49 protein-coding genes (2 of these 49 only partly in view) are annotated in these 57,671 nt (G+C 53.4%); 31 read left to right on the top strand and 18 right to left on the bottom strand.

The features are described 5' to 3' along the window. Both HG66A1_RS03950 and HG66A1_RS03955 read right to left on the bottom strand, forming a co-directional pair. A protein-coding gene (locus tag HG66A1_RS03950; protein ID WP_197996973.1) for a RidA family protein crosses the window boundary here: on the bottom strand, positions 1–854 show its 5' portion. 343 nt of this gene lie to the left of the window's left edge; 854 of the gene's 1,197 nt are visible here — the first part of the coding sequence; the start codon lies at positions 852–854; the stop codon falls past the left edge of the window. Positions 855–924: 70 nt separating this feature from the next. After that, a complete protein-coding gene (locus tag HG66A1_RS03955) occupies positions 925–2,961 on the bottom strand; it encodes a prolyl oligopeptidase family serine peptidase (protein ID WP_197996974.1) in 2,037 nt (678 codons plus the stop codon). Between the two features lie 312 nt (positions 2,962–3,273). Between HG66A1_RS03955 and HG66A1_RS03960 the strand changes: the two genes are divergently transcribed. The 8 genes from HG66A1_RS03960 to HG66A1_RS03995 all read left to right on the top strand — a co-directional run bounded on the left by HG66A1_RS03960 (position 3,274) and on the right by HG66A1_RS03995 (position 16,082). Beyond that, complete coding sequence (locus tag HG66A1_RS03960; RefSeq protein ID WP_145180958.1) at positions 3,274–3,915, top strand: hypothetical protein; 642 nt, start codon at positions 3,274–3,276, stop codon at positions 3,913–3,915. A 67-nt stretch (positions 3,916–3,982) separates the two neighbouring features. Beyond that, a complete protein-coding gene (locus tag HG66A1_RS03965; protein ID WP_232106749.1) occupies positions 3,983–4,696 on the top strand; it encodes a hypothetical protein in 714 nt (237 codons plus the stop codon). A 319-nt stretch (positions 4,697–5,015) separates the two neighbouring features. Continuing rightward, the gene (locus HG66A1_RS03970; protein WP_145180960.1) at positions 5,016–7,073 is read left to right on the top strand and encodes a flagellar basal body P-ring protein FlgI; all 2,058 of its coding nucleotides are present in this window, start codon (positions 5,016–5,018) and stop codon (positions 7,071–7,073) included. Between the two features lie 98 nt (positions 7,074–7,171). Then, positions 7,172–11,116 (top strand): AAA family ATPase, encoded by a 3,945-nt coding sequence (locus HG66A1_RS03975; RefSeq protein WP_145180961.1) that lies wholly within the window; start codon positions 7,172–7,174, stop codon positions 11,114–11,116. Positions 11,117–11,184: 68 nt separating this feature from the next. Further along, on the top strand, positions 11,185–11,664 hold the full coding sequence (moaC, locus tag HG66A1_RS03980) for a cyclic pyranopterin monophosphate synthase MoaC (RefSeq protein ID WP_145180962.1): 480 nt from the start codon (positions 11,185–11,187) through the stop codon (positions 11,662–11,664). Positions 11,665–11,919: 255 nt separating this feature from the next. Beyond that, positions 11,920–12,912 carry a polyprenyl synthetase family protein gene (locus tag HG66A1_RS03985; protein WP_145180963.1) on the top strand — a complete coding sequence of 331 codons (993 nt, stop codon included), beginning with the start codon at positions 11,920–11,922 and terminating at the stop codon, positions 12,910–12,912. Positions 12,913–12,996: 84 nt separating this feature from the next. Then, positions 12,997–14,763 (top strand): ABC transporter permease, encoded by a 1,767-nt coding sequence (locus HG66A1_RS03990; protein WP_145180964.1) that lies wholly within the window; start codon positions 12,997–12,999, stop codon positions 14,761–14,763. 20 nt (positions 14,764–14,783) lie between these two features. After that, positions 14,784–16,082, top strand: coding sequence for a CNNM domain-containing protein (locus HG66A1_RS03995; RefSeq protein WP_145180965.1), 1,299 nt, complete (start codon positions 14,784–14,786; stop codon positions 16,080–16,082). A 20-nt stretch (positions 16,083–16,102) separates the two neighbouring features. Here the strand turns inward: HG66A1_RS03995 and HG66A1_RS04000 are convergent, their stop codons facing one another. Both HG66A1_RS04000 and HG66A1_RS04005 read right to left on the bottom strand, forming a co-directional pair. Further along, positions 16,103–17,140 carry a general secretion pathway protein GspE gene (locus tag HG66A1_RS04000; RefSeq protein ID WP_145180966.1) on the bottom strand — a complete coding sequence of 346 codons (1,038 nt, stop codon included), beginning with the start codon at positions 17,138–17,140 and terminating at the stop codon, positions 16,103–16,105. 106 nt (positions 17,141–17,246) lie between these two features. Further along, complete coding sequence (locus HG66A1_RS04005; protein ID WP_145036835.1) at positions 17,247–18,830, bottom strand: Hsp70 family protein; 1,584 nt, start codon at positions 18,828–18,830, stop codon at positions 17,247–17,249. A 612-nt stretch (positions 18,831–19,442) separates the two neighbouring features. Between HG66A1_RS04005 and HG66A1_RS04010 the strand changes: the two genes are divergently transcribed. The 3 genes from HG66A1_RS04010 to HG66A1_RS04020 all read left to right on the top strand — a co-directional run bounded on the left by HG66A1_RS04010 (position 19,443) and on the right by HG66A1_RS04020 (position 23,697). After that, a complete protein-coding gene (locus tag HG66A1_RS04010; RefSeq protein WP_145180967.1) occupies positions 19,443–21,290 on the top strand; it encodes a phospho-sugar mutase in 1,848 nt (615 codons plus the stop codon). Positions 21,291–21,568: 278 nt separating this feature from the next. Beyond that, a complete protein-coding gene (locus HG66A1_RS04015) occupies positions 21,569–22,783 on the top strand; it encodes an inositol-3-phosphate synthase (protein ID WP_145180968.1) in 1,215 nt (404 codons plus the stop codon). Between the two features lie 71 nt (positions 22,784–22,854). Beyond that, positions 22,855–23,697 carry a UbiA family prenyltransferase gene (locus HG66A1_RS04020; protein ID WP_197996975.1) on the top strand — a complete coding sequence of 281 codons (843 nt, stop codon included), beginning with the start codon at positions 22,855–22,857 and terminating at the stop codon, positions 23,695–23,697. A gap of 28 nt (positions 23,698–23,725) precedes the next feature. Here the strand turns inward: HG66A1_RS04020 and HG66A1_RS04025 are convergent, their stop codons facing one another. Beyond that, positions 23,726–23,992: a hypothetical protein gene (locus tag HG66A1_RS04025; RefSeq protein WP_145180970.1), complete on the bottom strand. Its 267-nt coding sequence runs from the start codon at positions 23,990–23,992 to the stop codon at positions 23,726–23,728. Positions 23,993–24,187: 195 nt separating this feature from the next. On the opposite strand from HG66A1_RS04025, the gene HG66A1_RS04030 reads away from it, so the two are divergent. From HG66A1_RS04030 to HG66A1_RS04040, 3 genes are all read left to right on the top strand, one after another. After that, complete coding sequence (locus tag HG66A1_RS04030) at positions 24,188–25,417, top strand: multidrug effflux MFS transporter (RefSeq protein ID WP_409999461.1); 1,230 nt, start codon at positions 24,188–24,190, stop codon at positions 25,415–25,417. A 100-nt stretch (positions 25,418–25,517) separates the two neighbouring features. Then, a complete protein-coding gene (locus HG66A1_RS04035) occupies positions 25,518–26,435 on the top strand; it encodes a CHAD domain-containing protein (RefSeq protein WP_145180971.1) in 918 nt (305 codons plus the stop codon). A 136-nt stretch (positions 26,436–26,571) separates the two neighbouring features. Continuing rightward, entirely contained in the window at positions 26,572–27,249 is a 678-nt protein-coding gene (locus HG66A1_RS04040) for a hypothetical protein (protein ID WP_145180972.1), read from the top strand. Between the two features lie 5 nt (positions 27,250–27,254). Here the strand turns inward: HG66A1_RS04040 and HG66A1_RS04045 are convergent, their stop codons facing one another. Then, positions 27,255–27,770 (bottom strand): GNAT family N-acetyltransferase, encoded by a 516-nt coding sequence (locus tag HG66A1_RS04045; RefSeq protein ID WP_145180973.1) that lies wholly within the window; start codon positions 27,768–27,770, stop codon positions 27,255–27,257. Positions 27,771–27,854: 84 nt separating this feature from the next. Next, positions 27,855–28,949 carry a hypothetical protein gene (locus tag HG66A1_RS04050; RefSeq protein ID WP_145180974.1) on the bottom strand — a complete coding sequence of 365 codons (1,095 nt, stop codon included), beginning with the start codon at positions 28,947–28,949 and terminating at the stop codon, positions 27,855–27,857. A 274-nt stretch (positions 28,950–29,223) separates the two neighbouring features. Between HG66A1_RS04050 and HG66A1_RS04055 the strand changes: the two genes are divergently transcribed. Both HG66A1_RS04055 and HG66A1_RS04060 read left to right on the top strand, forming a co-directional pair. Next, positions 29,224–29,709, top strand: a complete 486-nt coding sequence (locus HG66A1_RS04055) for a DUF1569 domain-containing protein (RefSeq protein ID WP_197996976.1) — start codon at positions 29,224–29,226, stop codon at positions 29,707–29,709. Positions 29,710–29,984: 275 nt separating this feature from the next. Then, the gene (locus HG66A1_RS04060; RefSeq protein ID WP_197996977.1) at positions 29,985–31,145 is read left to right on the top strand and encodes a WD40 repeat domain-containing protein; all 1,161 of its coding nucleotides are present in this window, start codon (positions 29,985–29,987) and stop codon (positions 31,143–31,145) included. Positions 31,146–31,211: 66 nt separating this feature from the next. Here HG66A1_RS04060 and HG66A1_RS04065 read toward each other — a convergent pair whose 3' ends face one another. The 3 genes from HG66A1_RS04065 to HG66A1_RS04075 all read right to left on the bottom strand — a co-directional run bounded on the left by HG66A1_RS04065 (position 31,212) and on the right by HG66A1_RS04075 (position 34,059). Further along, on the bottom strand, positions 31,212–32,498 hold the full coding sequence (locus tag HG66A1_RS04065) for a hypothetical protein (protein ID WP_145180976.1): 1,287 nt from the start codon (positions 32,496–32,498) through the stop codon (positions 31,212–31,214). Positions 32,499–32,680: 182 nt separating this feature from the next. After that, a complete protein-coding gene (locus HG66A1_RS04070; RefSeq protein ID WP_145180977.1) occupies positions 32,681–33,289 on the bottom strand; it encodes an SMI1/KNR4 family protein in 609 nt (202 codons plus the stop codon). 17 nt (positions 33,290–33,306) lie between these two features. Further along, complete coding sequence (locus HG66A1_RS04075; protein WP_145180978.1) at positions 33,307–34,059, bottom strand: HpcH/HpaI aldolase family protein; 753 nt, start codon at positions 34,057–34,059, stop codon at positions 33,307–33,309. A 147-nt stretch (positions 34,060–34,206) separates the two neighbouring features. Here HG66A1_RS04075 and HG66A1_RS04080 point away from each other — a divergent pair, with 147 nt between their 5' ends. After that, positions 34,207–35,064: an SGNH/GDSL hydrolase family protein gene (locus HG66A1_RS04080; protein WP_145180979.1), complete on the top strand. Its 858-nt coding sequence runs from the start codon at positions 34,207–34,209 to the stop codon at positions 35,062–35,064. Positions 35,065–35,079: 15 nt separating this feature from the next. Here the strand turns inward: HG66A1_RS04080 and HG66A1_RS04085 are convergent, their stop codons facing one another. From HG66A1_RS04085 to HG66A1_RS04110, 6 genes are all read right to left on the bottom strand, one after another. Further along, positions 35,080–36,789, bottom strand: coding sequence for an FHA domain-containing serine/threonine-protein kinase (locus HG66A1_RS04085; RefSeq protein WP_145180980.1), 1,710 nt, complete (start codon positions 36,787–36,789; stop codon positions 35,080–35,082). A gap of 327 nt (positions 36,790–37,116) precedes the next feature. Then, the gene (locus HG66A1_RS04090) at positions 37,117–38,172 is read right to left on the bottom strand and encodes a metallophosphoesterase (protein WP_145180981.1); all 1,056 of its coding nucleotides are present in this window, start codon (positions 38,170–38,172) and stop codon (positions 37,117–37,119) included. A gap of 81 nt (positions 38,173–38,253) precedes the next feature. Continuing rightward, positions 38,254–38,607 carry a hypothetical protein gene (locus HG66A1_RS04095; RefSeq protein WP_145180982.1) on the bottom strand — a complete coding sequence of 118 codons (354 nt, stop codon included), beginning with the start codon at positions 38,605–38,607 and terminating at the stop codon, positions 38,254–38,256. A gap of 95 nt (positions 38,608–38,702) precedes the next feature. Next, positions 38,703–39,581: a DUF1559 domain-containing protein gene (locus HG66A1_RS04100; RefSeq protein WP_145180983.1), complete on the bottom strand. Its 879-nt coding sequence runs from the start codon at positions 39,579–39,581 to the stop codon at positions 38,703–38,705. 103 nt (positions 39,582–39,684) lie between these two features. After that, positions 39,685–41,100, bottom strand: a complete 1,416-nt coding sequence (locus tag HG66A1_RS04105; protein ID WP_145180984.1) for a FecR domain-containing protein — start codon at positions 41,098–41,100, stop codon at positions 39,685–39,687. Continuing rightward, positions 41,097–41,705: a sigma-70 family RNA polymerase sigma factor gene (locus tag HG66A1_RS04110; RefSeq protein WP_145180985.1), complete on the bottom strand. Its 609-nt coding sequence runs from the start codon at positions 41,703–41,705 to the stop codon at positions 41,097–41,099. Before HG66A1_RS04110 ends, HG66A1_RS04105 begins: the two co-directional genes overlap by 4 nt. A gap of 433 nt (positions 41,706–42,138) precedes the next feature. Between HG66A1_RS04110 and HG66A1_RS04115 the strand changes: the two genes are divergently transcribed. Beyond that, on the top strand, positions 42,139–43,194 hold the full coding sequence (locus tag HG66A1_RS04115) for a hypothetical protein (RefSeq protein WP_145180986.1): 1,056 nt from the start codon (positions 42,139–42,141) through the stop codon (positions 43,192–43,194). A 32-nt stretch (positions 43,195–43,226) separates the two neighbouring features. On the opposite strand, the gene HG66A1_RS04120 is transcribed toward HG66A1_RS04115, so the two are convergent. After that, positions 43,227–44,195, bottom strand: a complete 969-nt coding sequence (locus HG66A1_RS04120) for a YHS domain-containing protein (RefSeq protein WP_145180987.1) — start codon at positions 44,193–44,195, stop codon at positions 43,227–43,229. A gap of 247 nt (positions 44,196–44,442) precedes the next feature. Here HG66A1_RS04120 and HG66A1_RS04125 point away from each other — a divergent pair, with 247 nt between their 5' ends. From HG66A1_RS04125 to HG66A1_RS04150, 6 genes are all read left to right on the top strand, one after another. Then, positions 44,443–44,817 (top strand): hypothetical protein, encoded by a 375-nt coding sequence (locus HG66A1_RS04125; RefSeq protein ID WP_145036876.1) that lies wholly within the window; start codon positions 44,443–44,445, stop codon positions 44,815–44,817. After that, the gene (locus HG66A1_RS04130) at positions 44,814–46,811 is read left to right on the top strand and encodes a sodium:solute symporter family transporter (RefSeq protein ID WP_145180988.1); all 1,998 of its coding nucleotides are present in this window, start codon (positions 44,814–44,816) and stop codon (positions 46,809–46,811) included. Before HG66A1_RS04125 ends, HG66A1_RS04130 begins: the two co-directional genes overlap by 4 nt. A gap of 45 nt (positions 46,812–46,856) precedes the next feature. Then, the gene (locus HG66A1_RS04135) at positions 46,857–47,696 is read left to right on the top strand and encodes an amidohydrolase family protein (protein WP_145180989.1); all 840 of its coding nucleotides are present in this window, start codon (positions 46,857–46,859) and stop codon (positions 47,694–47,696) included. 24 nt (positions 47,697–47,720) lie between these two features. Beyond that, positions 47,721–48,836 carry a D-TA family PLP-dependent enzyme gene (locus HG66A1_RS04140; RefSeq protein WP_145036882.1) on the top strand — a complete coding sequence of 372 codons (1,116 nt, stop codon included), beginning with the start codon at positions 47,721–47,723 and terminating at the stop codon, positions 48,834–48,836. A gap of 81 nt (positions 48,837–48,917) precedes the next feature. Then, positions 48,918–49,802, top strand: coding sequence for an RAD55 family ATPase (locus HG66A1_RS04145; RefSeq protein ID WP_145180990.1), 885 nt, complete (start codon positions 48,918–48,920; stop codon positions 49,800–49,802). A 242-nt stretch (positions 49,803–50,044) separates the two neighbouring features. Then, positions 50,045–50,908 (top strand): HDOD domain-containing protein, encoded by an 864-nt coding sequence (locus HG66A1_RS04150; RefSeq protein ID WP_145180991.1) that lies wholly within the window; start codon positions 50,045–50,047, stop codon positions 50,906–50,908. A gap of 116 nt (positions 50,909–51,024) precedes the next feature. On the opposite strand, the gene HG66A1_RS04155 is transcribed toward HG66A1_RS04150, so the two are convergent. Continuing rightward, entirely contained in the window at positions 51,025–51,684 is a 660-nt protein-coding gene (locus tag HG66A1_RS04155) for a hypothetical protein (protein ID WP_145180992.1), read from the bottom strand. Between the two features lie 412 nt (positions 51,685–52,096). Between HG66A1_RS04155 and csrA the strand changes: the two genes are divergently transcribed. From csrA to HG66A1_RS04190, 7 genes are all read left to right on the top strand, one after another. Continuing rightward, the gene (csrA, locus tag HG66A1_RS04160; RefSeq protein ID WP_145036890.1) at positions 52,097–52,297 is read left to right on the top strand and encodes a carbon storage regulator CsrA; all 201 of its coding nucleotides are present in this window, start codon (positions 52,097–52,099) and stop codon (positions 52,295–52,297) included. Between the two features lie 438 nt (positions 52,298–52,735). Beyond that, a complete protein-coding gene (locus HG66A1_RS04165) occupies positions 52,736–53,509 on the top strand; it encodes a flagellar hook-basal body protein (RefSeq protein ID WP_145036892.1) in 774 nt (257 codons plus the stop codon). Positions 53,510–53,580: 71 nt separating this feature from the next. Then, positions 53,581–54,381, top strand: a complete 801-nt coding sequence (gene flgG / locus HG66A1_RS04170) for a flagellar basal-body rod protein FlgG (RefSeq protein ID WP_145180993.1) — start codon at positions 53,581–53,583, stop codon at positions 54,379–54,381. A 43-nt stretch (positions 54,382–54,424) separates the two neighbouring features. Next, complete coding sequence (gene flgA, locus HG66A1_RS04175) at positions 54,425–55,564, top strand: flagellar basal body P-ring formation chaperone FlgA (protein ID WP_145180994.1); 1,140 nt, start codon at positions 54,425–54,427, stop codon at positions 55,562–55,564. Then, on the top strand, positions 55,561–56,478 hold the full coding sequence (locus HG66A1_RS04180; protein WP_145180995.1) for a flagellar basal body L-ring protein FlgH: 918 nt from the start codon (positions 55,561–55,563) through the stop codon (positions 56,476–56,478). Before flgA ends, HG66A1_RS04180 begins: the two co-directional genes overlap by 4 nt. 38 nt (positions 56,479–56,516) lie before the next feature. Next, entirely contained in the window at positions 56,517–57,602 is a 1,086-nt protein-coding gene (locus tag HG66A1_RS04185) for a flagellar basal body P-ring protein FlgI (protein ID WP_145180996.1), read from the top strand. Between the two features lie 44 nt (positions 57,603–57,646). Further along, a protein-coding gene (locus HG66A1_RS04190; protein WP_145180997.1) for a rod-binding protein crosses the window boundary here: on the top strand, positions 57,647–57,671 show its 5' portion. Its footprint extends 350 nt past the window's final position; 25 of the gene's 375 nt are visible here — the first part of the coding sequence; it begins with the start codon at positions 57,647–57,649; the stop codon falls past the right edge of the window.

Consider the following 57,671-nt stretch of genomic DNA (forward strand, 5'->3'; position numbering starts at 1 on the left):
ATCCCGGTCGGCGTCTTGTAGACGATGGTCTCCGCAGGACGGGAGGCTGGTGCCGGTTCAGGCAATGCGACGATCATTTCGATCTCGACCGGCAGGGTGGAAAACCATTCCACCAGAGTGACCGGCGGGCGGCGTTTCTCGGGGAAGAAACTGTCAATCACCTCCGCGGAACTCTCTCCCTGTTTCATCGGGGTGAGAAACGCTTTGAGGTGCACGATGTTTTCGGGAGAGCCACCCAGGAACTTCAGTGTCTGGTGAAGTTCTTCCATGGTCTTTTTCGTGGCTTCTTCCAGTGTGTCCGCTTTGACGGCCTGACCGGAAATGTAGGCGGTCCGTCCTGCGGGTAACAGGGCGACACGGAACCCGGAGACATTGTCGTTGTAGATCTCCGTCTTCGTGATCTTTTTCTCTGAGTCGAGTGCAGCCACCACATCCATGGCAACCAGAGCCTTGGGATCTGGGAGTTTGGTCACCACGAAAGTGCAGGCGGGCTGAACTTTGAATTTCAGTTCTTTGACCAGTCGCTGTTTGACCTCGGAGACCAGTTCTTCCCGGGCCACGTAGACGTTGAGTTTCACAATGCGATACAGGGTGGCATCGACTTTGCCCAGCAGGTAATCCAGATTCTGCAGGACCATCGCAGTCTGATCTCCCGCATTTCCTGCCACGACCTGTCCCCCATTGAAATTGATCGGCAGGATCTGGGACGTATGTGCGAGCACACTGTTTTTGACGACAGCACACTGAGAAGTTCCTGTCTCGGCGGACGGATTCAGATAGGCCACCTCGGCCGTAGCCGATCCGGTCAGAGCCAGCAGTGCAACGGTTGTCAGTAGATTCGTCAGGGATTTCATGAGAGAGTTCACCATTAAAAAGAATCGAACGTAAATACTCCCCGGGCACATTGCCCGGGGAAGTGTTGGGTCATTTCAAACGCCAGAATTCATCGAAGAAGTTGGCATCAACCACTTTTCCGGGATACTGACTGCCAGCCGGAGTGCGTAAATCAATGATTGCCCAGTCGGGCAGCATCGGCACCTGGCGGGCATTATTCAGATAGGCATACTCGCGATAAGTAAACCCGCTGTTGAGAACTACGTATTTCTCCGGATTCAGTGGGTTAGGGAAGATCAACACGGGAGCGTGATGGTCGGCAGCATACTGCTTGTTGCCCACAACGATCATCTCCTGGTTCCACTGAATCGGCAGCTTGTCGATGATTTTCTTCAGGATCTGATTGCTCTGCGGGTCGCCCCAGAGCACCAGGTTGCTCGCGGCGATTTCCTTGTCCGTGATCTGTGAGTCTTGCATCACGCGGGCATCACCGCGGAACTGCTGACGCCAGTGCACGATCGCATGCTTCATTTCAGATTGCACCCACTTCTCAACCGTTGGTGAGGCAGATTTGCCGGACGGAGAGACAAAGATGAACGAATCCATAAAGGCATCGTCGATCGGACCCTGCAGATTGTGCTTTTTGACGAGTTGCCCCTTGGCATATTCAGCAGGGCCGACCTGCCAGCCAGCATCGGCTTTATGAAACGAGACCTGCCAGGAACGGTCTGAGAGAGGGCGAGGGGCTTTCAGTTCAGCACCGTCTACTTTGACTGTGACGGGATGCGTCATGTCCAGTGGTGCTTCGCCGGGAGCCATCTTCAGTGTGAAAGCAGTGGCATTCTGTGTTTTGACCTCCACCCGGTTGCCTCCCGGCAGGCGGGCATCAATACGGCCCTGGGTCCATTCTTCGCCCATCGCATCCAGGGTCACCCAGTCCATCTGATTGTATTTGAGGGTATAGGTGACCAGGTGAATGGTGGAAGGCACCCGCTGTCGCCCTACGCGGGCCAGGGAATCCATTTTCTCTTCGATGATTACCTTGGAGTCGGGATGAATCCGGTGTGCGGTTTCCGGACCGATGATGTGGACCATGTCGATGCCTACTTTGGCGAGTGCTTCCTCCATCACATCGGCTGCCTGCTTTTGTTTATCGATTTCACCACTGTAGGCAACTGTCGGACATTGAAACAGGTTCAAGGCATACCCGGGGCAGTCGTAGAGCTGCCAGAGTTTCTCCTCGTACCAGGTCGGCTTCAGTTCTTCGTTCTGGAAGACATCCAGGAAGAGCGGGGTTTCGGAGAAGCCTGCTCCTGGATTTGCGGCAAACCAGCGGTCAGCATAATGGACGGCAAACTGCCAGCAGGCAGCGCCTCCCATCGAGAATCCACGAACCGCGACGCGATCATCGTCGATGCGGTAATTCTGTTTTGTTGATTCCAGTGCTTCCAGGACATCGACTTCGCCGGCGAATTTAAACGCATTCGAGTAGCGGCCGTAGGGGTGCAGGACAATCGTGTCAGTCGGAGTGTACTGCCCGCGGGAACGCTGTGCCTGGTTAATGAAATTAACTTCACTCAGACGCTCGCCCCGTCCGTGGAACCAGAGGTCACAGCGGTACTGGCTCTTACCCAAGAAAGTGTAGCTCTCGGGAATGACCAGGCCGTAAGGCTGAACCGTCTGATCGATTTTCGAGATATAGCCGCGGACGACCAGGCCGGTCTGTTTTGTCCAGGGGGCTTCCCCTTTCAGCAGCTGGTCGGCTCGCTCCTGTCCCTGTTCGAGCAGCTTCGAGCCCACTCCGATTTCCCGTTCGTGGAAAAATTCCTGGTATTCCAGGGCACAGCGAACGGCCCGATGGTAGATTTCGACATCGGGGATCAGGGAACGAATGCGGGCATCTTTGGTCTTTTTAAGCTGATCGATTGACGACTTGAGTTTCGCCAGCCCCTCTTCCAGTTGAGCACGCTGTTTCTCAGGAACTTCGACACCTAGCGCGGGAATGCGGCGGACCTGGTCGGGCAGATTATCCTTCGGGCCATCCGCGTACAGCAGGCTGGAAGACCAGCAGGCCGCCAGGATGAGTGGGATTGTAATTTTGACAAGATATTTTTGTGGTAATTTCATAGGATGAATCTCGCAGGAACCAGGAATGATGTAACTTCTTAAACAGTGGTCACTAAGCTTGGTATTCATATCATGTCTGAATCCGCCTCGTTTGAAAACTCCTGCAGTCCAGATTATCCCTGATCGGGTAAAGAGGCGAAATCGCTCACAATTGGCATGGACCCTCTAAAAACTGTCTGTTAGAACACCGGCCAGAGCCTGCCCCGGCTGGAAGAATTTAGTTTTCCAGGAAGCTGAGTTCACTCAACAAAATTGAAACGGAGTTCGGAAATGATAAACAGAATGATTGTTGTTCTACTGTGCTTCGGGGGAATGTCTGATCTGTGCTTAGCCGATGGTTTCGTTCCCGGTCGTAAGTATTTTGTGAAAAATACCTATACGCCGCGTCCGGTGAAAACAAAGTCCCTCAAAGAACTGCCTTTTGAAGTGGAAGCCGCGCAACTCAGAGTCCTGATGGGGGAGGACGGTCGGTGTTTCGTCAGTCTCAAAGGCAATGCTCGGCTGCTCTGTGGTCAGACTCGGTATGCTGCAGATCAGATCGAGGTTTCTTATGGAAGTCCGGATGATCTCTGGATCCAGCTGCGAGGGCATGTAGAGATTGAAAATGCACAGGACCAGTTGCGAATGACCGCTCAACGAGCGATTCTGGAGAAAGGACAGCGCTATCTCAGGCTGCAGTCCCGTCAGGGAGAAGAAGTAACACTTTCAACGACCCAGGGGACACAAACTACTCAGATTCGTGCGGGTTACATCGACCTGTTTTATAAAAACCTGGATACCCTGCTGATTCATCCCACAGTTCACGTCACGATGAAAGTGCTGCCAGCAACGCCTGCACAGCGGATCGAGGTTACCGGAGGGCAGTCAAATCCGTTTGATTTCTTCAGTGGGATCGAACTGGCTGCGATCAAATTCTATTCAGAGGAATGGATAGCCACAGCGAGGAAACCATAAATTCTACATTCTGAAGTTCTGTAAAATTGACAAGTTCTTATAAATGAATCTGAAAGGGAGATCAGAAATGTTGATGAGAATTCTGACCCTATTGATGTGTCTGAATTTTGCTCAGATGTTGAGTCTGGCAGATGAGGCGACTCTACTAGGACTTCATGGCAATGAGAAGAGTCCAATGGCTGGTGAAAAAACGCTGGTAGTTGGTTGTTTTCGAATGAAAGCTGAGGATCTGGATTTTCATGTCACTCCAGAAGGACATTACCATATCAAGCTAAAAGGAAAGACGCAGCTGGTCTGTGGCCAGACACGGCTTTCTGCAGACCAGATGAATGCAACCTTTAAATACCGAGATCGAGGAGAGATTGAACTAGCGGGTAACGTTGAAATCGAAAATATTCATGATCAACTGCGGATGTTTGCCAGGGAAGCACGCATATTCTGGAGCAAGCAGCGCCGAACACTGATACTTAACAATCGGGACCACGAACTAGTAAGGTTGATTCGAATGTCTGATAAAAAGACAACATTGGTTGAGGCATCGAAGATACATATTGGTTACCTGAAACCTCATCAATTGCGTATTTTGGCCGTTGAAAATTCCAAAATTGAGGAGCGTCCGTGCCGTTCTACAGACAAGGTGAAATTCGAAGCTACCGAGCGGAGTGGCTTCGATTTTTTTGATAAGATCTCCATCACAGAATTCAGTGCTCATCATGGAAAAAAGACGAGCCGCGGTAGCCAGAAGATATCGAAAACTGAATTCCTGCAACTGCTTAAGTAGGTTTCCGGCGGGTTGCGCACGATTCTGCCTGCGCTCGATGGGGCCAAAAATCCCTCTTGACCTGTTTTTCACAATGCCATAAGCTCCCGATCCACATTAATCTCTCTCTCAAAATCAAATCTCAATTTCTCTTCAGGTTTTCTACTTTGTCGATTCCGGCACTGTCTGATTCCTCAGGTTCATTTCAGTAATTTTACTGATGCAGGGACAGGTTCTCGCGAACGGTCCGTCTGCCTGTTGATCAACGTCCGTCCGGCTTCGGTTAAGGTGGGGAACACACATTCTGAAAAGACTGTATTCTCACAAACGGGGTCGTACTGTGAAGAACTTTGTCAATCCGTTCATCGTGCTGATCACACTGGCGTTTTCATTCGCCGGATGCCAGGAACTCGATTTGAAGCCACAAAGCTGGCTGAAAAATGTCAACATGCGGTCGCAAAGCCCGGATGAGGAGGAGGAAGACTTCTCCGAGCTGGAAAAATTCGAGACAAAGGTCGAAACGCCCTTTGTGGGAGATTACACACAGATTACCGGGAAGAACCTGATCGCCCTGCAGGGGGTCGGCCTGGTGACCGGCCTCAAAGGGACGGGCGGCAATCCACCTCCGTCCGTGCACCGCGAAGCACTGCTGCGTGAGATGCGCCGCCGGAATGTTAAAAACCCGAACATGATTTTACGCGACCCGTCTACCGCGCTGGTTATTGTGAAAGCCTATCTGCCTCCGCTGATTCGCAAAGGGGAGAGCTTCGACGTGGAAGTCTACCTGCCTGGTAACAGCGAAGCGACCAGCCTGGAAGGAGGCTGGTTGATGGAAGCATACCTGGCTGAACAGGCAATGATTCAGGGACGCGGTCTGCTCAAAGGTCATATCCTGGCGAAAGCCAAAGGTCCAATTCTGATTCCGCCAATGGGTGAAGATGTCGAAGTTGCCAACGGCATGCTCCGCCGTGGTCGTATTCTGGCCGGTGGGGTCTCCACCGCGGAAGACCGGGATCTGGCACTGTACCTGCGAAACGATTTCAAGAGTATTCGTAACGCGCAGCGTATCGCCAACAAGATCGGCACACGGTTCCATCATTATGATCAATACGGAATCGAAGAGCCTCTGGCTGAAGCCAAGACAGATAAGAAAGTGGTGCTGAAACTCAAGCCACGCTACAAACACAACGATTCACGTTATCTGCAGGTCGTGCGGTATATCGCCTTCCGGGAAACCGATGTGGCGCAGCGCGTACGCATGCAGAAGCTGAGTGAAGAAATTATGATCCCCGAGAAAGCGGAACGGGCTTCCATTCAACTGGAGGCCATCGGTAAGAAATCGATTCCGATTCTCAAGATGGCTTTGAAGAGTCCGTTGCTCGAAGTCCGCTTCCATGCTGCGGTCGCGCTGGCTTACCTGGGAGAAGGAGCGGGTCTGAAGCATCTGGCTGAAGCCGCCCGCGAGGAACCTGCGTTCCGCGTCTATGCCCTGGCTGCGATGTCGGCAATTGACGAGCCGGAGGCACACCTCTACCTGCGGGATCTGATGTGCATGACCAGTGCCGAAACCCGTTACGGGGCTTTCCGGGCACTCTGGACTCTGGATAAAAATGATCCCTTTATTCGTGGTGAAGACATGAATGGTCAGTTCCTGCTGCACGTTCTGCAGACGGAACTGGAGCAGGGAACCAGTCACGATCCCGATCAGAAAGAGGGCAGCAATGCCCGTAATGGCGGGCCGATGATTCATATCACGCACCGGAAACATCCGGAAGTAGTCCTGTTTGGTTCTGAGCAGGAGTTCCGGGTTCCCATGGCAGTGCGGGCCGGCGAAGTGCTGGTGACCGGGGCTGCCGGCAGTGAGGAAGTGATTGTCAGTAAATACGAAGTCGGCGAACCCGACCAGCGAAAGAAGGTCTCACGGAACATTGCCGTTGTGATTCGCACCGCTGTGGAGATGGGAGCCAGCTATCCCGATATCGCCGCCATGATCCTGCAGGCACACCGCCAGGGGAACATTGACGCACAGGTTGAAATCGACGCACTGCCAGAAGGGGGCCGGATGTACTTCCGACCCGAACCGGAAGATTCACTGATGGCTCTGAAATCGGGCGAGATGAAATCTACGAAGCCGAAACGTCGTAAAGGTTCACGCGTCGGCAACGAAAATATGGTCCCCAATATCTTCCACGATGGAGCTCCTCAGTCGAAACGTTCCAAAAAATCGGAGTATGAAGAGGAAATGCGGGAACGGGCAGAGGCAGAAGGTGATTCAGACAACAAAGGTGAAGCCAGTCTGTCTGATACACGGAAGCCGAAAGCCAGTCCCACGGATGAGGAAGGGAAATTCGTGAAGCGGGGTGCCTTCGATAGCTGGTTACGTTACTTCAAAAAATAATCCGGCAAGGACGGTCAGGCACCTTGATTGTAAGCACCGTGCCTGACTCCCTGCTCATTAAGACGTCTGTTGTTTAATTTCCCGTTTAAGGTTTAGTGATGCTGAAATCATTGGAACTGTTCGGCTTTAAGAGTTTTGCCGATCGGACCATCTTTGAATTTTCGGAAGGCATTACTTGCGTTGTCGGGCCCAACGGAAGTGGTAAGAGTAACGTTGTCGATGGAATCAAGTGGGTTTTGGGTGACCAGAGCCCCAAGAGTCTCCGAGGCAAGGATATGACCGATGTGATCTTCAACGGATCCAAAGGTCGTAAAGCAAACGCCTATGCTGAAGCAACGTTGACGTTCAAGAATACCGAACGGTTTCTGGATATCGACGCCGAAGAGGTTCATATCGGACGCCGTCTCTGGAAGAACGGCGATTCGGAATATCTGCTCAACCGGAATCCGGTACGTCTGAAAGACATTCGCGACCTGTTCATGGGGACTGGGGCCGCTACCTCGGCCTACAGCATTATTGAGCAGGGACGCGTCGATCAGATTCTGCAGGCCAATGCGGCTACCCGGCGCGTCGTCTTTGAAGAGGCAGCGGGTATCAGTCGGTATAAAGCCCGCAAGGTCGACGCCGAACGGAAACTGGAACGGGTCGGACAGAATATTCTCCGCCTGACGGACATCGTCGACGAGGTGGAAGCCCAGCTCAACTCAACGCGGAGCCAGGCCTCTAAGGCGGCGAAATATCGTGAGGCATCAACCGAGCTGCGCAAACTCTGGATGGGGATGGCCGCCGATGACTGGCGACATCTGACCGCCCAACTCTCAACCTTGCATAACCAGATCGGTCAGTACCAGAAGCGGATCGATGAACTGAATGCGGGTTACCAGGAATACGAAGATAAGCTGGGCGCCATCGACGCAGAAGTATCCGAATTCGAGGATCAACTCCGCACCGTGGAAAAGCAGCTGTCCACTCACCGCGAAGGGATCGCCGGAAACCAGACTGCCATCGAACATCAGCTTGAGCGGAAAACGGAATTCGAAACCGAAATCACCCGGCTGCGTAAGCAGCGGATTCTGATGGCCAGGCGTACGACCGAAATCCAGCGGGATCTGGAAGCGGTCAAACAGGAGAAAGAAAATTCCGAAGCCGGCTTTGAACTGCAGCGGGCAAAACTGCAGGAAGCCCAGGAACGCATTACCGTGGTCACTACGGAACTGGATGCGATCAGCGAAGAAATTCAGCAGAAGCGGCAGCAGATGCACGAGTTCAACAAGCAGTCGCTGGCTTTGGATAATCGTCTGTTTTCCATGCAGACTCAGCAGGAAACCGTAAGTAACTCGATGACCAAGGCGAATGAAAAACGCCTGCAGCTGGAAGCACGCGTCGAAGAGGCCGAGGCGGTGGTCGAAGAGTGTACTGCGCGCTTCCGCACCGCCGGGGACAAAGTCGCCGAGTTCGCACAGGCACTCTCTGCCGTCGATGAAAAACAGCAGGATCTGCTCAGTCAGCAGGATCAGCGTACACAACAGCTGTCCGAATTGCGGGAACGTCGCTCTGCGTATCAGGCTCGCAAAAGCGTACTGGAAGATCTGGAACGTCGGCAGGAAGGCTTGAGCATCGGCGTGAAAGACATTCTGAACCGCGCCCAGACCTCAAATTATCCCCCCTGGAATACCATCCTGGGGAGCGTGGCGGATCTGCTGGATGTTGATCTGGAACAGGCGGCTCTTCTCGAAGTCGCTTTGGGCAGTCGGTCACAGCTGCTGGTAATCAGTGAGTTTGATCCCCTCTATCAGTTTTTAAAAGAGGGCAAGTATTCCATTTCCGGCCGCGTCGGTTTTATTACGCATCCCTCTGCGAATGCTGCCGAACCGAATGCGGCGAGTGGGTTCACACTGTCGGCAGATTCCCTGGTTCCAGAGAGCTTTGGCGTACCGACAGCAGAGTCGGGAAAAACGACGAATTCTCCGGAAGGGGTGCTGGATCTGAGCAGCGAGCGGGGAGTGATTTATCGTGCCGATCAGCTGGTGAAAGATACTCCTCAGAACCGTCAGCTTGCGGAACTGTTATTGACCGATACCTGGATCGTGGATTCCCTGGAGACGGCTGTTCGCCTCTCCCGCGAGGAAGGGAAGCAGTGTCGGTTCGTTACTCTGCAGGGTGAACTGGTCGAGGAAAACCTGTCGATTTTCGTTGGGGCAATCGGTGGAGAATCAGCGATTTTCACTCGCCGTAGTGAACTGCGAAAACTCAAGAATGATCTGATTCGCATCGACCGCACACTGAATGATAACGAAGTCGCGTTGGAGAAGCTTGACGAACTGTTGTCGACGGTGGACGGGGAACGCAGTGCCTGCCAGGAGCAGATGCAGGAAGCGTCCGAAGCACTGGCCACGGAAAAAGCAGCCAAGGTTTCTGCAGAACAGAAGCAGGAACAGTTGAACGAAGAACTGGCAACGGTTCTCAGTGACCTGCACGATCTGGAAGCACATTCCGCGAAACTGACTGCGGAATCAGAAGCGGTGCTGGGCGAGAAGCAGGAGCTGGAAGCGGAACTGGATCGCCTGAACGCACTGATTCAGGAAGGTGAACAGCAGCTGCTCGATAAGCAATGCGAAGTCCAGGAACTGAAAGAACAGCAGAATGCACGCAAGCTGGAGCTGGCGACGCATGAGGAACGTCTGGCCGGTCTGGAACAGCGTTTCAGTCGCCTCAACAGCGAATCGGAACAACGACACCAGCAGCAGGAAGAATCGAATCGGCGGTATGAATCTTCTCTGGAGAAGAATTCCCAGATCAATCTACACATTTTGAATACGCGTGCCTTGCTGGATGAACAGCTGCTGGTTCAGGAAAACTTCCTGGAGCAGGCACGCAACCTGACTCTGTTGCGGGATGAGAAACGCCAGTACAAGAAACAGTTGAGTTCCGAAGAGGCAGCGATTCGCAAGGAACGTCGTGAGCTGAGCGATAAGAAGCACGAAGAGGAATTCAAGACGCGCGACATCGAGCATGAAATCAAGACGCTGGCCGAGCGAATTGAGGAAGAGTACCAGCTCACTTTGGAAGAAATCGTCTCCTCGGGTGAATCGATTCTCAAACAGCACCTGGAAGAGATCGCGGAAGCGGAACGGGAACAGGCTGCTGAGGAAGAAGCCGAAGTCGCTCAGGTAGAGGAAACAGATCCGGAAGCAGAAAACGAGATCGAGCAGGATGCGCTCAGTGCAGACTTCGAATCAGCGACCCCGGAAGAACCGGTCGAAATCGAGCTGGTCAATGAAGATGATGCGTTGACCGAACCGGGTTTCAATGCGGAGCTGTACCTCGAAATTCGTCCCGAGATTGAAGCCCAGGTGAACCGACTGCGGCGGAAAATCAAGATGATGGGCAGCATCAACTCGGACAGTCTGAAAGACCTGGACGAACTGGAGTGCCGCTTTGAGTATATGAAGTCACAGCTGGATGACCTCAACGAGGCCAAGTCGTCACTGGAAGAAATCATCCGCCGGATCAATGTCGAAAGCAAGCGACTGTTCTTTGATACGTTCGAAGTGGTGCGGGGGCATTTCCAGGAAATCTTTCGTAAACTGTTCGGCGGTGGTGAAGCCGATATCATTCTGGAAGATCCGGATGATGTGCTCGAATGTGGAATCGAAATCGTCGCTCGGCCTCCCGGAAAAGAATTGCGCGGTCTGACGCTGCTCAGTGGTGGTGAAAAGACTCTGACCGCGGTGGCGCTGCTGATGTCGATCTTCCGCAGCCGGCCCAGCCCGTTCTGTATTCTGGACGAGGTTGATGCCGCGCTGGATGAAGCAAACGTGGAACGTTACGCCGGCCTGATCGATGACTTCAAGGAAACGACCCAGTTCATTATGATCACGCATAATAAACGATCGATGACTGTTGGTAACGTATTGTATGGCGTTACAATGGAACAGTCCGGGGTTTCCAAGCGGATGTCCGTCCGGTTTGATGACATCAGCGAAGATGGTCACTTCAAACAGTCCAGCTCCGGCACAGACGGGGCCTCCGAAGCCGCTTAAACTGTGGCTGCGTATCCGGTTCCAGTTGAGGGGACCGACCCCTTTTCTTTGACACAGCCGAGGTAGCGATGTCTGAACTGACCCATTTTGATGACGAGGGTGCCAGCCGCATGGTTGATGTGGGGGGCAAGGATGTGACCGCGCGGGTCGCGGTGGCAGAGTCCTTCGTCACAATGGAGCCAGCCACACAAAGACTGATACTGGATCGTCAGGTCTCTAAGGGAGACGTGCTTGAGATTGCCCGGATCGCCGGGATCATGGCGACGAAAAAGACGGCAGACCTGATTCCCCTGTGTCATCCGTTGAGTATCAGCAGCGTGCGCCTGGATTATGAAGTTCAGAACGAGACTACCATCCGGATCATCGCCACCGTCAAGATTGATGGGAAAACAGGTGTGGAAATGGAAGCCCTGACAGCCGTCAGCATTACAGCACTCACCATTTACGATATGTGTAAAGCCGTTGACCGGGGAATGAGTCTGGGACCGACTCGTCTGGTGGAAAAATCGGGTGGCAAAAGCGGACATTTTATCCGCGAAGATGCCTGAGCGTCGCGCGGTGAGAGGCAGTTTCATTCACGCTGAGCTGGTCTCGCCCCACTGACTTACCCCAGCAGACGGGAAAGTCTGATTTCATCCCCGAAATCCAACAGAGGCCCCTGTTTGCATTCCTATCTGCCGGTAGAATGCTTACAATGGTCGCGGAATATGATCCGCGGAAGCGATTCATATGTTCCGTATTTGATGAATAACTGACCGCCAGACGAAAACTGGAAATCGATTCGATATTGTGGTGAGGCTGTAATGGGGGAGCATCTTACGACACATGACCTGCTGGCACGTGTCGAAGAGTTAATTGGCGGTGAACTGGCACAGGCAGAGCAGGTCTTTTTGAGCGAAGTCAGCTCGAAGCACCCTTACGTGCACGACGTTTTGCAGCATATCACCCGTTTTCAGGGAAAACGGCTCCGTCCGATTCTGCTGCTGCTCTCTGCTGCCGCGACGGGTGGTATTAAAGAGAGCCACTATGTGCTGGCCTCCGTGGTCGAGATGATTCATCTGGCGACGCTGGTGCACGACGATGTTCTGGACGACGCCCTGATCCGCAGACATGTCGCAACCGTCAATTCCCGCTGGAATAACGAAACCAGCGTACTGGTCGGCGATTTCCTCTTTACCCATGCGTTCCATCTGAGTGCCAGCTTGGGCGATGCCCGCGCCTGTCGACTGATTGGTCGGGCGACCAATCTGGTCTGCGAAGGCGAACTGGCCCAGATCTACGAACGGGGTAACGTGGCCTTGTCGGAAGAACAGTATCTGCAGATCATCAACGGGAAAACCGCGGAACTCTGTGCCATCAGTACTGAGCTCGGAGCCCTGTATGCGGGAGCCGATGAGACCGTGGTGACTGCCCTGGAAGATTATGGTCGCGCCTTGGGAGTCGCCTTCCAGATTACCGATGACCTGCTGGATCTGCTCGGAGACGAAGAGCAGATGGGCAAATCACTGGGTTCAGACCTGCAGAAAGAGAAGCTGACACTCCCCCTGATCCGCCTGCTGGACCAGAGCAGTCCTGCCGACCAGGCGACGATTCAGGAGATCCTTTCACAACCCGACCCGCAGACCAAAGCGCGGCTGGCACAGTTCATCAAGAACAGCGATGCCATCGAATATGCCGCTAACCGGGCACGGGATTTCGCCCGCCAGGCGCGGGAATCGCTCAAGGTATGTGCCGCTTCACCCACACGACAGATTCTTGAGGAACTGACCGAATTTGCCATCCAGAGATCGATCTAATATCATAAAAACCTAACCGGTCGAGGGGAGAAGGGCGTCTCTGACTGACTGCAGTCATATATCGGATAAAAAGGCCAGAGAGCATTGTTCAACAATCCTATTTTCATTCGGGAAGCGCTGACGTCACCCCGACAGATCCGGCATTACCTGATTCGTTCCGGCTATGTGGCTGCGGTATTCATCCTGATTTTCACCGCCGGCCAGACGATCCTGGGAACGCAGCAGATTCAGACCACCACCATTGGTGAATTTGCCCGGCTGGGAAATCTGATCTTTCAGATGATCTCGTTTCTGCAGTTGCTGCTGGTGATGTTTTTTACACTCCTGTTTTCTGCGGGAAGCATTGCGCAGGAAAAAGACCGCGGCACCCTGATTCTGCTGCTGATGACCGAACTCAAGGACCGGGAGCTGGTCAGTGGGAAAACCCAGTCCAGTCTGCTGATTGTGTACGTCTTGCTGGCGGCGTCGGTCCCCGTGTGTATCTTCCTGCATCTGCTGGGAGGCGTCGAACTGGCGCAGATTCTCTGGATGGAACTGATCTGCCTGATCACCGTGTATGCCACGGGAAGCTGGGCCGCCCTGGTGGCGTTCTGGCGGGAGAAAACATTCCAGACGCTGGCGATCAGTGTACTGGGAATGGTGGTCTTTCTGGGAATTGTAGAACTGCTGGTCGGTCTGATCGGACCTGCATCAGCAATTCGCCCCTGGATTGCCGGCCTGAATCCTTTCCGGGCCCTGTATGAAATTCTGAATCCGCTCTCGCTGAATACTGGTCTTTCTCCGATCTCCGTGAGTGCCTGGCCTTCACTGATCAGCCTGGCTGTACTGGGCATCGCGTTGCGGGTGTTTACTGTTTTCCGGCTGCGTGTCTGGAATCCGTCCCGCTCGGTTTACAAAGCGACCCCCAAAGCAGAGAAAGAAGGGGAAGCGCAGGCCGAACAGCAACCAGTCATCGTTAAGGAAAAGTCACGTGCCATCTGGTCGAACCCGGTCATCTGGCGTGAGATCATGACGAAGGCCTACGGTCGCAAAGTGTTTGTGATCAAGCTGGCTTACTTTCTGCTGGCCGGTTTCCTGCTCTGGTCGGCGACCAGTTCCGAAGCGGCCGCGGAAGGAATGCTGTACCTTGGAGTGATTCCGCCTCAGGGGCTCGCGTTTGCCGGGATTGCCTGGTTGAGCCTGGTATTGGCGAATACGCAGGCGGTGACGTCGATCACCTCAGAAAAAGACAGTAAAACACTTGAACTGCTGCTGGTGACCGATATTTCGGCGAAGGAATTCGTGCTCGGTAAGCTGGGTGGTATTTTCTATAACAGTAAAGAACTGATCGTGGTGCCTGTGCTGATTCTGTGCTACCTCGTGGCTCAGGGTGCATTTTCGGTCGAAGGTTTCCTGTGTGCCCTGATCGGCTTCCTGGCGTTGATGATCTTCTCGATCGTGCTCGGCCTGCACATGGGATTGACCTATGACAACAGCCGTTCGGCTATCGGCGGCAGTCTGGGAACGATGTTCTTCCTGTTTATCGGGATCGGGATTTTCATGATCCTGCTGGTGCAGGCCCGCTCATCATTTGCCCTGCAGTTGCAGAGCTTCCTGGTGTTTATCGTCGTGGGAAGTGCCGCCCTGCATTCGGCTCTGACACATCGGAACCCGTCGCGGGCTCTGGCGATTTCCGCCTGGCTGCTTCCTTTCCTGACCTTTTATGCTATTACTTCGTTTTTACTGGGAGGCACACTGGGTGTGCTGGTGACAATTCTGTTTGCCTACGGTCTGCCCGTGCTTTCCATGTATATTCCCGCAGTATCTGAGTTCGATGTTGCCCTGGGAAAAACTACTTACGATAAAGGATAGAGCGGCCGTCCCGTTTCACGATGATCGCATTAATTGATACGATTGCAATCTGGTTTCCCGGAGCCTTGGCTCTGCTGGCTCTGATCTGTGCTTCCGGATTCTTTTCCGGTAGTGAGACTGCCATCTTCTATCTCTCCCGTGCTGAGCTTCGCCAGTTCAGCAAGGGAAAGTCCAGCGAACAGATTGTTGCTGCTCTGGCCGCCGATGCGGATCGCCTGTTGACGGCGGTTCTGTTCTGGAACCTGCTGATTAACCTGTCCTACTTTGCGGTCTCCGGTGTGATAGCCAAGGAATTAGCAGACGAGGGACAGCCTGCTGCAGCTGGATTTTTCACGGTGGGCAGCCTGCTGGCGATCATTCTGTTTGGAGAAGTGCTTCCCAAAAGTCTCTCGATTGTATTCCGCAAGAAAATTGCGATCATGGTCAGCTGGCCGCTGGCATTTTCGATACGCGTGCTGGATCCGGTGATCCCAATGTTACAGAATATCAGTCGTCTGATGCGGCGGACTTTCTGGCCGCATATTCAGAAAGAGTCATACCTGCATTCCGAGGACCTGGAACGTGCTGTCGATGCCTCGGGGGCGAGTGAGGAAGTGATTCGCCACGAGCGGCAGATCCTGCATAACATCCTGGACCTTTCGGAAATCCTCGTTGAAGAAGCGATGCGTCCCCGGGGGACCTATCTCACGTTCAAAATGCCTCTGCAACTGGAAGACCTGACCCGGATTACCCCCAATACCGATTACATCATCCTCCGCAAACAGGGGGTGGATTCAGAAGAGATCGATCGCATTATTTCCTTGTCCGAGTTGTCTTCGTTTTCTACTTCTTCGCTGAATAAAAAATCGAAGCGTGTCATTCATGTGCCCTGGTGTTCGAACCTGGCAGACGTCTACACCCGGTTTCAGGCAGAAGAGTGTAACTTTGCCTCGGTCGTTGACGAATACGGAGAGACGATCGGCATTGTCGCTTTTGATGATATCATCGATACCATTTTGTCTCCGGAACCGAGTCGGGCCAGGCGCATTTTACGCCGCGACCCGGTGCGTGAGGTCGAGTCGGGTGTGTACCATGTCGAGGGGATCACGACCCTGCGTTACCTCTGTCGCAAGCTGCAGCAGGAATATGAAATTGCCGATGACGGTCTGCTGACCGTAGCTGGCATGTTCCACGAAAAACTGGAACGCATTCCTGAAGTGGGCGATGTCTGCGACTGGCAAGGATATCAGCTGGAAGTAATCGAAGTCCGCAAGCTGGGGCACCTGGTGGCGGAACTCAAGCCTCAACCACCTGGTGATTCTGAAGAGGAAGAAGACTGACAGGCCCGGGGGGCCTGTGATTATTTCTTCCACATTCCCGACATCCAGTAGAACGCGATCGCTGGCACGGAGAGGGTGGAGAGCACCCAGGGCCAGGGCCAGGTCTGCGAGAAGACATAGTTTTTAAGTACAAACTGGTCGATCAGAATGGCGGCAATGAAAGCCCAGCCACTGAAGATGATCGAGAGCTGTTTCCTCTCCTTCAACTGCTCAGGTGCGAGTTGACTTCCACCCTTCGCGGGCTTCTTCTTTTCGGGCTTTTTGGCCGGCTTGGCAGCTTTGGCTGACTTTTTGGAAGTGGTCTCTTCGACTGCGACTTCTTCTTCCGCTTCGCTCTCTTCGGCGGCTGCGTAGTACTTTTTGATCCCCTCGTTGATCGAGCGGGGCATCGCGAGTACCCAGCGAGAGGGAACCTGGTATCGCATTCGCAGGTCATCTTCGAGTTCGTGAGTGGGCTGGTCGGCACAGGCAACCAGCAGCATATCATCGTCGATGAACAGCGGCAGAATGGTATTCCTTTTGGCGACGTGTTGGGGGAGTTCGAGGAGGATTTCGTTATCCGGCTGGGTTTCCTCCAGGTCGATGTACGGCATCCCCTGGGAGCGGGCCATGGCCTGTGTGGCGGTGGCCGCGTTAACCAGTCGCATCTGGACGGCGGCGTCCCGCATGGTCAGTCCGCGCTGATCAGCAAAACCTTTGAGCTCGGCTGCCTGCTCTTTCGTGATGTGTCCCTGTTCGACCAGAACCTGTTCGACGGACTGTGGACCGGTGAGTTCATCTTCATCAAACTCGCGTCCCAGGCTTTCGTCGTACTCGCGTTTCCGTTCCGGGTCAGTCAGGCAGAGCATGGCCTTGGCCAGCTCGTTGAGCAGTTCCTGAGATTCGTTGGAGTATTTTCCGGCGGCGTATTTTCGAACGTGATTATTCAGCTTCTTGTAGTGCGCTCGAATCTTCTCTTCATCATCTTCGAATTTGACCAGACGCAGTAAGTCGTAGTGGTGTGGAGGACGTTCTCCTTCCGGGATTCCCAGCCATTCCTTGTAGACGTCAATTGCCACCTGAGAGAACTCCTTGCTCTGTGTTGTGAAATCACGAATTGAAAAACATCAGCGAAACTTATTAGAAAGGGGGCGGCGGGTCGAAGATGACCCGCCGCACTGATTTTTACTCGACCACGTAGTCTCTGGCCAGAACTTCGAAGCGGTCAATGCCTTCGGAATCCAGACCGGAATCGCGGACAATTTCCGTTGCCGATTCGTTGTTCCCGGTCAGTTCGCGGGCAGACGCATGAATTCGGCCGTTGGCATCATAGCGGTAGGTGACTTCTACCGGAGAACCTTTCGGAAGGTTGGGAGGCAGATTCAGGATGCGGAAGTCACCGATGGTGGTGCAGGCATCCGGATCACTGGCTTCCCCTTCCAGAATAATCACGTGAATCCGCTGCTGGTTGTCTGAAGTCGTGACGAACTTCTGGCTGACACTGGCAGGGATTTCGGTATTGCGTTTGATCATGATGTGATTGATCTTCCGAGTCCGGTCGTTGGGATCGGTGATCTTCACACCCAGCGAGTGCGAGTTCACATCTGCCGTGCTGACGTTTCGCAGACGCTTGTTAACTGCCTGGGCCATGCGGCTTTCACCGCCGGTAGCGCGGGCTTCCAGAATGGCTGCATGGATCGCGGCTCCCTGGGCAACGGCTTCTTCCGGGTTCATGCTGCGGGATGGCTCGCGACCACAGACGGTCTTGAGCATCTCTTCGACCACGGGCATCAGGGTTGAACCACCCACCAGCACGACGTCGTCCAGTTCCCCTTTTTCGACTCCTGCCTGCTGCATAACCAGCTCGGTGGTGTCACGGGTACGTTGCAGGAGGTCGGCGGTCATGCGTTCGAAATCGCCTCGGGTCAACGCGACTGTCAGTGTGTTTCCTTTGTGATAAATGGATACCGGGGCCTGGGCTTTCTGACTCAGTTCCCGCTTGGCGTCTTCACACTCCTGCACGCAGGTCCGCATGGTGACGGGATCTTCGCGCGGGTCGCTGCCGAACTTTTTCTTGAACTGTTCCGCGACGTGGTCCACGATTCGCTGACTCCAGTCCAGACCACCAAGCATCACGTCCCCGTCAGTTGCCAGTACGCGGAACTGTGTAGGTGAATAGCGGACGATTGTGACGTCGAATGTACCACCCCCGAGGTCGTAAACCAGAATGGTGCGTTCGCCGTCAGGCATGGCATCGGGATTACCCAGCTCGTTCCGTTTCCAGGCATAGGCCAGGGTGGCCGCCGTTGGTTCGTTGATGATGTCAATCACGTTCAGCCCGGCAATCCGACCGGCGTCCTGAGTGGCTTTACGACGAACGTCATTGAAGTAATAGGGCACGGTGATGACAGCATTGGTGATCGCACCGATGTCTTTTTCCGCGTCCTGTTTCATTTTCTTCAGGATCAACGCTGACAGGAATTCCGCGGTCAGCTTCTTTTCCTGGTAGACGACGTAAAAGTGATCGTCGCCCATATGGCGTTTGACTGCTTCGATGATGCGGGAGGGATCGTCTTCGATCGCCGTCCGTTCGAACGAGGGGCCGACGACGACGCGTCCCTCTTCTCCCAGCAGAACTACCGAAGGTGTAATCGAGCGGCCATCCGTGTTTTTCAGGGAAATGGGATTCCCGTCTTTGTCGAGTTGGGCGATGGCGGAATATGTGGTTCCGAGGTCGATGCCAACAGTCTGGCCTTCAACAAACTTCATAATGCTACCTTAATTTGGATTATCAAGCGGGTTCATCATGGATCAGGACATTGGAGCGGAATCGCAGGAATCAGGTTGCGAAACAGGAAGACTCGCTCCCGATTTCATCTGATTCTGAAATCAAGATTGGTGTATCCGGTTAATCTGTATAACGTTTAACTCACCTATTCTGCCACCGCGGTGATGGGGAATCAAGGACTTGATCGATGTGAAACTAAAATCTGGCAAAGTCTTAACGAAATGGATTTGATCGTTATGGGCAAAAATTCAGTGCCATGGTGAGGGGCGTTTCCTGACTGATTCCTACATTCGCGCTGATCGGGATAACTGGAGTCGCAATCTCGATTGATGAAAAGTCTCGATTTCGATTTCTGAACGTGACTTCCAGAGCGTTTCCTGCGCGCGTCCGCAGAATCGGAGAGGGCGTGAGGGTTGGCTCTGGGAGAAGTTCCCTTTACAATCTAAGCCAGATTCAGAACCCGTTCACACCCTCCTGGTTCGTGATAGCGGTCTGGGAACTGCTCCGGTTCTGAAGCAGAAACAACTGATATATATGATTTTACGCACATAGAAACCAGTTCCCGCGGTCTCAACAATGAAAACGAGAACAGGATGAACCAGCCGTCCCCTTCCATCACTCCCGAGCAGGCACTCGACCTGGCTCAGAATGCTGTCTCTGAAAAACAGCTTTCCGAATCTGCTTTCGAAAATCTCAAACGCTGGGTTACTGAACCTCAGTATGCCAGCTATCAACCGGCACTGCTCCAGCTGATTGAAGACAAAGCCTTTGATGATCTCGATACCTTCTTTTGGGAAGTGATCCCGTTTGGAACCGGCGGACGTCGGGGGCTGATGAGTGAGCTGGGTTCAGCGACGATCAACGAGCGGACGATTGCCGAGTCGGCACATGGACTGGCCGCGTATTACAAGAAATTCTCGGGACAGGAAACAGGTAAGGCCGCGATCGCTCATGACTCGCGCATCAATTCCTCGAAATTCGCCCGCATTGCAGCCAGTGTGCTGGCCGCCCATGGTCTGACGGTTTACTTCTTTAAGACGTCCCGTTCCACACCGGAACTCTCTTTTGCGGTTCGTCAGCTGGGCTGTGACGTCGGGGCCATGATTACCGCCTCGCACAATCCCCCCTCGGACAACGGTTTCAAGGCTTACTGGTCCACCGGTGGGCAGGTTCTGCCGCCGCACGACCAGGGAATTATCGACGAAGTCTATCAGGCGACGGAAATTCCTGTCGTCGATTTTGACACCGCGGTGGAACAGGGAACGATCCAACTGATCGACGAGGATGTTGCCGGCGAGTATCGCAAGTGTGTCGCCGAGCACAGTCATTCCAGTGCCCGCGAACTGAAAGGGCTTTTCACACCTCTCCACGGCGTAGGAGAAACCTCTGTCTTTCAGGTTCTGCAGCACGTTGGCTTCAAAGGCATTGAGCGGTTCGAACCGCAGTGCGAACAGAACGGCAACTTTCCGAATGTACCTGACCAACTACCTAACCCGGAACGGGATGAAGTCTATCAGCCGGCCATTGAGCAGGCATCGCAGACCGGAGCAGAGATCATTCTGGCCAGCGACCCGGATGCGGACCGACTGGGTGTCTGCGTTAAAAATGACGCTGGCGAATTTGTGCATCTGACCGGTAATCAAGTCGGGGCACTGCTCGCCGATTATGTGTTACGCAAACAAAAAGAGAATGGTAGCCTGACACCCGAGCATTATGTCGTGGAGACAATTGTCACCACGCCTCTGATTGCTGCGATCACACGGAGCGCCGGTGCACGGATCATTAACAATCTGCTGGTCGGCTTCAAATACATTGCCGAGACAATGGATGCGGAAGGGCCGGACAAATTCGTGTTTGGTACGGAAGAATCGCTGGGTTATCTGGCGGGAACGTACTGCCGTGATAAAGACGCCGCCATTGGTGCCCTCTGGGCCTGTGAACTGGCGGCAGAATTGAAGAGTGAGGGCAAAACCCTGCTCAATCACCTGGATGAACTCTATGTTGAGCATGGATTTCATCTGGAAGGTCAGGTGTCCAAGACGTGTAAGGGGTCACAAGGCAACGAGCAGATCAGACAGCTGATGAAGGCGTTTCGCAGCACGCCTCCACAGAAAATGGGGCAGCTGACGTTCACCCTGGTCCGGGATTACGCGGATCTTGAAATTCGTTCATTACCCGAAAATACCACTGCTGAGACCTTTTCTAAACCCAAAGGAAATGTTCTGATGTTTGAAGCGCGGGCCGAAGGCTCGCCGCTGACAGTGCAGCTGGGTGTGCGTCCGTCAGGTACAGAACCGAAGATCAAGTTCTACTATTTTGCCCAGGCGGAGGTCTCTGAAGCTGGTCAGCTGGCGGAAACCAAAGCCTCCGCACTGGCGACCATTGAAGAATTCAAGCAGTCACTCATGGACTGGATTGATCAGACATTACAAACCAGCTGAACCGAGTCCCCAGAGACAGATCAGATAAAAATGTGGGTGAGTCTGGCATTTCCTTGATTGTGAACTGACGACTGCCATCTATAATATTAAGCAAATTTAAGTATATTTTCTGACAATTTATTGTCATCAACTTCCCTCAGAGATGGTGATCCAGCATCAGTAGTCAGGAGTTCCGGTCGACCTCATGTCACGCCGGTCTCTACTGGACTGCTCCCACCCGGCTAGCTAACAACAACGATTACCATTAGACCAACTTTTATCAGATTTCAGGCAATATCATGACGCAACAACGTATCGGGATTTGGATTATCGGAGCATGGGGCGGTGTGGCTACCACAGCCGCAGTGGGGCTTTCCGCATTGACGAAAGGCCTGACCGGAACCAGCGGTCTTGTTTCAGAAAATCCCTACTTCAAGAAACTGAACCTGCGCGACTGGGATCAGTTCGTCATCGGCGGTCACGAAATCCGCGATACCTCGTTTGTCGAAGCCGCGAAATACTTCAGTGAAAACTCAGGCGTGTTCCACCCCGCGCTGTTGCAGGCCGTCGAAGAAGACCTCAAGTCCTACGATGAAAACGTCAAGCCGGGAACGCTGATCCATGTCGGAGATACGATTCGATCTCTCGCCGGTGATGCCGTTCGTAAGTTCGATACAGAAACTCTACAGGAAACCCTGGCCCGTCTGACTGCGGATATCAAAGAGTTCCAGGAAAAGCATGATCTGGGCCACGTCGTTGTGGTCAACCTGGCTTCCACGGAACCGCCGGTCGATGAAGCAGCGAAATCGCTCAGCCTGGCTGAACTCAAAGATGCCCTCGAAAACGGAGTGACATCTCCGGTTCCCGCCAGTTCGCTGTATGCGATTGCCGCGATGGAAGCCGGCTGTTCGCATCTCAACTTCACTCCTTCCGCAGCCACCGATCTGCCGGCCATGATCGAACTGGCAGAAGAGAAACAGGTCCTGCACGGAGGACGGGACGGTAAGACCGGTGAGACTCTGATGAAGAGTGTACTGGCCCCGATGTTTGCTCATCGTAACCTCAACGTGATGAGTTGGGTCGGACATAATATCTTTGGAAACCTCGATGGCAAAGTGCTGGACGATCCAGTCAATAAATCGAACAAGGTGCATTCAAAGGATCATCTGCTGACCGAAATCCTGGGATACAAGCCGCAGACGCTGGTCTCCATCGAATACATTGAATCGATGGGTGACTGGAAGACCGCCTGGGACCACATTCACTTCCAGGGCTTCCTCGATACCAAAATGGCTCTGCAGTTCACCTGGCAGGGAACCGATTCGATTCTGGCTGCTCCGCTGATGCTCGACATGGTTCGCTTTACCGAACGGGAATGGCGGCGCGGTGGTCGCAGCGGTGTGATGTCGTATCTGAGTTCGTTCTTCAAGAGCCCGATGCAGGCAACCACGCCCGAATTTGAACGCCAGTACCAGCAGCTGGAAGCCTGGGCCGACGCCGTTTCCGAGGAATAGAAATCAACGTCAGCATGAAAAAGTGTCTCGCGTATTTACAACTAATGCGGTTTCCCACGGTGTTCACAGCGATGTCGGACATCATCCTGGGGTTTCTGCTGACGCATAATTCGTTTGAGCCACGGCTGGATTTCGGATTGTTGCTGGTCGCATCAGCGGGACTGTACCTCGCAGGGATGGTCTTCAACGATGTCTTCGACCGGAAAGTGGATGCCGAAGAACGGCCGTCCCGCCCAATTCCTTCCGGACGCATATCTACTCGGAACGCTGCGGTGCTGGGTGGTATGTTGATGCTGGCCGGTGTCGGTGCAGCCCAGACGGTGGGGACGCAGAGTCTGATTGTCGCCGGCCTGCTGGTTGTCGCGATTCTGGGCTATGACGTGATTTTGAAGAAGACGTTCCTCGGTCCGGTCATAATGGGCAGCTGTCGATTCCTGAACCTGATGCTGGGAGCCAGTGCGGTGGCACGCGAGATCAATCTGTGGGTCAAACCGCAATTACGCATCGCGGCTGCTATGGGGCTCTTCATTATGGGGCTCACCTGGTTTGCCCGGATGGAAGCGAAACAGAGTCATCGTGGTCACCTTGTTGGAGGCCTGCTGGTGATTAACGCTGGGCTGGGTGGCCTGGTCTGGATGCTGGCGACCTATCCCTGGCCGCGGGAAATCAATCTGACGATGGTCCTGGCGGCGGCAGGTGTGGTCATTCTGACCATTAACCGGCGGCTGGTGCAGGCCATTCTCAACCCCGCCCCCCAAAACGTGCAGATCGCCGTCAAGACCATGCTCATCTCTTACGTGATGCTGAATGCGATCATGGTCTTTGTCTGGACGACCAACCCTGCCTACGCGATTCTGACAGCCGCGTTGCTGCTGCCCACGATCCTGCTTTCCCGCTGGATGGCGGTCACCTGATCGGGGCAGGCAGAAAAGTCCGTTTTACTTATACCGGCTGGAAGCCCATGACCTGGTAGCGGGCCAGTTCCATTGTGTCGGTCAGCTTGATGGCACTGATCGCTTCATAAGACAGCATGACTTTGCGCGCTCCCTGGGAATCCGGTTTGTCCCGCTCCAAAAGCACCACGCCCGTAGAGAGCAGGAAGTTCTGAAAAGGAATCGTTTCCTGGTAATTCGTGACGATAATGCCCCGTTTGGGAATCACTTCGGGCCAGTTCTCTAGAATGGAACGCCATCCTTCTGCACTTTGCATGGTAATTGTCTTTCGAAGGAAATAGGGAAAAACTCAAACACCACGCAAGATAGGATTTCCCGATCATTTCAGCAAGAGGAACATTCGGGGATGAAGCATGGTTTTCTCCGCGGGAGTGGAACGATATGATTCAGAGGCGGGCGCCCGTATCACTGATAATTCCCTGGATCTCCTTCTAGTAGAAAATAGCGTTCCTTGAGTGTGAAACGAGAACCCGTCGCGATTTCCTTTGCGGAATTTGTGGCGATGATGGCTTTGATGCAGTCGCTGGTGGCACTTTCGATCGATGCGATGCTGCCTGCCCTGACGGAAATTGGTCAGGATCTGGGGGCCCGTGAGGCCAATGACAGCCAGCTGATTGTCTCGTTTCTGTTTCTGGGGCTCGCGTTCGGGCAGGGCGTGTATGGTCCACTCTCAGACACCACCGGCCGAAAACCAGCTGTCTACCTCGGATTCGGCCTGTTTCTGACCGGCAGCCTGTTTTCTCTGTTTGCTACAGATCTGAACGTCATGCTGGGGGGACGGTTTCTCCAGGGGCTCGGGCTGGCAGCGCCCCGGTGTGTCATCGTGGCAATCGTCCGCGATCAGTACGAAGGCCCCGCAATGGCCCGGGTCATGTCGTTTGTGATGACGATCTTCATTTTCGTTCCGGCAATCGCACCTACCTTGGGGCAGGGTATTTTACTGATCGCACACTGGCGCGCCATCTTTGCTGCGTTACTGGTCTGCGGACTGCTGACCCTGGCCTGGTTTGCGCTGCGTCTGCCCGAAACTCTGAGTGTAGAGCGGCGGATTCCCTTCTCGATCGCACGCATCAAATCTGCTGTGATTGAAGTCTGCTCACACCGCGTTTCGCTGGGTTACACGATTTCTCTGGGGTTGATCTCCAGTGCGTTCCTGGGATATCTGAGTTCCGCCCAGCAGATCTTTCAGAAACAGTACAAGCTGGGAACCATGTTTCCGCTGTACTTCGCCATCCTGGCCCTCTGTATCGGCAGTGCTTCGTTTGTGAACGGGCGACTGGTCATGCGGTTCGGGATGCAGAAGCTGTCGCGGTGGTCCAAACGGTTTTCGACGGTCATCTCCCTGCTGTTCTTCGTGTACGTTCTGAGTACGGGAGGACAGCCCCCGCTGTGGACGATGATGGGCTATATGATGATCATCCTGTTCTGCTTCGGGATCATGTATGGCAATCTGAATGCGATGGCGATGGAGCCGCTGGGGCATATCGCCGGCATCGGAGCGGCAGTGATGGGGGCACTTTCGACGCTGATCTCGGTTCCCTGCGGGATTCTGATTGGTCACAGTTATAACGGCACAGTCATTCCGGTCATCAGTGGATTCATGCTCTCCGGAGTGCTGATTGTGGTTGTGATGCACTGGGTGGAATCCGCGCCGACACAGGCTACGGGAGAGACTGTCTGAACCGGTCCAGACGGCGGCAGAATTAACAAAACGGATCGTTTCTGGTAAGGTAACGCTTTCTAAAACCGTTCCCTCTATTATTGCTGCCTCAGGACTTACGATGAGTTATCAGTTCGAACAAGGTGAATCACTGGCAGATGGCGTGCGACGGATTGCCGGTCATCAGGTGCATAAGGCAATCCAGGAACTGCAGGATTCAGAATCGGACCGGCACGAGGCCATTCATGAAGTTCGCAAACGGTTCAAGAAACTGCGGGGGTTGATTCGAATCGTCCGATCGGGACTGGGAGACGACTACAGCCGCATCAATGTCTGGTATCGCGATGCAGGACGCAAACTGTCCCGCGTCCGCGATGCAGAATCGATGCTGGAATCTCTGGCGAAACTCAAGCAACGCTTCGACGATCCCGCATACGTAGACCTGTTTGCCGCTTTTGAATGCTGTTTCCGAGAACGCAAGCAGCAACTGGTGGAAGAGTGGATTGACCTGGATCAGGAACTGCAGCAGCTGTGTGACGAACTGCAGACCGCACTCCAGCAGATTGACGAGTGGAAGATCAAAGGCAAAGCAGACAAGATTCTCAAACGCGGATTGCAGCGGAATTACCGTCGCGGTGCTGAGGCACTGGCGGAACTGTATGTGCAACCGCACGATGAACTCTTTCACGAGTGCCGCAAACGCAGCAAGTATCTGATGTATCATCTGCGCCTGCTGAAAAAAGTCTGGGAGCCGATTGTGGCAGCGCAGCTTGAGGAGCTCGACCAGTTAAACGACTACCTCGGCGACGATCACGATCTGGCGGTGATGACCAGTCAGCTGACCAGCGAACCGGAACGGTTCGGCGCGACCAGCGACATCGATCAACTCTTAACGCTGATCGGTCAACAAAGGGAAGAATTACAATCAGCGGGACTGGCACTGGCCGATCGCATCTATGCGGAACAGCCCAAAGCATTCGCGCAGCGTCTGCAGGCTTACTGGAAGCTGTGGCAAAGCCGTTCATTACCCAGAACGTGATTGCTGCAGGTCTGGGGATACGTTCTTGTATTCGTGCTCTGTTCCGGGTACAGTAATTTTTCCGTTCCCATGCAAAACCGCAGTGTATCGCGTTTCGACAGCGGTTGACTTCTGAAGATGAGCCACGGAGATCACGATGGACTCAAACGAGCACAGTGAATCAGAGACACCAACCTTCACGCCGGAGACAGACCGGCAGCATCCCCCTTATCGCTCTCCGCTGATCGTCAGGGGGCTGGTGTTCGCGTTCCTGGTTCTACTGGTGGTCGGCATCTATTCCGGTCGCCTCTTCAAACCCGCAGAGCAGGCACATTCCTTTAAGAGCGAAATGCAGCCGCTGGGTCTGGCGTATCACGAATTTCATCAGAAACGGGAACGCTCTCCTTCCAGCCTGGAAGATCTCCAGGATTTCATCGACAATCCTCCGCCTCCCCCGAAAGCGGAGGGAATTGTCCCCCCCGATTCTGTGGTTGTGGTTACGATCCCGGAGAGTCTGAAAAAGATGATTGATGCGGGCAAGGTCGTCGTCATCTGGGATGCTGTACTGACAGACTCGGGTCAGGAAAACGACAAGTACCTGCTGGCCTACACCGCAGACATCGCTGACAACGGCGGCTTCGCACTCACCGCGGCGGGCCGTGTGCTGGAACTGACAGCCGAGGAATTCAAAGCCTATCCACTGGTTCCGACAGTGACTGACGCAGTGAAACCAGACGACGTTGAGGCCCCTGAGAAAGATTCGGGAGAATCAACGAACAAGGAGCCCTCGTCAGAACCAGCGCCGCAGGAATCGACTTCCTCCGACAAGGGTTAAGTAATTCAGTCTTCCGGAGATTCGGGGATGCGCAGCAGGGAGATCAGCAGTCCCCGTTTCTGTCCGTGTACTTCAGCGATTTCAGGCAGGTGCCCGCAGACTTCGAAGCCGAACTTTTCATTCAGATGTTTCGTAGCTTCGTTGTGATCGAAGTGCATGCCGACCAGGGTTGTGATTCCCAGAGAAGGGCAGGCATCGATCATTTTCTGCAGCAGAAATGTGCCCAGTCCCTGCTTCTGGTGGGAGTTCGACAGGTAGAGACTGACTTCGGCCGTCTTGTCATACGCCGGCCGTCCCGCGTAGAAAGAGGTCACATAGATGCAACCGGCGATCTGTCCCGCTTCGTCTTCAGCCACCCAGATGGGGCGTTTCTCTGGTGAGAACTGGGCAAACCACGGTCGGCGGCTTTCAACGGTAATCGGCCGGGTATCTGCCGTCGCAGTGCCGGCGGGAATCGACTGGTTGTAGATGTCGACAATCGCAGGCAGGTCATCCAGAGTGGCATCGCGGGTCGTAAACATGGGACGTTATCTGCTTGAGTTTTGAGGATGCGATCAGCGTCACAATCACGCCGATGGTTAGACCTGTTTTAACATGTCAGCCATTCATAGTACAAATGAGATCACGATGACCGCTACCAGAATAACCGGGTACAGGATCCGCGACCAGAAATCGAGCTGTGCCACCAGACGTTTATTCTGAATACTTTCACCCTTGAGCAGGTAGGTGTTTGTCACCGTCTGGATCAATCCTGAAAACACCGTGAGGGTCGACAGCATGATGAAACGGTCGATGCGCGTGATATAGGAAATCCGCGGCAGCAGAACCGTGATCGCAAACAGGTAGGCGACCAGAGTCAGGAACGCGGATGTAGAGATGCCGATGTTGGTTCCTGACTGTTCCGGATTCAGCCAGCGGGGCAGCCAGGACATGATCACGATCAGACATAACGGCAGAATGACCTTTAAGATGTAGTATTCGGGCTGTCGGGCAACCTGGATCTTCATTTCGTAGCCAGCGACGCCGATGGGTCCCTGGTCTGGATAGTACGGTGCCGATTTTGCCTCAAAGGAGAGAATATCAAAGTCGGGTAAGGAAAAGTGGGGTGCCAGGTTGGAAGTTCTCCCCAGTTCGCCAACCCAGGGCGTTATACTGACCTGTTTCTCAGAAAAGCCTGGGGCCACCAGTTGGATCGAGAGTTCCTGGCGATCAAATGGAAAGTCGTGGAGATTCAGTGGCTGCGAAAAATGGCCCCAGACTTTCTGTCGATAAATGACGGTTCCGTCCGGCAGGATTTCCGCCGTCTCGGGATACGACTTCCAGGAATTCTGTTGACCGATAATGGTCAGGCGGGGATTCCAGATGTCGGCCAGATCGACGTGTAGCGGTCCGGGGCCTGCATGCTGGAGCAGAGGACTGTTCCAGCGGGCTTCATAATACACGCTGGCCGCAAAGCTCTGGTCGGCCGAGTTGATTTCATCAATATCAATCACATAAATCAGGGCCTGTACCTCAGTCGCTTCACCCGGACTGGCAGGACGCTTCAGTTCCGGCTTAGCCTCTTCGACCAGGGTTGACTTTAGAGGACTTTTTACTGCACTGGGATCAGTGGGACCAGGGGCAACTTCCTGAGCAAAAGCGGGGACTGGCAACAGCAGACCGAGGCAGAACAGAAAGCGAGGCAGAAACGCGTTTGTCAATCAAGTGTTCCTTATCGAGAAGCGGGATCAGACTGGCCGAGGATACCAGGGCGAGGCCTGGCTCAAATTATACCCACGGCCGGGGCGTTGATCCCTCTGAATCTTTCCACAGTTCATCAATCAGTGGAAATGCATACTTTGTCCTCTCTCGGCTCAAAAATGCAATATTACTCGGTGTACCGGTTTCAGAAATTGCCAGAAAAGTTTATGACAGGGACTGTCTGCTGTCGCGAAGCAGGGGGAATTGGGAGAGGAAATCGAGGAAACCGGTGAGATGATTGAAGATTTGCGGGAACTGAAGTTCGTACGGCTGGAGGACGCGGTTGCGGAAGTGGAGTCGCTGTTACAGACCGGCTACACCCAGCGGGGCAAGTGGAATCTGGCCCAGATCTGTCGGCACTTGTCGCTAGTGCAGGATCCCGCACTCGACGGATACCCGAGATGGATGCTGATCTATGCTCCTCTCTGGCCGGTGATGCGTCGGCTGTTCCTGCCGCGTCTGCTCAAGGGAGATTCTCCCCAGGGAATTCCGACAACTCCGATTTTCGTGCCGGCAGCGGACCTGGCAGACGCCTCGGAAGCGGAACACTTTGCCCAGAGCGTGGCCCGCTTCAAATCCCATGAGGGACGCTACCACTGGCATCCCGGCTTCGGCCGCCTGGATCGCGAAACGCTGGAAACCGTTTACACAACCCACGCCGCCCATCACCTGCGGTTTCTGGAACCGCAGGCAGATGGGGAGGAAGTGAAATGTTCTTGACAGGGTTTTCTCTCTGCGCTACAAACGCAAGACCATGAATCAGGTCTAACCTGAACTCGGGAATTCTGCTCCGAATCTTTCACGATAATGGATTGTCTGTACCAACCTGGCAGACTGTAAAGGTTTTCGATATGAGTCGACGTCTCTCTCTCCCCATCTTTGCAGCCAGCATGCTAGTTATAAGTTGCTTACTGATCTGTCCCCGGATCTGTCACTGTCAAACCTCACGGCAATTACCCCAGCAGACGATCTTGCAGGGGAAATTGAACAAGATTATGGCAGTCTGTTACTCAAAATCCGGAAAAGAACTGGCTGCGGTCGACAGTGCAGGAGTGCTCGCGATCTGGGACATCGGTCAAAAAATGCTCATTGGAAAAATTCAGCTTCCTTATCAAATGAATGAGCACGCTCAGTTGGAATGGGATTCTAACGGAAAAATCTTACTCTGCTGGTCTCATGATGTCGGTGCGTTTGTAATTGACCGTCTGCTGATGAAGCAGAAAACCATTTTCTCAAAGTCGGAAGAACTGCTGCAACTGCATCCTTATCGATACCTGTCAACGCAGTCTCTAAGAATATTGCCAGATGGCAAATCTCTTCTGCGTGTTCAATCTGCGATATTTAATGTGCCTGATGAAGTTCGGGAGGCAGTTGCAGCTTCCTCGTTTTTAGAGGTTATTGATATCGAGAAGAAAAAAGTCCTGAAACTGGACACACCCAAATACATCATGGACATTAAATATGTTAAGGAGGGGCAATTCCTGGCTACTGACTGGGATGCATCCTTGTATTCCGGGAGCGTGAAAGATGCCTCTCAAAATATGCAGGTTCTGAGGCAAACCAATAAACAGAGGCAGGAACTCTATGATAACCTGACAATGATTTATCGGGGCTTGATGGGGCTGTCTGCGGATGGGAAATACCTGGTGGTGAGCGGGGTGTCTGGTGAGTTTAAGTATGACAAATCTGGCAATGTGATAAATAGCGTTACCGGTGTGGTCGATGTCTTTCACCTCAAACCTTTCAGGAAACTCAACACATTGTCAATCACCAAGATTGATTATGAAGACCAGAGGATTTCGAATTTATTCAGTCAGCTGAACACAATCTGTATTTCTCCAGATGGAACTTACATTGCTGCAGGCTCTCTGAGTGGGATTGTCCAGATCTGGGATCGTCAGCAGATGCAAAGCTTGCGCGTGATCGAACTTAAACACGAAGATACTCCTCGAGATATTCGATTTGCTCCGGGAGATCGGCCTTGCTTTGCATTTATTGCCGGTGATGAGAGCGTGTTCTACTACTGTGATTTAAACAAAAAGCAGGAGTTCAAATTAAGTAGCGTTGAAACATTTGACTGGTCAGTAGATGGAAAGCAGCTTGCTGTCGCGAGAAAAGAAGAGGGGGCAGTGCTCCTGTTTGATTTCAATGAATAGTCCATGCTAAATTCTACATTCGGCAGGTAACAGTATAGTGAAGCAGGCCGGAGCGTGAATTTCAGGTCAGTTTCCCAGGTACCAAATTTTCATAGCTGCTTTGGCACGCTGAGGATTACCTTCAATATCGAAGCGCCTTCCCGTTAGTTGAATCCGATCGATGATGGTCTGACAGCATTCACCAACACGAATAACATGATGTGAAAAATAGAAGTTTCTATGAAACCCGACACAACGTGTAAAGCTGTTGTCATCGACGGCATCGATTAACTGTTCCAGGGCAACGTCTCCCATTTTGACCAGTTGCGTGGCGGGACTCCCTTTACCTTCTACCTGACGAGGAATCCAGCCCCCATCCCGTGGATCATCGAAAATATCACACGAACCTGGCTGACTGTGTTGGGTTGCGTTCTGATCGCGCAACTGATAGATCAGTTCCGCCACTTGTTCCTGGACTGTCATTTCTTCCAGAGGCCTGACCTTTTTTTGTGCATGCGCTTCGTCTTCCTGAATCATCCGGATTAGAATTTCTGCTGACTCTCTGGCGCGTACAGCTTGTGAGCTCTGTGGAAAATGTTTTGCAATCTCGCGAAAACGCTGAAGCAAATCCTGACGTGGTATTTCTGGGTCGCTGAAGTCTCTTACGGCCTTCCACATGAAGGACTTAGCCATGTCCTCCGCCAAAGCATTTTGAAGGCCTTCCTTTCCCAGTGGTTCCTGTGTCTTTAAATCAGGTGTCTCAGACATATAGGTTATGAGTTCTTCTGCCTCCTGATAGTGTCCCGCACCAAAGCATCCACGGGCGAGAATAAACAGTTCCATCAACTCACTTGACTGTCTGCCAATATGCCTCAGGCGATTTTCTTCCGGGGTGCGCGAGCGTAAGTGCTTCAGTCTTCGGATCACGTCTTTTCTGAGATTGACTTCTTTGAATTCATATGGCCTTCCTGTGAGCATATTCGGGTTCTCATCAGAGTAAGTTACGGTACGCATACCGAGGGTGAAGGCTTTCTTTTCAGATCCATTGGATTCAAGTAAAAACACATTCGAATATTGAGGTTTTTCTTTGTCATCACCCAGAGCCCAATAAGTTCCCAGATAGATCTGCAGATAATTTCGATTGTCGAGATTCGGAACACCCAGCGAATCAAACCACTCAAACAGTGCGCGGCTGTGTGCCGAGAGGCTCGGCTTTGAGGAGATGCTCTGTCCATCAGACTTGTCGGCTTCAGGCAGAGCGACTGCAGAATTACTGGCGCTGCTTTGAGTCTGTGGACTTGAATCTGGCTTATCAGAACATGCTGACTGTAGAAGCAAAATAGCCGGCAGGGCAAGAGGGAATGTGCGACGCATCGGGAACTCCTTTTCAGACCACACAGGTGAACCGCCTCTTGCCGAATTTTATGAAAAAACGTACATCAGAGATAGATTGATCGGCGGGGTGAGGTGTTTCGACGCCGCTCAACACCTGCGGTTTCTGGAGCCGTATTAAAAACTATTGATGATCATGCTTTCGAGTTAAAATATCATTACTGTCAAATTGCAAAAACATCTTCCAGGAAATCTCTGGTATTGTCATATAATGGCTGAGCGAGGGGAGTCAAATTATTTCGTTCGCTGCATTGTTCCGGTCCTATCGGAATGAGTAATTCGTGATCCATCCAGACAATGGGACAGTCTCCATCAGACCTTTGTTGGTTATCAAAGCACATAGGCCCCCAGCCATCACCCCATTGTGCAAAGGGGATGTAGCCCGCTCCAATCAAAGATTGCCAACCAGTCAAAATCCCTTTTAATGGTCCCAGCGGATTATTACTTGGTACATCAGTCATGAATATCAACTGATCGTACTTCTGACTATGAACCTGGTCAAACAGCTGACAGGCAGCCATCAAATAAGCGCGGAATAAATCAGGCAGTACAATTTTAAATGAGGCTTCCAGTTCCAGAATGGCATCCATAGTGATGCGGGGGGGCAGGATTTTCCATTGAACCCAGCCGTCATCGTTTATTTTACCTGCCTGCATCTCGGGAGGGACACCTGCTGCTGATGTCTCCTCACCCGCAACTCCCATCGCGTAGTACTCGGAGTAGAAATTATTCAACAGTGATTGGATATACTGGATATCATCCTGAAGTGTCATGATTCAGATCCTCAAAATTACCCTTTAACCTGTCCCAGCATTTTGCGGGCGGCGTGGCCCAGCATGACGGTGTCGACGCCGACGGTGATCAGGGTGAAGCCTTTGTCGATGTAGGGTTTGACTGCGTCCACGGTGACGCCGAAGATGCCCAGGGGCATGTTGTATCTCTGACAGACTTCGGTCACATGGTCGATGGCGCCAGTCACTTCGGGATGATCGATCTCGCCGATGCGTTTCATACTGGCAGAGAGATCGTAGGGGCCGATCAAAACTGCGTCGACGCCGGGGACGGCAACGATCTGTTCAATGGCGTTGACCGCATCGATGTGCTCGGCCTGAACGACGACGGTGGTTTCCTCATTCGCTTTGGCCAGGTAGTCATCAAAGGCAAAGCCGTAGCCGTGGGCGCGACCCAGGCCGACCCCCCGGGTTCCTTCAGGCGAGTAGCGGGACCAGGAGACGATCTGTTCGGACTGTTCCACGGAATTGACCTGCGGAGCGATGATGCCGGCGGCACCCAGATCGAGGGCTTTCTTGATGGAGACTTCTTCGGGGGCGGGCAGCCGGACCAGGCTGGGGATCTTGTGACTCACCCGACCCACGATGGCCTGCAGATCGGAGGGGGCGAAGGTGCTGTGTTCGGCGTCGAGGAACAGCCAGTCGTAGCCGACGTCCGCCAGGATCTCGGCGGCTTCCGGGCAGGAAAAGGTGACCATGGGGGCAATCAGCAGTTTCCCCTGTTTGAGTTGCGAGCGGAATGAGTCAGACATGGGAGATCCCTGGTAGCTAAATGTGCATGATAAATACAGTTGAACGCGACTCGGGCGGTTGAGGGGAGATTGTTTCCGGCTTGCGCCTGCGGTATCCTGAAGACGAGGTCCAAATCCGTTCGTTTTCAGTAACCGGGAAGAATATCGATGTTGAAATCAATCCGTTGTCTGCGTTCCACACTGTTGATTCTATGTTGTTTGAGTTTCATCGTAGCCTCGCTGCAGGCGAATGACAAGAAAACCGAGCCGACCAACGCCGACGAGGCTGCTGCTAAAAAAGCGAAGCAGGAAGCGGAGATCAACAAAAAGTTCGCGGCCTGGAAAGCGACACTGCCCGCGAAACAGCAGGCGTGGGAAACCGTGCTCGAGGAAAACCTGGGCGGTTTTTATCTCCCGATCTATAAAAAACAGAAAGTCGCCGGTCAGAAGACCGCCTGGGATTATGTCGCCGATGATCCCAAACTGCCCCGCGTGCTGTTGATTGGAGATTCGGTTTCGCGGGGATACACACAGGCGGCCCGGAACGCCTTAAAAGGGAAAGTGAACGTGCATCGGGCTCCAGCGAACTGCGGACCGACGGCGACGGGCCTGAAGAAACTCGATGTCTGGCTGGGAGACGGCAACTGGGACCTGATCCATTTCAACTTTGGCATTCACGACCGTCGGACCAATGTCGACGACTACGAGAAACGCCTGGAAGAGATTGTGAAACGACTGAAGCAGACCGGTGCGAAGGTGGTCTGGGCCAGCAGTACGCCGATCCCGGCTGACTGGAAAGAGGGACCGGAGATGAAAGCGAAGCTGGAAGAAAAGAATGCGATCGCTGCGAAGGTGATGGAGCGGAACGGTGTAGAGATCGATGATCTGTTTACCTTCATCACGCCGCATCTGCCAGAAGTACAGAATCCGAAAGACGTGCACTTCAACGGCAAAGGCTATGACCTGCTGGGGAAACAGGTAGCGGAATATATTGAGGGGGCACTGCAGGAAGAGAATCAGAAGTAGCTTTCCTTACAGTATTTAAGACAGCAGCCAGTAGCCGATGCCGGCGATGAGACAGATGCCGGCCAGGACGGAGGCGGCGATCAACATCGGCTTCTTCTTGTTTTTCTGGACGTACTGATTCGGCGAGGCGACGCGGAAGTGATAGCTGGCGGCCAGTGACAGAGTGTTGCCGGGGAAGAGGATCTGTTCCTGAATTCGTCGGCCGTCGACTTCGGTGCCGTTTTTGCTTTTGAGATCGGTGACGATCCAGCCGGTGTTCTCGTAGTGAAATTCGCAGTGATTGCCTGAAATGCCGGGGCGATCAATCTGGATATCGCAGGTCGGATTCCGGCCGAGGGTCACCCGCTGTTTGAAGATCGGGAACCGGCGTTTATCGTCGAGGTCGATCAGTTCAATCGGTTGAAAGTCTTTGACCATGGCGTCCGAGGCTTCCTGAGCCATGTGGTCTGTTGATTCGGTGGGAACGCCACGACGGAGGATGCCACTCTTGGAAATGTCCGATTCGCCGCGGGTCAGGCGTTCGATGCCGTCTGATTTCTGTTGCTGCTTAGCCTGTTCGGCAACATGACTGGCGGTTGCAATGCGTGAAGAGAGCTGCGGTTTAACAATACTCGACTGAGCGATCGCACTGCGGGCCTTGGCATGCTGAACCCGCTGCGAGACAACTTTATTGAAGCGGAATTCAACCGGCTGGCGTTCGGCGAACGGTTCCAGGGCCGCGGCAACTTCTGCCATCGACTGATAACGATCCTCGGGAGCCTTGGCCATCATTTTTTCGACGATCGCGACGACCTCAGCAGGGATCGCGGGTGCGATTTCGGCGATCGACCGGGGGGCCTGTTCGCGGTGGGCCTGAATTTTCTGAGCAGCGGTCCCTTTGGGGAAGGGGAGTTTACCGGTCAGGAGGAAATACATCGTCCCCCCCAGTCCGTAAACATCGGCCCGGGCATCAACGGTGGTGCCTTCGCGGGACTGCTCGGGGGCAATGTATTCGGGGGTCCCCACACAGCCGTGTCCAAAGATCATCGAGAGTGAGAATTCCGCATCGGGATTGTCTTTGAGCAGGGCCAGACCAAAGTCGAGTACTTTGACATAACCCTGGGAATCGATGATCAGGTTTTCCGGTTTGAGGTCGCGGTGGATAATGCCTGCCTGATGGGCTTCTTCCAGCCCCAGAGCGGCCTGGGCGATGACATCGCAGACCTGGGGAGAGGGGAGCGACTTCTGTTTGAGCAGCACCAGTTCCAGCAGGCTGATGCCTTTGATAAATTCCATCGCGATAAAACAGACGGCCCCTGATCCTTCATAGGAGATCGTGCGGACAATGTGGGGGTGATCGAGACGCGATCCGGCTGAGGCTTCCAGTTTGAGCCGGGTCAGCATGCCCGCGTCGTTGCGACATTTGTCATTGAGGACCTTGAGGGCGACCGGTTCCTTCGTCTCCAGGTGCTCCGCAAGATACAGGCTGCCCATGCCGCCGAAGCCGAGGACTTCCAGCACCTTATATTTGTCGATGAAGAAACCACGTTTACGGCCGGCCAGCAGGCGTTCGCCCTGATAACGCGTCAAGACTTTCCCAGTGACCAGACGTTGAGCGGCCTCCTTGGGCTTTTCGGCGGATTCCAGGTCGAATTCTTCAATGACGGCGCGAAGTTTGTCTTCCGAGAGCAGATGGCTCTCCTGCAGTAATTCCAGAAATGACGGTACGTCTTGTGGTTTCGACATAAATCACAGTTGCGCGATGGGAAATGAGAAATGTTCCTAATTATATACAGATGCAACGCACTTTGGTAGCGGATTCCTGTGAGGCGCACAATTTCCTGAAACTTCGCGCAGACCGAAATCCTGATCTGGTAACTGCTTCGGACAGGCAGAGGCGAAGTCGATGAATCAACGTGTATGGATGTGTGTTTGTTCCGAGAGATGTTCTGCCGGGGGATGCGCATCGCAGAAGGAGAGACGGTCTGTGAATCGAAGAGGATGGAAAAGGAGAAACGCTCACAACCGGAGTCGGGGTTGTGAGCGCTTTTCCGGAATGACTCTGTTTTGATATCAGTCGGCAGATTTGGTCATCTGGTAGTCCAGCGTGAACTGATGCTGGTCCCGCTCAGGAATCAGCTTCGTTTTTTCACAGGAGGCCCCTTTGACGGGATTCCAGGTGCGGACCTCGATTTGGTTTTGAGCTGGCAGGAACCGCATCAGCCGGAAGCCTTCGGCTCCATAGTCGGAGAGCAGTTCATGCACCGTATTCCCATGTTGGCCTTTGACGCTCTGGCGCATCGCCTGGGTACGGCTCTGGTCACCACAGCAGATCAGAAACAGGTTCTTGTGTTTGCTGAAACATTTTTCCCACATCTGCTGTGAAGTGTTCCCATTGGCACCGTGGCACTTTTTCCAGACCATGCGACCTTTGGGCGCGTCGAAGTAGTCGCGTGGCTGTTTGGGATGCTCGAGCGGGCCCAGATCCATGTGGGTGGTGATAATCGCTCTGCGGTCGGCATGTCTGGTGAGTACTTCATTGGCCCAGTTGAGAACCGGATCGGGTGCGTTACATTCCAGATGCATGATAATGAAATCCATACCTTCTGCAGAGAAGAGCTGATAACTGTTCGCGTTGTTGCCTGAGATTTCCGGTTGGTTCGGTTCGCCGGGATAGCAGCCGCCATACCAGTCGAATTCCGCGAAGCGGGAACGGGGAAAATATTTCTGGAACAGCGCTGAGTTGCCGGTTTTTCCCGTCATGTCGTGATTGCCGACACTGATTCCGTAAGGAACTTTGCCGTGCAGCTTGTCCATGCAGTTCTGAGCGACGGCCCATTGTTCGTCGTTATTGATGTCGACAATGTCGCCGACATGAGAGACGAAGACAATCCGCTGTCGGTCCAGCTCATCGACGATGCAGTCCGTGATCGCTTCGAAGACGGGGTTCGTCGTGGGATCTTTGGCCTGTTTTTTACTGTGCGTACCACGTCCTTTGTAGTGCTGGGTATCCGGGATCACAGCAATAGTGAAGGAGCTCCGGGGCGCCGGAGGAAGTTCTTCCCCGTGAACGGGCAGGACAGAGGCAGCGAGTAACAACATGGGAACGCAGATCGTCTGGAGCTTCATGGTGGTTCTACTATTGGGCGAATGAAAATGGGATGTAATTTATTTTAACACACATTGAGATTCGGAATAAAGGGCACCGCTTCAATGGGGGAATGCAATTTCCACTTGTGGATTCTGAGACTTCAGGTCGGCAAATGCGGGTTGCTTGAGATCGGTTTCGGTGGCATCAATGCGTTTCAGCTTATTCAGGCTGGTGAGTGTCGCCAGTACTTCCGGGCTGGTCTGGGCCGGCAGTTTGACTGCAATCACTTCTCCGGCGGAGTCGAGCACGATTTCAGCGCCACTGTCATTAAGTGTGGCGACCGCTTTCGCGACCTCTGCAGCAGGCTGGCCGGCGGCGGTATCAATTGTTTCAGAAGAACAGCCGGCAGCTGCGATCAAGAAACAGAACAGGCCCGCGGTTTGAACAGCCGAGGCTCGGTAGGAGACGTTCATGGTAACAGTGTCCATAAAGAGAATGTGAGTGAAAGCAGGACGACAGCGAACTGTCATCCTGCTGCTAGATTTCAGTTAGTCAGAGCAGACGCCAATCAGAATTCGCCGATCGGGTTACCATCAGCACGACTGCCGAGGTACGAGTAAACGGTCTGGCTCATGTTTTCACTGAGGAAGCGAACAGAACCGTCGAGGAACAGGAACTGGGCGCCGCCGGTATGCAGGCTGCCGAAACAGACTTCGTTGGTCGTGTTCATGGGAACTCCGGTGCTGGCGACATACTCGGAGTATTCGCGGGGAGCACCATCCCAGCCGCCGATCGATGTTGAACCGATATAGAAGTGGTCTTTGAATGCATCGAAGTCGTTTACACATTCACCGGCAGCGATGGTATTCGAGGTGCCATCGGTGATATCTCGGATTCCGATGGAGCTGTTGAGAAAGAAGGTGCCATCGGCGTCGGTGACATTCGCTTCACTGTCGGATCCCCGGGTTCCGGAGAAGCAGGCGAGATACGAAGTCGGTACGCGGGCGTCGATGCCGTCGTGATTGCGATGTTTGACGGTAATATCCGACGGGCAGCGATAGACGCTGAGGTACGTTGCACAGGCTTTCTCGTTATCGCCCGTTCCCCAGTCGGCGTTGAAATCGATCATATTGTAAACATTTGACTGGTCGAGGCCGGGCAGAATGGAACCGCTCCAGCCCAGTCCACCGTTGCCGGTGGCTGTGTTGGCGACGACCAGATCGACATTGAAACCGGGAGGCAGGACGCGATAGGTGTCGTGATAGTTGTGCATCGCGAGGCCGAGTTGTTTCAGATTGTTTTTGCATTCAGAGCGGCGGGCTGCTTCGCGGGCCTGCTGGACAGCGGGCAGTAACAGGGCGATCAGGATCGCGATGATAGCGATGACGACCAGCAGTTCGATCAGTGTGAAGCCACGTTTGACGGATTGCAGACGACAGGTTTTCATTGTTTACTCTTCTCACTTGGGATAAATAACAGAATCAGGTGAACCGGCAACAGGTTCCGGGTTAGTTCAAATTCAGATGACAAAAACAGATTCAGACAGGCATTCATTCCTCCGCTTCGACCAGAATGCGGATCTGATCGCGACCGATACCGCCGCCCCCGCGCAGACTCCAGGCGACACTTAATTCCGTTCCATCGGGTGAGAGTTCGACCTTGTCTGAACGATCGATACAGCGGCCGCTCTGACCGAACTCAACGTTGTCGTAGGCCACATCCTTGCGCCCCAGCGTCTTGTCGGTGGCATACAGTTCTTTTTCGGGTTTAATCGCTCCCAGTACGGACTGGTGAAAACGGACTGAGCCGCTGAGAGCCACGCGGGGCTGATCGTTGCCCGCGGCATCTTGATGCGGGCCATCCAGGTGCAGCAGGAAAACGTTGACGCGGGTGCCGCGAGGGATCACAGTGCGTTCTTCCCGGGGATTGTCTCCGCTGCCAATGACGGGGATTTTCCAGACGGTCACATCCTGTGGGAGTTCCAGATTCTTCTGTTCCAGAAACAGGGACAAATTCGAGTCGCTGGTGAAGTCGCCTGCACCAAGACGCTGCGGCATCTCCTGACGATATTCCAGCGATCCACTGAGAGAAGCGATACGTGCCTGGAACTGCAGGGCCCGCGAAAAGCGATTTTCGTCTGAAGTCAGCGAGATCGCCGCGGAGCCGTCTCCCGGCATTTGAATTCCTTCACCGGCCGAGAGCAGATGCGGAGGCAGGTCTGCCTGTTCGGTCTGAGTTTCTGCACAAACGACTTTGCCATGAAAGACATGGGTTTCCGAGGCGCCGCTCTCCTCGACGCGGACTCCAAAGCGGGTTCCGAGGTCAACGACTCTTTGTGTGGGTGTTTCGACGACGAAGCCGACAGCACTGGCGACGATCTCGGCAGCCAGTGCACCGCGGTGAAGTCGAATCCCGTTGTGATGCAACAGTTCAAAGTCGGCAGGGCTTTCGAGGATCACTGTTGCTCCGGAATTCATCTGCAGTCGTGCGACGCCTTCCTGCAGGCGATAGCGCTGTCCGGTCAACAGGGGGGACTGTTCGGCAAGTATTTTGCTGGAGGAGATCAGGCGACCCTGTTCCATTTCCTGCAAGGTCGCGACCTGAGTTTGAGGGACCGGTTGCAGGGCGTAATAGCCGAAGTAAGCCATCACGGTAAACGGGAGCAGATAGCAGACCGTGAGCAACAGATAATGAGAGATTGGTTTACGTGTCCGTCTAGGGCGCGGACGGGGAGCTTCCGGTTCTGGCAGCGGTGCGAGTAGATCGGGTTCGGCCAGTGTGGGGAACTCTTCATCGAGAATCAGCTCGGCATGCATGTCCATCAGGAAGACGTAGAGTTTCTGCGCTTCGGGGTCGTGGCGCAGGCGGTCCGCCAGTTCTCTGAGTTGTGCACTGCTGGCTGTCTCGTTCTGGACTTCATAAATCAGTTTGACCAGTGCTCTCTGTCTGCGGAACAGGCGTTTCATTCGTGTTCCTCCGCATTCATTTTGCGTTCGATGCAGTGGAACAGGACAGTGCGGATGCGATCCAGGTGCCGATAGATGGTGCTCAGGGGCTGGTCCATAATGCTGGCGGCCGTCTTCGCTCCATGCTCAGATTCATAGATCAGCTGCAGCAGGTAGAGATCTTTTTCGGTGAGCTGGCGTTTGCACTGCGCGAGAAAATCGCGTCTGATCTCCAGGAGTTCTTCACAGCGGGCATGCGTTGCAGCAAGCTGCGTCAGCAGTTGTTCATCGAACAGCGCAGCGAAGCGTTTTTTACGGTCCATGAGTCTCAAGACTTCAAAGCGGGCGATCCCGCAGGCCCAGCGGGTGAAGCTGCCAGTGTTTTCGTATTCCGCAAACTTCCGCCAGAGCACAAGGCTCGTCTCCTGCATGACTTCTTCGGCGTCATTGCGGCAGGGAATCAAAGTGAGGATGAACCGAAAGATGCGCGGGTACGCCTGGGCGTAGAGACGCATAAACTGTTCATCGTCGGCTGAGGATTGCTGCGGGGAGGACTCGGCAGCGGTCTCAGCGGATGCATCCTGGTGGTGTGTGCGGGAGGTTGTAAAACTGCGGGTACGGTCCATGGGTCTGGTCGCGGATTTCAAATTCGAATCGAAACTCTGGCGGGTGTCGCCTGATGCTATGTCCCGATGAGGGGGATAAAATTCTCAGGTGAATTTGAAATTTTCTTTTTCCGATTTCGCAAGGCGGGTTAGGCTGGAAGAGCGAGGCGAGTTTTTCGGCTGGACATCAGACAAAAAAGAGTGATAGCGGGACTCTAATCTGATTTTGAAAAATGAGAATCGTTACAGCAGGTTCATCGATTTGATAAATGAAAACTTCATGTATTGCGCGCGGAATCTTCATAGTGGGGCGATGAGAGCATGTCAATTTGTCAATCGAAGTGACCAGGCAGGGCTTAAAGTGAATCGCTGTGAATTGATCGAAAGTCTGGTATGATAAATCACTGTATGTTGATGTGTGTTTCCGGTCCATTACCGATGAGGCGAGTCAGTCATGAGTGGAATTGTCGGTCATACGATGTACGCCATCCTGGGAGGGAAGGCGGCAGCTCAGAAGCAGCTGCCGATGGCCTCTCTGATTCATCGGCACTATTCAAGTTACCTGGCCGGTGCCTATATGGGTTGCGACATTCAGATCATGCCGGAAGCGATCTGTGTGGATACGGGGGAAGAGGTCGGCTTCGGGACGGCTCCCCTGGAACGCAGTCCGTTGACCGGCGGTGAGGTTAAGCCGTGGACGTTGAAGTTTCAGGGGAAGGAATATCGTCCGCGGGAAATCCATCAGCTGTTCTATGGTCGCGCGCATGTGGTTTTCGGCTGGGTGCCTGCTGAGCGGAAATTTACGGTGCCCTGGGATCATCTCCCTGATTATGCAGCCCGTGTGTTTCAGGATGCGCGGGATCTCTATGGTCCGGGGGATCGCCAGCTGGCGTACCTGTTTGGCTGGCTGGCGCACATCGTGGGAGACAGCCTGATCAAATCGGTGCAGCCGGGAATAACGTTGAATCTGCTAGACGGAAAGTATACGCCGGCAAATCGACCGATTCAGGATCTGGTGACGTTACACGAAGTTGGTCGCAAGGAACTGAAGCTGGACTGGGCGAGCCTGTTAGCGGATCTGGCAGAGACTCCGGTCGAACCGGTTCAGCTGCATTACATGCGTGTCTCTCAGCCACGTGGTCTGCTGGGCACTGACTTTCCAGATGCGTGGGCACCACAGCATGAAGCACTGTTGCTGCGCGTGCTGGCGGAGAATCGTCGCTATCAGCAGATTCGAAATCCACGGTTGATGAAGCAGTATGCCTTGAAGCAGCAGGGAACCCGCTGGGTGTGTGATGAAGAACTGAGCCGTCGAACGGGGGGACTTACTTATACGGAAATGGTCGCGCTGGCTGAGGAGGCGAATTTGCGTCACGCATTGTGGGAGATGGGAGAGGCGGTCGCGAATTTATTTTCCCAGGTCGTTGAACGCGTGCCCTATCTGCAGAACCTGCCTGACACAAGCGTACCCAGATGGGAAGAGCTTACCGTCCGCTGGAAAGCGACATAGCTGACCTTTGAACCGGCGCCGTTGCAAGCCGTTTATTGCGTGTCGGTTTTCTTTTTATTGGCTTCGTATTTGGCAATCCATTTTTCCGGATTGGCTTCAAATGCTTTTCTACAGCCGCTGCAGCAGACATAGTAGGACTTGCCCTGATAAGAGACCTGCGAAGTTCCCAGACCTCCCGAGATGATACAGGTTTTGGAACCGTAGTCCGAATCGCTTTTCGCAAACGAGGTTCCTTTGCGGCGGGTGTTAATGGTATCCACGCGTGCGTAGCTGTCGCCACGAAGATCGTAAAGTTCGAACATGTAGCGATCATTGTTCTGCTGATTCAAGATGATCTGGGCGTGTTTCTTTTCATCCGCCGGTTCGACGAGTGCCAGGCTGAGCTTATACGTGGAGTGCATGACGTTAGGATTATCGTCGCCGGGGATCTTGGTCAGGGGGACGGAGAATTCGCCTTCGTAAACTTTTTTCTGTCCGTCTTTGTCGGTAACCGTCAGCCGGTATTTCTGTTTGTCGGCCAGGTAGGTGAGCCGTGCGTTTTCATAATAACGACTTTTATCGGCCTGCATGACGAGCGCGGGTTGTGCCGGATTGCTCTGCAGGTCCCAGACCCAGTCGAGTGTTTCCACAGAACTGAATCCATCGAATTTTTTGAACGTCGTGCCTCCCCATTCGCCGAGCATGATCTGCAGGGGCTTGAGTGCTTCGAGTACGTTGTCGAATTTCTGTTCTTCGGGAGCACCATCGGCAGAGGAGCCGCTGGCGGACTGGTTACCGCCGAGTGTCACCGGCTGGAACCGCCGGACCGGTTTTTTGGTTTTGGGTTCCGAAGGGGCAGCTTCCATATCCATGGCGCCGGCATCACCGAGATCGACCCCGCCGCCCAGATCGACGCTGACCTGTTCCGGTGTGTTTTGTGGCTGGTCAGAGGAACCGCAGCCGACACTGAAGATCAGAGTGAGGGTCATCAGACAGCCGGTGCAGAGGGGACGCGAAGACATAAAACAGAACTCCCGAACTTGAAAGCAGAATGCGGAACAACGTGCGTCGAGTTTCACTGGTGAAACCGAAGCGTTTTATCTGTGAGACCAGTATAACAGTCTGTTCACGATTCTGTCACTCTGAATTCAGTTCTGATTTTTTTTGTCATTCGGGCAGAGGTCCTTTGTGTCTGGTCAGAATCGAGAGTACAATCGTTCGCTCAAACGCTCATTTAATAAAGAAACGTTTAAAAGTGAGGGCCGTGCAATGACCGCACCAGTGAACGACACAGAGTCCATGGAAGTCGACCCTGTCTTTTTAAACTCCAGGCGTGAGGCCTGGATTATCCTGGGATTATGGGTTGTCGCGTTGCTGTGGGCCGTGCCTTACTGTTACCTGAACGGGTTTCAGTCGGGACTGGATCCTGAAGCGGTTGAGACGACAATGGGAATACCCAGCTGGGTGTTCTGGGGGATTGCATTTCCCTGGGTCTTGGCTGACCTGTTTACAATCTGGTTCTGCCTGTTTTATATGAAAGAAGACGACCTCGGAGTAGCTCACGAAGGTGAAGATCTCGCAGAAGAAATAGCAGAGATGCACGCAGCACAAGATGATGCAACTACCGGGGGGAATGAGTCTTGAAAGTCTTACTAGCTACCAGTCAGAGTCTACCATTACTGTTTGCAGCAGATGAAACCGGCCCCGATGCGGCGCTGATTTCCTTTATGATCTATACGGTTGCAGTTTTCGTACTCGCAGCCCTCTCAAACCAGCTGCTCAAAAGCAAAAGCTTCCTCAGTGAATACTTCCTGGGAAGTCGTGGCCTGGGGGTCTGGGCCTTCGCATTGACCTTTGCTGCCACCAGTAGTTCCGGTGGAAGTTTTACCGGATTTCCTTCCAAGATTTATTCACACGGCTGGATTCTCGCTTTGTGGATCGGCAGTTACATGGTCGTCCCGATCTGTACGATGGGTTTGATCGGGAAACGATTGAACCAGATTGCACGGCGCTCCGGATCGATTACGGTTCCCGACGTGATTCGCGACCGCTTTCACAGTCCTATTCTGGGTTTGATGGCCGTCTCGCTGATCGTGTTTTTCATGTCGTTTAACCTGGTGGCCCAGTTCAAAGCGGGCAGCCTGATTCTGCAGACACTGCTCGATGGCGTTGCTGTCTTTGAGAGCACCGCCGATGGCTTGGCACAGGCTGTCTCAGGCATCCCATTTCTCTCTGATGGGGTGAGTCCGGAATACCTGCTCTGCCTGTTGGTGTTTGGTATCGCCGTGATTGTTTATACAACGTATGGTGGTTTCCATGCGGTGGTCTGGACCGACGTGATGCAGGGTATCGTGATGGTGATCGGTGTGATCATCATGCTCCCCCTGGCAATTTCACAGGCGGGCGGACTGGAGAACACCACCAAGCTGATGGCGAAAATGACGCCTCCCCGCTATTCCGCTGCAGACAAAGGGGGGATCACACTCACCCTGGATAAACCTGCTGCGGAGGACATGCGAATTGAGGTTGGCACCTGGATCACAGACAAGCCGATTGAAAGTTCCAAAGTCCCGCTGTTGTTCCGGGTGACCGCTGCTTCAGAAATTCCAGCTGGCAAAACCACCGTAGATGAGGTGAAAGTGATTCAGCTGACCACGCTGGAAGACATCGACCGCATTTTGAAACGGAAAGAACAGGAGAATTTCCTCAGCGGAGTGAGTGTCTCCAACATTGATCTGGTGCAGTATGCCTATGGGGAGGAAGCAAGTCAGCAGGGAGCTTATGTTGTCGGTCCGGGGCCCAGCCCTGCCAGTAACAATGGGTTTCTGCCTCTGAGCCTGGCGATCTCGTTCTTCTTCATGTGGGCGATTTCCGGAACGGGGCAGCCTGCAAATATGGTGCGTCTGATGGCGTTCCGCGATACGAAAACGCTGCAGCGTTCGATTTGTACCGTAGCCATTTACTACACCCTGATTTACTTCCCACTGGTGGTGATTTTCTGTTGTGCCCGGGTTATTTTGCCGGGGATGGAAGGCGAATCCGACCGTATCATGCCGGCGATGGCCGTTTATCTGACGGAGAACATCGGCATGGGCTGGCTGGCTGGTCTGCTGGTGGCGGCACCATTTGCCGCTGTGATGTCGACCGTAGACAGCTTCCTGTTGCTGATTTCCTCTGCCTGGGTCCGCGACGTGTATCAGCGGAATATCAATCCCGAAGCCAGCGAGAAGACAATTAAAATGCTGAGTTACCTGGCGACCTTTGTCGTTGGTACCGCAGCGATGATTGTCGCGATCAATCCACCTCAGTTCCTGCAGGACATTATTGTGTATGTAGGGAGTGGACTGGCGGCAAGCTTCCTGGCACCGATCGTCTACGCTCTGTACTGGCGTCGTGTGAATGCCGCTGGTGCGATGGGGGCGATGGTAGGCGGCTTCGGACTGCATCTGGCGATGTATGTGACCGGATACTTCGAGAATGGCAGCTTTTTCAAGCCATATCAGTTGTTCGATTTCGATCCGATCATTGTCGGTCTGTTTGGTTCGTTCATCTGTGGATTCATTGTCACGAAGCTGACTGCACCTCCGCCACAGGAACTGGTGCATAAGTTTTTCTATAAAGAGAAAGCCGGTTCCTGAGCCGACTTTGTCCAACGGGTTTCTGACTCTTTTGAGGATCATGCTATGGAATATATCGACGCACATTCGCATGTCTGGACTCCTGACGTCAAAAAATACCCCCTGGCTCCCGGGTATAAGGTCGCGGATATGCAGCCTCCCAGTTTTACGGCGGAAGAGCTGCAGGCAGAGATGATGCCGGTCGGTGTGAACCGGGTCGTGCTGATCCAGATGTCCTTCTATGGTTTTGACAACAGCTACATGCTGGATTGCATGGCCAAGTATCCGGGAATGTTTTCCGGTGTGGCTGTGATCGACCAGAAGGGGGACAACCCGACGCCGAAGATGCTGGACCTCAAGAAAAAGGGAGTCCGGGGCTTCCGAATTGCACCGAAGACGAAGAAGGTCGACGAGTGGCTGGACGGTGCGTGCATGGAAGAGATGTGGACGACCGGTGCAAAAGAAGGCATGGCCATGTGCTGCCTGATGAATCCCAATGGGCTGCCCGCACTGGATAAAATGTGTCAAAAGCATCGCGACACGACCGTGGTGATCGACCACCTGGCACGCATCGGCGTGACGGGCAAGATTGAGCCTGAGGAAGTCGACGCGTTGTGTAAGATGGCCAAGCATCCCAACGTTTATGTCAAAGTTTCTGCCTTTTATGCCCTGGGCAAGAAGCAGATGCCCTACCATGATCTGGCGCCACTCATTAAAAAGGTGTATCAGGCCTTTGGTGCTAAACGCCTGATGTGGGCTACCGACTGTCCTTACCAGGTGCAAGGACCCCATACTTACAGGGCGTCGATCGATCTGATCAAGAACGGACTACCGTTCCTGTCGGATGACGACAAATCATGGATTCTGGAAAAGACCGCCGAACATGTCTTTTTCCAGGGCATTTAACAGAAACGTGAATCGGGTTTGCTCATGGATGCATGCTATCAGATAGAGGATACCAGTCAGATTATCTCTCCCGGGATGATCATTTTTAAAGATCTTGTGGAAGAGAATTTAAAGCAGATGATCGCACTGGTGGGGAACCCCGATCGGCTGCGGCCGCATTGCAAGACCCATAAGATGCGGGAAGTCATTGAGTTGGAACTCTCGCTGGGTATCAAGAAGCACAAGGCGGCGACTTTTGCTGAAGCGGAGATGCTGGCCGAGACCGGCGTTAAAGACATCTGCCTGGCATACAATCTGGTAGGACCGAATATCGCGCGGGCCATTGAGTTTCGGAAACGCTGGCCTGATGTGTCTTTACAGGTAACCGCCGATCATCCTACCCCCATCGAACAGCTGGGAACCGCGATGACCGAAGCGGGACTCGAAATCGAAGTTCTGCTCGATCTGAATACCGGGCAGAACCGGACCGGGATTGTACCCGGAGACGCAGCGGTAGAACTTTACCAGTTGATAGCGAATACCCCCGGTCTGATTCCCGCGGGCCTGCATGTTTATGACGGTCAGAATCACCAGGTCGATTTCCATGAGCGTGAAGTCGCCGTCAAAGAGGTCTGGCATCATGTTTCCAAGCTGCGGGATCAACTGCTGCTCGAAGGATTAAAAGTCCCCCGGATTGTCGCGGGTGCGACCGGTTCATTTCCGATCTTTGCCAGCATTGATGATCCCGCGATTGAAGTCTGTCCCGGAACCTGTGTGTTTCACGACGTCGGGTACGGTGAACTATTTCCAGATCTCAAATTCAAGCCGGCGGCGATGGTTCTGACACGTGTGATCAGTCGGCCTGGCCCTGATCGGGTTACGTTTGACCTGGGTTATAAAGCGATTGCTTCGGATCCCGCGATGGAAGGCCGCTGTCGGTTCCCCGATTTACCCGATGCCAAACCAGTACTGCAGAATGAAGAGCACCTGGTTGTGTTGAGTGAACGGGCAGGAGAGTTTCAGCCGGGCGACGAGCTGCTGGCCATTCCCCGACACGTCTGTCCGACCTCGGCTCTGCACAAATCGGTAACGGTTGTCAGCGGTGGTAAAGTGGTCGGTCAGTGGAATGTGGCTGCCCGGGATCGCTTCATCACTGTCTGAGATGCACTGAGGTCGTGCTTGCTTTCGAACGAATCTATACCCTTGGAGGCGAACTGCCTCTGCCTGTCAACGAGTCGAATTATGTCTGAACTGCGCCAACAAACGGGAATTCCGGAACTGGATGAAATGCTGTCGGGGGGATTCTTGCCCGGAAAGCTGACAGTGGTTCTGGGGGCGACCGGCATTGGAAAAACGCAACTGGGGCTGCAGTATGCTCAGGCAGGACTCGCCCAGGAAGGGGAGACCGGCATTCTGTTCGATATGGCGACCCGCGGCGATTCACAGAGTCACGAGGATTATGCAGAGCGTCTGTTTCAATGGAAATTGCGGGAGCAACTCGTCGATGAGGTCTTCGACCTGGAACAGATCTGGGAGCGGGAACAGGCGCGTAAAGATTATCAGCATCTCTTCCGCCAGAGTGGCCGCCGGGTGACCCGCCGGGATATGGAGCTGGATGAGTGGAAGGAATGGAAGCTGGAATTTGTCAAAAAGCTGGATGCAGCAATCGCGTATTTCTATGCCAATTTTGTGCATGGTGTCCGGCGTACAGTGATTGACGGGATCGAACCGACCGAACGTCCCAGTGATTCCTTTCAGTTCCATGCCTTCGAATACGTCTACCATCAGATCCTGCGCAAAGAATACGACTGGGTGGCCCGCGATCTGTTTCGGGCACAGTTTCGTAGTCAGCAGGAGCAGATTGAAGCACATCATTACGATTGCCAGCAGATCGGCTGTCTGTTGCTGTTAACCACGCATGAGGTAATGCTGGACGATCTGATTCAGCGTCCCATCGAAAGTGGTGACGTCCTGTCCAATGCCAATACGATCATCCTGATGGGAAAGATCCGGGAAGGCAACCGGATGAGCCGGGCATTACACATCGCGAAACATCGTGGCAGTGCCGTCGATGAATCCCTGGTCCCTTATGAAATCAGGGAAACCGGCCTGGAGCTGATGCGCTGAAGCCGGGCGGGCTGGAATTCGGACCTTGAGGAGGGATTTCTCTGGACTGAAGGTTCTGGCCATTCTCATTATAAAAGCGCTGACCGTTACGACTGGAAGAGTCCCTGCCGAGAATCCAAAAATCGGTTCGTACGCTCCAGTTTCTGCCGTTCCCTGCTGCTCTCAAAGATAGATTTTCGACGAGGTTCCCCTCAAGGGGCAGAACATATATAGAGAGCCTGAGAACAGAGAGAAGGACGGTCATGTTAGTTGATAATTGTTTAGACCCGGGCGATCTTGCAGACGCCTTTGTTCAACGTCTGGATCGATTACATTCCGCACCCAAGGTCGCACAGCAGGTGCTGCAGCTGACCCGCGATCCTGAGAGCCGGATCGATGATATTGTAAACTGTATCGAACACGATCCGGGACTGGCTGCCAAAATTCTACAGGTAGTCAATTCAGCCAAGTACGGTGTTTCGCGTCGGATTACGAGCATCAAGCATGCTGTCTCGTACCTGGGAAAAGATGCCATCCGGATGCTGACAGTCAGTTTTTCCATGGTGGAGTCACTGACCAAACGGAGTAAGGGGCGAATCTTCGCCGATTACTGGCAGCGTGCATTGACGATTGCCTCGATTTCGTCTCATCTGGCAGACCATCATAAATGTCTTAAGAAAGATGAAACCTACACAGCTGGCCTGCTGGCGGATGTGGGGATTCTCGTGTTTTCCCAGGTTGAGCGGGAACAGTACAGCTTGATCTATGAAAGCTATCCACACGGCGAAGCGCTGGTCAAAGGCGAACGTCAGTTCTTCGGATTTGACCATGCTCTGTTAGGCGCACGCCTGATGGATTTCTGGGAGCTCCCACATGAAATGGTGGTGGCGATAGAACATCACCATGATACCGGTCAACACGGTTGTCCCTTGGGAATGGCAGTTCGGACGGGAAGTCTCTTAGCTGGCTCTTTATGGAACCGGAATTCAGAGGAATTTGCCGAAGCCGAAGATCTGCTGATCTCTTTCTTTGACTTCGAAGAACAACAAATCGAACAGATGATCGAAGAATGTCGAGCAGATATTGCTGAAAGTGCCGAGTTCTTCGGTGTGAATCTCGAAGGCTGAACGCACTGTAAACAGACTGTTTTCAGTCCAGAATCAATGTTTGAATGAGAAAGCCCCGCACGCGGATCAGCGTGTGGGGCTTTTATATTGTGGGTCATTGCTGTTCTGATCAAAGACTATTTACGTCTGCCTCTGGGATTGTTCTCTGCCTGGTATGTTTCCTGGATCACCTGCAGCAGCTCTGTCTGCGTGTAGATCATGTCAGTCGGCTGGTTGAAGCCTTTTCCGGTCTTGGTCTGGGAGAGATATTTTCCCAGGTTCTTGCCCCCTTTGGTGGTGGTCATGTATTCAATCATCGTGTAACCGCCGGGGGAGTCGATGAACTCTTTGATTCGTCGTTTACCATACGGCATCTTCAGCAGATGATCGAGGCGATCGTAGCCGCCTGGCATCTTCGCGATTTTACGCATGAATTTGACGCCTTTGGGAGTACCCAGCTGCGAAGCGAGAAAATCGCTGTTGGTATGCATCCGACTCAGAATCGCTTTTTCCGCTTTGACCTTCCAGCCAGCCTGCTGCAGTTCCCGAAACAGAGGTTTGACGTCATTGCTGGTCAGCAGATCACCGGACTCATACCCTTTGCGATTTGTGAAATACTCCCGGGCGATGCTCATGACTTCTGAAAGCTCAGGAAGTTTTTTGGGAGGCATGGCGTCGTCAGGAATCACTTCGGGCAGTGCGGTTCCCTTTGGGGGGTCTGCAGCCTGGAGTGTGGGTGGAATGCACAGGCCTGCTAAAATAAGTGCGGTCAGGTAAGACCTTGGAATGTGTGGCATGGGACTTTCCTCCCTGGACAGGTGACTTAATAGTAGGATTGAGCTTCGGATTGCGTTACCAGCATATATCGACCATTGTCCTGATTGGCTCGCAGTCAGGTTTGTGTCTCGATCTACTGCAAGTTTACCACACTGCTGCAAAATGCTTCACTTTTGTGCCAAATTAGTGAAGCATTTTGCGTGAATCTTAGGTCGTGTTAAACAGGGTGGAATACGTCATGTGTGTTGTAGTGACGCATCACACAGTAAACTTTAAGGGTTATGATAATTTTTTTAAAATTTTGGATTATTCCTCAAACTGGAACCCTGTTTGCTGCGTATAATTCCCAGAGATGGATGTAACTCTTTCACTCTACTGAGTAGGGCTTGGTTAGATTTATCAAAGGAATGAACTCAAGAAAGGAGTCCACTGATGTTAGTGCTCACGAGACGCAAGGATGAAGAGATTTTGATTAACGACAATATCTCGATCAAAGTGCTGTCAGTAAAGGGGAATCGAGTACGTCTGGGGGTTGAAGCACCTGACGACGTTCAGGTTAATCGCGCTGAAATTCGCAAGCTGGTCACCCAGTTTGAAGTCGAATGTGAGCCCCTGCAGAGCTGTGGTTTTTGATTGATCGCACTGATCGCTGATTGATCAGACACTGGTTGCTGAATAGCCACAACGGTTGTTAATTGATCTGGCAGTCAATTTTTGGACCTTCCAGGTCAGTTTGCGACGGACCGATGCTATTATTTTTCTCTCGTGGATGCAGCTTATTGCAGTTGCTTCCCATGTTCTCTATTTGCCTTGGTTTGTCAGCAACCAACTGATCATCATTACTGAATCGGCTCTGATAGCCAGTCATTTAATACGACATGCCCACACATCTCTAAGCAGCAATTGCTTGCAGATGTAAAAATAGGAAAAATAAACTCTTTTTTCCGATTATATTAAAGATACCTGTTAGCGAGTTCCGATAGATAGACGGGGGGAAGTGTCTATCGAAACTCGTTGACATCACCACTGTCTATTTGATTCAGATGGTGGCGGTTCATAACAGGTATCTAAATGATTTACGGCATGTACCTCTCAGCACAAGGCGCTGATGCAAATTCAGTGCGAATGGATGTGCTGGCTAACAATATGGCGAATGCGAACACGACTTCATTCAAGCGTGATATACCCATTTTTCGCATGAACCCGCCTGCCGACGAGAAACAGGCTCCCCTGGCGCCTCTTCCCGGAGATCTGCAAAACCACAGCGGTGGTATCACTCTGGAAGGGATGACGACCAATTTCGAAAACGGGGCCATGATCTCGACCGAAAGCGATTTTGACCTGGCCTTAAAAGGGCAGGGTTTCTTTCAGGTTGGCAATTCTCAAAACTCCTATCTGACTCGCAACGGGTCCCTTTCTCTGGACAGTAAGCGCCGCGTTGTGACTGCCGATCAGGGGCTGCCTCTGCTGAATACCAACGGCCAGGAAATTACACTGCCCGTCGATGCCGTTCGCATGGAAATTTCTCCCGATGGTCTGGTGACTCCCTTTGACGCTCAAGGACAGGCGCTGGGAACCCGGGGACAGATTGCGATCGTGATGCCATCGTCGCTCAACGAACTCGTCAAAATGGGGAATAGCCTCTACACCACTGAAGGTCGTGTTTCCGAGGCCAAAGGGCCTGTCACGATCGAACAGGGTTTTCTGGAAGCGTCCGGCACCAACTCCATTGAGGAGATGATGGAACTGGTGACCTCTACCCGGATGTTCGAGTCTAATATCAACATGATTAAACTGCAGGATGACTCACTGGGCCGTCTGATACAAAGCATGCCCCGCAGATAGAAATCAAACAATCAAAGACAGTTTTAGATCTGTAATCCGTTACAGAGCTTGAGGAAGTAAGGAGACAACCGATGGCAATCAGAGCCCTGTATTCCAGTGCGACGGGAATGGCAGCGAACAGCTTCAATCTCGATACCATTGCCAACAATCTGGCCAACGCGGGTACCACTGCCTACAAGCAGAACCGCGCGAATTTCGAAGACATCTTCTACGAGCATTTCAAGCTGCCCGGTGTGCAGGACAACCAGGGAAACATCACTCCCACCGGCACCGACCTTGGTATTGGTGTGCGCGTACAGAGCACGGAAGGTGATTTCAGTCAGGGATCAATCGTGCCTTCGAACGGAACTTATGACCTGGCCATCGTGGGAGACGGCTTCTTCCAGGTGAATGATGGCACCCAGGATCTCTACACGCGGGCCGGAAACTTCACACTCAACGCAAACGGTAACCTGGTGATGGCCTCAGCGGACAAGGGTTATCTTCTGCAGCCCAACATTTCGATTCCCCAGGATGCGATTAATGTGACGATTTCCGGAGACGGTGTCGTGAGTTACCAGCAGCAGGGATCCACACAGATTCAGATCGCCGGCAACATTCAGATTGCCCGCTTCATCAATAACCAGGGTCTGCTGCGTCAGGGAGACAACCTGTATACCGAAACGACAGGCTCCGGTAACGCACAGATCGGTAACCCAGGGACAGAAGGACGCGGCCAGTTGCGTCAGGGGTTTCTGGAACAGTCGAATGTGGAACCCGTACGGGAACTGGTCGAACTGATTAAAACACAGCGCAACTTTGAGTTGAACAGTCAGGTGGTGCAGGCAGCCGACCAGACACTGCAGACCGTCACGAATCTGCGTCGTTTCTAAGCTGACTCTCTGACCGACTAACCATAGAAATTTGAAAACTGTAATGAATCGTATCTGGGCCAAATCCGTTTTAAGTCTGTTGCTGACAGCCTGCTGTCTGAGCCACACGTGTGACGTGCGGGCTGAGATTCTGCGGCTGAAGTCGACCGCGGTCGTGAATTCGTCCGTGGTACGTCTGGGCGATGTGGCTGACGTGCTGAACGCGGATGAGGCGGAAGCCGCCCGTATGCAGGCGATGATCCTGCAGCCTGCACCGGCGCAGGGGCGCACCCAGGTCATCACGGTTTCACAAATCCGCAGTCGCCTGCAGGCACTGGGCGTCGACTTGAGCCAGCTGGAGTTAACAGGACGCAGCCAGATTCGTGTCAGTTCTGAAAGCCCGCGGGAAGAACCCCAGGTTAAGAAGGCCGCGACACAGCAGGAGTTGCAGCAGACTGAAGAAAAAGTCCAGCAGGCACTCCAGAACTGGATCAGCCGGACTGCGCCCCAGGCCAGCCATTTTACGGTCTCGGTTCGATTGCAGCCGGCAGACGTGCCTGTGGTACGTGAAACCCGGGCCGATGGCTTTTACTTTTCACAGCTGGATCTGAACCGTCAGACCGAGCAGCCTGTTCTGCTGCAGTTGAAAGATGCTCAGGGAATGGTCCGACAGGTGCGGGTGGTTTGTCAGATCCAACGAGTGCCGGAAATTCTGGCAGCCAAATACACATTAAATCGGGGTACAGTGGTTCGCGCCGACGACCTGGTCTGGATGCGACCCGAAAAAGATCAGAAAGGGATCAGCGATCCGCGGCAGGTGATTGGCCGCGAACTGACCCGCACTGTCTATCAGACGCAGCCGATGCGAACCGAAGACCTGATCGAAGTACCCCTGGTACGCGATGGTGCGATCGTAACCGTGTATGCCCGACGAGGCGGCATTTCTGTCCGCCGCGAAATGCGGGCACGCGGTGATGGCTCCATGGGAGATCAGATCACGCTGATCGCTCTGGAAGGCCGCGATCGTTTGACGGCGACGGTGACCGGTTACAACCAGACCGAAGTGAACTACCGTCCGTCCAGCCAGATGCCACAGTCGACGGGAATCCAGTTCATCTCCGGTACGACCGAGTCAGCTGGTCCCTCGCGAGGCGGTCAGGTGCAGACCGTATACGAAATTCAAAGAGGGGGGAGGTCTAAATGAAGTCATTCAGAGGAATCAGTGTGCGAACCTGCCAGCGAAGAAGAAAGCTGGCAGTATTACGGGAGGCGATTTCCCTGGGATGTATCGTATTGTTTTGTTCGAGCGTCGTGCGGGCACAGGGTCCAGCTGTGCAGAACACCGCGCAGGCCAATCAGAGCACTGCAATACGATCCACCCAGGGTACTTCCGAACTGAGTAACATCGAAGCATTGCGTCAGAAGGCAGACAAACCCGTCACGCCGCCGGAACGTCTGGCTGCCCGTATGAATCAATTTGAATACTCATCCGAGGCGATGGAAGTGACCGAGTCCCTGGCGAATACATTCGGGCAAGGCGACCTGTATACACCTTCGCCCAAGCCACCACTGCTGCGTGATTATTCGCTGATCTACGTACCCGCGCCTGAGCCGATTGTTGTCAAGGTGCACGACATCATCACGATTATGGTGGATGAAAAATCAAGCGTGACCATCGATTCCCGTTTTAACCGGAACCGTACCGAAACACTGAAAGCAGAACTCAAAGAGTTCATGCGAATTGATAACGCCGGAAACCTGGCACCCGCTGCGTTGAACAGTCCCAAGATTGACACGCAGTTGCAGGGACGCCTGCAGAGTACTGGTCAGGTGGCGGACCGCGAAGGGATTCAGTACCGCATCGCCGCGACCGTGGTTGATATTCGCCCGAATGGTAACCTGATTCTGGAAGCCCGCAAAAGCATTCGCAGTAATCGGGATGTCTGGGAATACCGGCTGACGGGAGAGATTCGCAGTAAAGATGTCAATCGCGACAATACGGCATTGAGTGAAAACATTGCCAACCTGGATATCGTCAAACACCAGCGCGGGAAAGTTTACCAGAGTACGAAGCGTCCCTGGGGCGTGGTGTTGTACGACTGGTTCTTCCCGTTTTAATTTTGAGTCTATTTGTTAAACGAATACGGAAATTCATCATGTCTGCCCGGTTCTCCCAATCTGTTATCGTCTGTCTGCTGTTCCTCGGAATGCTGACCTGTTCGCAACAGGAACTGCAGGCACGTACGCGCGTGGAGAATATCTGCAGCGTGTATGGCATGCGGGAGATTAAGCTCACAGGCATGGGACTGGTGGTCGGGCTCGACGGGACGGGCGATGGTGCTAAGAATCTGCCGACGATCCGCAGCCTGGCAGCGGCACTCAAGCACTTGAACAATCCGGTTGTCGATCTCAAGGATCTGGCAGCCGCGAATAACGTGGCACTGGTTATGATCGAAGCCACGATTCCCGCCAGTGGAATTCGTAAAGGACAGAAGCTGGACTGCTTCGTCAGCTCCATGCTGGGAGCCAAAAGTCTGCGGGGCGGACGTCTGCTGGTCGCACCGGTGGCGACACCGGAAATCGGTAACGAAGTATTCGCCGGTCTCTGTTCCGGAGCTGTGATCCTGGAAGACGAACTTTCCCTGGCAACCGGGAAGATTATCAACGGTCTGGTGATTGAGCGGGACTTCGAACTGTCATTTATCGATCGTCGGACCCGTTCGATTACGTTGCTTGTTGATAAGCGTCATGCCGGCTTCCACACTGCCAGTGAAGTTGCCCGTGTCATCAACGCTGAATTCAGTTTTGAAGCGGGGAACCGACAACTGGCGATTGCCCAGGGACCGGGTCGGGTTTTCATTCGGATTCCCCGTCAGTATATAGAATCACCGGTCGAGTTCATTGCTGCTGTGATGGAGGTCGGCATCGATCGTCCACACCAGCAGGCCCGGGTGGTGGTCAATCCTAAATCACAAACCGTTGTTGTCACCGGCGAAGTCGAAATCAGCCCGGTGGTGATCTCACATAAGAATCTGACCGTAGGCATTGGTAATCCGGCCGAGGGGGGGCTGCCGGGAGGCTTTGTGCCGGTTAATGGACAGCCAGGTCAGCAGAATACGCAACGACTGCAGGAGCTGGTCGAGGCGTTGAATCAGTTACGCGTGCCTACCGAAGATGTGATCAGCATTATCCGCGAGTTGCATCGTTCCGGAAAACTGCACGCGGAATATGACGAGCACTAAGAGTCCTGTCGTTTACTCAATCATTTTCACAAGGATCACCAGCCATGGCCCCCCTGTCTGGAATTCAAA

The sequence above is a fragment of the Gimesia chilikensis genome (assembly GCF_007744075.1).
In the GTDB taxonomy this organism is placed as follows: Bacteria; Planctomycetota; Planctomycetia; order Planctomycetales; family Planctomycetaceae; genus Gimesia; species Gimesia chilikensis_A.

Coding starts and splice junctions, on each gene's coding strand:
- HG66A1_RS04035 (WP_145180971.1), top strand. CDS start 25,518: ATGAGTTATCAGTTCGAACAAGGTGAATCACTGGCAGATGGCGTGCGA.
- HG66A1_RS04010 (WP_145180967.1), top strand. CDS start 19,443: ATGAACCAGCCGTCCCCTTCCATCACTCCCGAGCAGGCACTCGACCTG.
- HG66A1_RS04040 (WP_145180972.1), top strand. CDS start 26,572: ATGGACTCAAACGAGCACAGTGAATCAGAGACACCAACCTTCACGCCG.
- HG66A1_RS04145 (WP_145180990.1), top strand. CDS start 48,918: ATGTCTGAACTGCGCCAACAAACGGGAATTCCGGAACTGGATGAAATG.
- HG66A1_RS04015 (WP_145180968.1), top strand. CDS start 21,569: ATGACGCAACAACGTATCGGGATTTGGATTATCGGAGCATGGGGCGGT.
- HG66A1_RS04105 (WP_145180984.1), bottom strand. CDS start 41,100: ATGAAACGCCTGTTCCGCAGACAGAGAGCACTGGTCAAACTGATTTAT.
- HG66A1_RS04140 (WP_145036882.1), top strand. CDS start 47,721: ATGGATGCATGCTATCAGATAGAGGATACCAGTCAGATTATCTCTCCC.
- HG66A1_RS04075 (WP_145180978.1), bottom strand. CDS start 34,059: ATGTCTGACTCATTCCGCTCGCAACTCAAACAGGGGAAACTGCTGATT.
- HG66A1_RS03975 (WP_145180961.1), top strand. CDS start 7,172: ATGCTGAAATCATTGGAACTGTTCGGCTTTAAGAGTTTTGCCGATCGG.
- HG66A1_RS03995 (WP_145180965.1), top strand. CDS start 14,784: ATGATCGCATTAATTGATACGATTGCAATCTGGTTTCCCGGAGCCTTG.
- HG66A1_RS04025 (WP_145180970.1), bottom strand. CDS start 23,992: ATGCAAAGTGCAGAAGGATGGCGTTCCATTCTAGAGAACTGGCCCGAA.
- HG66A1_RS04100 (WP_145180983.1), bottom strand. CDS start 39,581: ATGAAAACCTGTCGTCTGCAATCCGTCAAACGTGGCTTCACACTGATC.
- HG66A1_RS04080 (WP_145180979.1), top strand. CDS start 34,207: ATGTTGAAATCAATCCGTTGTCTGCGTTCCACACTGTTGATTCTATGT.
- HG66A1_RS04115 (WP_145180986.1), top strand. CDS start 42,139: ATGAGTGGAATTGTCGGTCATACGATGTACGCCATCCTGGGAGGGAAG.
- HG66A1_RS04155 (WP_145180992.1), bottom strand. CDS start 51,684: ATGCCACACATTCCAAGGTCTTACCTGACCGCACTTATTTTAGCAGGC.
- HG66A1_RS04020 (WP_197996975.1), top strand. CDS start 22,855: ATGTCGGACATCATCCTGGGGTTTCTGCTGACGCATAATTCGTTTGAG.
- HG66A1_RS04090 (WP_145180981.1), bottom strand. CDS start 38,172: ATGAAGCTCCAGACGATCTGCGTTCCCATGTTGTTACTCGCTGCCTCT.
- HG66A1_RS04045 (WP_145180973.1), bottom strand. CDS start 27,770: ATGTTTACGACCCGCGATGCCACTCTGGATGACCTGCCTGCGATTGTC.
- HG66A1_RS04095 (WP_145180982.1), bottom strand. CDS start 38,607: ATGAACGTCTCCTACCGAGCCTCGGCTGTTCAAACCGCGGGCCTGTTC.
- HG66A1_RS03955 (WP_197996974.1), bottom strand. CDS start 2,961: ATGAAATTACCACAAAAATATCTTGTCAAAATTACAATCCCACTCATC.
- HG66A1_RS04060 (WP_197996977.1), top strand. CDS start 29,985: ATGGCAGTCTGTTACTCAAAATCCGGAAAAGAACTGGCTGCGGTCGAC.
- HG66A1_RS04110 (WP_145180985.1), bottom strand. CDS start 41,705: ATGGACCGTACCCGCAGTTTTACAACCTCCCGCACACACCACCAGGAT.
- flgG (WP_145180993.1), top strand. CDS start 53,581: ATGGCAATCAGAGCCCTGTATTCCAGTGCGACGGGAATGGCAGCGAAC.
- HG66A1_RS04180 (WP_145180995.1), top strand. CDS start 55,561: ATGAAGTCATTCAGAGGAATCAGTGTGCGAACCTGCCAGCGAAGAAGA.
- HG66A1_RS04120 (WP_145180987.1), bottom strand. CDS start 44,195: ATGTCTTCGCGTCCCCTCTGCACCGGCTGTCTGATGACCCTCACTCTG.
- HG66A1_RS04065 (WP_145180976.1), bottom strand. CDS start 32,498: ATGCGTCGCACATTCCCTCTTGCCCTGCCGGCTATTTTGCTTCTACAG.
- csrA (WP_145036890.1), top strand. CDS start 52,097: ATGTTAGTGCTCACGAGACGCAAGGATGAAGAGATTTTGATTAACGAC.
- HG66A1_RS04165 (WP_145036892.1), top strand. CDS start 52,736: ATGATTTACGGCATGTACCTCTCAGCACAAGGCGCTGATGCAAATTCA.
- HG66A1_RS04150 (WP_145180991.1), top strand. CDS start 50,045: ATGTTAGTTGATAATTGTTTAGACCCGGGCGATCTTGCAGACGCCTTT.
- HG66A1_RS04185 (WP_145180996.1), top strand. CDS start 56,517: ATGTCTGCCCGGTTCTCCCAATCTGTTATCGTCTGTCTGCTGTTCCTC.
- HG66A1_RS04085 (WP_145180980.1), bottom strand. CDS start 36,789: ATGTCGAAACCACAAGACGTACCGTCATTTCTGGAATTACTGCAGGAG.
- HG66A1_RS04005 (WP_145036835.1), bottom strand. CDS start 18,830: ATGAAGTTTGTTGAAGGCCAGACTGTTGGCATCGACCTCGGAACCACA.
- moaC (WP_145180962.1), top strand. CDS start 11,185: ATGTCTGAACTGACCCATTTTGATGACGAGGGTGCCAGCCGCATGGTT.
- HG66A1_RS03965 (WP_232106749.1), top strand. CDS start 3,983: ATGTTGATGAGAATTCTGACCCTATTGATGTGTCTGAATTTTGCTCAG.
- HG66A1_RS03985 (WP_145180963.1), top strand. CDS start 11,920: ATGGGGGAGCATCTTACGACACATGACCTGCTGGCACGTGTCGAAGAG.
- HG66A1_RS04070 (WP_145180977.1), bottom strand. CDS start 33,289: ATGACACTTCAGGATGATATCCAGTATATCCAATCACTGTTGAATAAT.
- flgA (WP_145180994.1), top strand. CDS start 54,425: ATGAATCGTATCTGGGCCAAATCCGTTTTAAGTCTGTTGCTGACAGCC.
- HG66A1_RS04125 (WP_145036876.1), top strand. CDS start 44,443: ATGACCGCACCAGTGAACGACACAGAGTCCATGGAAGTCGACCCTGTC.
- HG66A1_RS04135 (WP_145180989.1), top strand. CDS start 46,857: ATGGAATATATCGACGCACATTCGCATGTCTGGACTCCTGACGTCAAA.
- HG66A1_RS03960 (WP_145180958.1), top strand. CDS start 3,274: ATGTCTGATCTGTGCTTAGCCGATGGTTTCGTTCCCGGTCGTAAGTAT.
- HG66A1_RS04055 (WP_197996976.1), top strand. CDS start 29,224: ATGATTGAAGATTTGCGGGAACTGAAGTTCGTACGGCTGGAGGACGCG.